This window comes from Citrobacter sp. Cm038 (assembly GCF_030333105.1).
GTDB lineage: Bacteria > Pseudomonadota > Gammaproteobacteria > Enterobacterales > Enterobacteriaceae > Citrobacter > Citrobacter murliniae.
The window spans coordinates 461,373-519,043 of record NZ_JAOWGO010000016.1 but is presented as its reverse complement, the minus strand read 5'-3'; the positions used below and the strand labels follow the sequence as shown (position 1 = coordinate 519,043).

Genomic DNA, 57,671 nt, shown 5'->3' with positions numbered 1-57,671 from the left:
CACTGCTGGATCGGCTTCTGAATACCCGGGATGATAAGGCAATATTCGAACTTTTACGAATTGCCAAAAAGCCACACTGCCGTTTGTCAAAAGAACGGCTTGAATATCTCGCCCGGGAAAGAGCTGCACTGAATTCAGACGAATCTTCTTTGACAGAAGGTGGTGTACTGGAGCTGGAAAGTCATTTAGAACAACCACCCCATAGCCAGAAATCACTGTATCAGGTAATGGTCACTCGACTGCATGATTTGCAGTATGCTTTATCCCATAGCGACTTCACCGATCGGGCTATTCTTCGTACAGTGAAACTTGAAGCGCACATGCAGCCTACACTGGCGTGGCGTTTAGAAGCCGCCGCTAAATCCGCCTATTCTGTCGTGCGGGAAAGTGAGGTCGCCGACGGTAAAAAGACTGACATCCGTCTTATCAGCCCGTGTGGAAAGCATAAGGCTGTGATTGAACTGAAACTGGCGGATGATAGGTGGAACATCGCTGATTTTGAGCGAGCACTGGAACATCAACTGGTTGGGCAATATTTAAGATATGACGGTTGTAAGACCGGATGTTTATTGCTGACCTATAATGGCGACAAAAAATACTGGCAAAAACCCGGTTCCCGGGATCGTTTGTATTTTAAAGATTTAATCAACTATCTCAATGCTAAGGCAAATAAAATCATGTCTGAAAATAAAGCGCTGCAATTAATTGTTATTGGTCTTGATCTGACTGCCCCCAAACTGGTACCGGCCCATAAGTCGATTTTATCCCGTTCTGAATGAGTGAATTGTGTAAAAAACCGGCATATGCCAATAATGTGAGCTTTCTCAAATTTGACATATCGGCAATGCCTAGTTGGCTATAGCAGACATAAAATATATGTCTGATTATCATGTGGTTATGTATGATATCGCCATCAGGACTTATTGCAGGAAAGCCGGTATATTGATTGAATCAGTGAAACTGACCAATTTTCGTAGTTTTGGCCCCCAGGGCCAACAAATCAAGCTTGATCCCATGTTAACAACGCTGATTGGCGCAAATGGTACGGGCAAAACAGCAGTCCTACAAGCGCTCCAGCGGCTATTCGGCGTGACCAGTGAACAGCGAACTATCTCCCGTCAGGATTTCCATGTTCCGTCCACAGAAGCCGATTTACCCAACACTCGTACTTTATCATTAGAAGCCATTATAGTTTTTCCTGAACTGGATGACGCACAAGGAGACCATTCGGCCATACCGGAGTTTTTCAGAAGTATGAGCATCGCAGATGAGAATGGGAGGCTTAAATGTCGTTTACGGTTAGATTCCCAATGGGATGATGATGGAACCATCGACGGTTATGTAACCAGCCAGTTTCATGCCATAACGAGCTGGGGTAATGATGAACCTGATGATTCGGATTTCCACAAGGTGCGCCCCGCCGATCGTGCAAAAATCCAGCTTATCTATATCCCTGCTACCCGTTCGGCAACTGCGCAGGTCTCCTCGTTTCTTAAAGGGCGGTTATGGAAGGCCATTAACTGGTCAACGCAAGTTCGGGCATCATTCGCTGAAAAAGCGCACGAGCTTAATAGTGCCTTCGAAAGTGAGTCGGCAATCGATGCTATCACGGGAAGGCTGACGCAACGCTGGCAACAGCTTCATTCAGCCGGTACCGACAGCACACCTAAATTTCGACCTGTTGATGTCCGTTTTGAGGAGTTTGTCAGGAAAGTGGATGTTTTGTTGCACCCTGATGAAAGCGGCAGAGATCGCAGCATCGAAGAGTTAAGCGATGGGCAAAGTTCTCTTTTTCATATCGCCATGACTTCGGCAACGCTTGATGTTGAAAGGGAAATCCGGCTAAATTCAAGACGTTCTGCGTTTCTCTACGATGACTTGCCATTGCCCTCACTAACCTTATTGGCGCTTGAGGAACCGGAAAATAATCTTTCACCACATTATTTGTCCCGCATCGTTAGTCAACTTAATGAGCTGACAGGAAACATTCATGCACAAGCCATTATCTCAAGCCATTCATCCAGCATTCTGGCTCGAATAGCCCCAACTCAGATAAGGCATTTCCGGTTAGACGTAGTTTCAAAGAACACTATTGTAAGAGCGCTGACATTACCCAAAGAAGATAATGAGGCCGCAAAATATATCCAGCAGGCAGTACGCGCCTGGCCTGAACTTTATTTTGCTAAAGTGGTGGTTTTGGGTGAAGGTGCTTCAGAGGAGGTCATTCTGCCAGCCGTAGCTGGAGCGATAGGGACTCCTATTGACCGATCTTTTGTCGCGATGGTTCCACTCGGAGGGCGACACGTCAACCATATGTGGCGATTGCTCAATGATTTGCAGATCCCCTTTATCACGTTGCTTGATTTGGATTGGGGACGGCATGGGGGTGGCTGGGGCAGGATTAAAAATGTTATTGCTCAAATGATTGACTTTGGGGTTGCACCTCAAAATATATTTAATGAAGTTAATCCGTATGGATATGAGCAAAATTTATTAGCATTTGATTCTTTTTCTCACGACAACAAAACACATATCGATAGCTGGGTCGATTTTCTGAGACGCTTTAATATATTCTTTTCAAGCCCATTAGATATCGATTACTCAATGCTAAAAGCATTTTCTGGTTACTATCAGGTACCGCCAGAGGAAAACGCTAGTGGGCCTTCAACGGCGGGAGATCCCAGAGATGCCGTCTTAGGGAATGAGGGAATACCTGCACTCTACGCCAATGATATTCATATTCTTCGCTGGTATCGTTATTTATTTCTGGGACGTGGAAAGCCCAGTACGCACATTAGGGTATTGAGCCAGATCCCATCGGATCAACTGGCACAAAATGCGCCTGATGAGCTAAAAGCTCTTGTCCTAACTCTTCAACACCACTTAAGCAATCGGGGCAGCCAGCAATGAAATTCATTTCCCCTGAGCAATGGCGTCCGAAAGGGATTGATGATCTGGAACCCAACGCATGGAATGCTTTAAGAACACCCGGTTCTGTAAGCGTTATCGCCGGACCGGGTGCGGGAAAAACAGAGTTTCTGGCCCAAAAAGCAGCCTATTTACTGGAAACCGGGATTTGCCCACCGAGCCAACAAATTTTGGCCATTTCCTTTAAAACTGACGCAGCAAAAAATCTCGCTGACCGGGTTAAGTTACGTTGCACTGAGGAACTGAGTCACCGTCTGGTTTCGATGACATTCGATGCTTTCACCAAGAGTCTGGTTGATCGTTTCAGATTAGCGCTTCCGCAGGAATGGAGACCGTCAAAAAAGTACAGCATCAGTTATCCCAATAAGAGAGATGTTGCCCAGTTCTGGGCGCGACGACAGCACCGCGTATCATCCAGTGATGCCAGAGATATTGAATACGAAACCCGCCATATGGACGCCGCTTCATTTGAGTCTCATGTTGTTGGTTCATATCGAATTCCGGAAAATATGTCTCCACCACAATCAATCAAACATTATCTGGTGTTCTGGTGGCTTCGCGAGCAAATAAAAAACGAGAACGAAGAAGAATCAGCACTGTCATTTATGACGATCAATCGGTTAGCTGAGTATATTGTTCGCTCTAATATCCATATTCTGCGGGCATTAAAGGCAACTTATCCTTTTGTTTTTGTAGATGAATTTCAGGACACAACCTATGGTCAGTACGATTTTCTACTGTCTGCTTTTGGTCAGGCAAAGACCACGATAACCACTGTTGGGGACTATAAACAGCGGATCATGGGTTGGGCCGGTGCCAAAACAGATGCTTTTCATCAGTTTGAGCATGATTTTTCTGCTACCCGATACCAGTTACAGTTAAACCATCGCTCATCGCCAGAATTAGTCAGACTCCAGCATATTGTTGCAAGGGAAATTGAACACGACGTTTGTATGGTCCATACAAAAGTTCCCCAAAGAATAGATAAAGGATGTGCTTTTATTCTGAATAGTCACTCTGTTGCGTTGGAGGTGAATTATATTGCCAAATGGATAAGTCGGAATATGCAGTCAAGAGAACTGCGGCCTCGTGATTATGCTATTTTAGCGCGACAAAAACCAGAAAATTATTATGATCAATTAAATCAGCCATTGATTAATTATCATTTAAAACTAAGAAATGAAAGTATTAAAATTGGCAACACAACACTTCAGGATTTGCTGGCAGAAGAATTCACCATTCTTTTTTCAAATCTACTTAGGTTTGTGATCGGGCAAAAAGAACCACGGATCTGGGGACAGGTATACTCAAGTATTGAACAATTAAGAGATACTTTGCCAGATGATATCCGCGCGCACAAAACAATAGAAAATCAACTTGTTAATTTAAAACATTCTATGCAAGCTCTTCTTGAGCAACCTTACAGCACAACGACTGCTCACTCCGTCATGGATCTCATTATTTCATTTATATCCCCTTCCGATATGCGTAAAGCGTTTAGCTGATATAATACTGGTGATCTTTTAAATATTACGCTAGAAGCATTGGAAATTCATTTTTTACAATGTGTCAGCAATACCAGTAACTGGCAAGGCTGTGTGGATGAGTTTGATGGAGTAGATCATATACCTCTGATGACTATTCATAAGAGTAAAGGACTTGAATTTGATACTATTATTTTTATAGGGTTGGATGACAATGCGTGGTGGTCTCACCAGTCAGGCAATACAGAAAGTATGGCGACATTTTTTGTCGCTTTATCTCGGGCAAAGCAAAGGGCTGTGTTCTCTTTTTGTTCTGAGCGGGGCGAACGCCAAAAACTATCAGATATTTATGCTTTATTGGAAAAGTCAGGTGTTAAAGAGTATAATATCAATTAATTCCTGATAAATTATATTTTAAATGAAATAGTCACACTACAATAAGCGTTATCTGTTTGATTATTCCGGTGTTATGTTAATCAAAGAAAAATAAAATCTTATGGATATTTTATTGCTCAGCTATAAAAAAGACATGTAACTGAGCAATATCATATTTGTACTGGTATGAAAAATCATTTTGCACAATATATTACTGGTACTGCATTAACTTCTTTAACCGCATGAGAAAAAGAAGACAGTATCCATAAAAGTTGTATCACATGCGGCTTTACTGGCTGATTACGTCGTAATTTACCAAACTCACGCTTAACTTCGCTTTTTGAAATAAATGAACAGCTCAAAATACATTTTCTGTGCAATTTGACATCTTTTGATAAATCATCAAGATACTTTTTGAGTTTTCTTGTATCGCCTTTTCTTATTTTTTTGATCTTGGTTCCGGTATTGTTATTTACATAATTTTTCTTTAGTTTATTTTTAACTTTATCTAAAAGATCCGACGCACTAAAATACATATACCCCAGATTTTTAATTGCCTGTCCGACAACATCATGTAACTTGCTTGCTGACGTAGTCTTCGAGCCATGTTTTGAATGAATGAAACTGATGCAGGAATCTTGTTTATTAAAAGTTATGTGGTCAGCCCATTCGTTCCCCAGATCATCGCAAAATATATAGTCATCATTCTTATGAATTTCTTCGACCAAATCAAACATTGATTCAACAGAGAATTTAGTACTCAGTTTTGTAAAAGTCCCTTTTTCACTTAATACCTTATCCATATTGTCAACAGGCATAAGAATGTCCAGAATGCTATTTATTTCTGAAATTCCTGACGCATCCTCGAAACAATTCCCCATAAAATACATATATCGAGGATCCTGAAATGTTATACTATAGAATCCATTTTTAAAGATGAAACTCTGGAGCGTAGCCTCTTTGCCATTCGCTACAACTTTTAACCGTCTAAGGATAGTTGACTCTATTGTAAGCGTTTTATTATTCCTTTTTATTTTTGCACTACCAATAGCTGAATCAAGCGTCAAGTCATCTCTAATTCCATATACTTTCTCGAGTTTTTGAAAAAGCTTATTAAGCTTCTTCTCAGATAGATAACAATCGTCACCGTCAGGAAGTTTATATTTAATCCTTAGCCCTTCAGACTCTATTTTTTCATACAAAGCTGTACTTTCAATGAGGAGTGCGTTCGGCTGAGTTGATGCCATGACTTCATTTAATTCTTTCTGTTGTGCAAAGTAACTTAAAAAGTCTTTGACACCGCCACCTTGTCTGACAAGGCATAATTGATTGTAAGACCATGAGGCAATATCATCGAAACTAATTCTTTGTGATGCTTCAACTAATCTGCCACTGCCTGATATTGTCTTAATTGTTGGGCCTTGTCGAAGTTTCAAATAGTAAGGTATAGATCTGCCAGCAGCATGTGTAGAAAAAGCCCCCTTAAGATCTGATGATTCAAAAGAGCGACTCCTGATAGCTTTATCCGAATTCGTCATGCTTCGCGTGGATATTTTCTGAAATGAAACATCAGAATCATTAAAAGTTCCTGCCAATGAGTGACTTGTGATTAAATTAAAATCTTTCTCTAATTTATCAGATATATTTGCACAGCTCTTTTTTATTATGGAAATGCTGTTATCAAATTCCAAAACCAATATGAACGCATATATTGTATCGTAAAAACTCTCACCGCCTTCAGCTTCCCCCATAAAATAGACAGGTCTTAGTGTAGGGAAAACGCGCAGAGAATAAATAAAGTTAACGTCGGCATCAATCAAACTTCTTTCCGTCCTGAAATCATTTATCAGATACTCAGAATTTGGTTCAATATTATCATCGGCAGCATTCAGGATATTCAGAATTTCGTCATTTGTAATTCTCCTTTCCTCATTATCGGGAGGTATTTTAAGATCATAAAACTGGACATTTTTTGTAAGCTCTAATCTGTCAATCATAAAATTATTCCTTATAAATTTTACAAGTCTAATTTCTTCTTTTTCTACACATCTTATCAAATTGAGTTTTCCGTCAATTCGATAAGTGCTATTTCATCACCTGAATGACTGACCAACCTCTGTATCGCTGCAATACACCGATAATCCACAACCAGCACCTCCTGTTCAATCCAGCGCTGTTCCTGCATTAATTGCCTAAGTTGAGGGCAATTCGGCGCGGTATCCCAGGCATGCTTTTCGGCCCCAATCATGTCATTAACCTGGTGTGCTGACGGCCAAAAGTCCGGTAACCAGATCCGGCAGGGTCGGGCCAATGAGTGGGATAGCTGCCGGGCAATCGTCAGTCCATTCGGATCAAGATCGGGAAAATGTACCCAGGGTATATCCTTTCCGTATTGAGAAACCCACCGGCAGGCGGGTTGATAATTCAGGCCGGGAGCAAAAATCAGTATCAAACCATCGACAAGCGGCATATCAACATAAGCCCCTAAATTTTCGACGGTCATGATCAGTTGCGCCGATGACAGATCCACAGAGAGCAAATCAAGTAGCATTCGTTCTGGCAAACAACACTCCGAACGCCATTGACTCTCATCATCGGCAAACAGAACGTTTTCCCTGTTATTGCAGGTAAACGTTAGCCGCAGCTCCGTCCCCTGGCTACGAAGTCGTAGGACGTCATCATAGGTAACGGTCTGCCCTTTGGCTAAGGGTTGGCTCAGACCTGCTTTACTGTTACCCCGCCATGCCGACGCTGATTTGTGGTGGATCCTCTGCATTCGGCGAGGGATAGCCGGACGATGTTCTTTTCTGCCAATGATCTGTTGTTGTATCTGTTGCTGCACCTGTGCGAGCAGAATTTCCAGGCGTCCACTTTCCACCAGCCGCCAGCGATTGCGCGTGGAAGGGATGATAATACCCAGTTCAGCCAGATAATTTCGTAGCGACTTTTCCTTAGCATTTTCGGTCATCATTTGCCGTTCTTTCAGTTGCTGAAGGATATAGCCAAGCTCACTGACCGGGAAACCTAACTGAAACAGTTCCTGATGCATTAAATTGCTTTCACCTCATCACTCTCTGCTGTAGCCAGATAGCTATCAACGTCAAACGGCAACTGTTGGGCGTCGCGAACCCCGGTAATTTTCACCTGATGCCGCGTAACGCTTTGCCCGTTGGCCCCCGTGTTCTCTGTTCTGACTGTGCGCACCAACTGATAGCCGGTTCCGGTAATTTTCCCTAACGTTTCCGGGGCCGCAACCAACATCTGGCACCCGGTTCTTACCGCCAGTTCGTGGACTGTCGCCTGAGAGGCGGCATCCAGACGAGAAACCTCATCCATCACCAACGGCAAAGTGAACGGCTCTTTATTGCCGTGAGAGCTGCGTCCCCAGTGCCTGAGCACGGCAATCAGCACTGCCAGCCCGGAGCCGATTCGTTCCCCGGTTGACAGGCTGGAAGCGTTCAGTAGTTCAAACTGCTCTGCACCGCGACGCTGTATTAGCGTTTTTACGTCCAAGTAGTTACGGTGATCCAGCAAATGTGAACCATCAATTTCATGTTGATTGATCTTTTTATACAGGCCTGCCAACGCTTCGGTAACGGTTCCTGCCGTGGAAAAGAGATCGTCCATGCCATAACCTCCTGATTTAAGCGCGTTCAGAGTATCCTGAAAATGTTTAACCGTCCTGGCCTCCAGACGCACACTGGCAACCTGCCCAAAGCCAATTCCGGTAAGTTCTGCGCTTAACCGGCTTATCGCCCTTTTTTCATCGTTTATGCGGCGCGATAGCGCGTCGGCCAGTTCATCCCGGCGCATCTGGAACGAAGCCTCGGTTTCCGCCAGCATCCTCTGTGCATCTTTCGCCGCCTGAGACAATGCCAGCAGCATTTCCCGAGGCTGTGTGGTGCGCTGGATATCCTGTCGGGCGCGGCGGCGGAAAAGCGCGACGGCGCGGCTATAAAGCGTGGCACAAACTTCAGCGATATCAGATGTATTCTGACCGCAGGACGCTAATTGCTGCATGAAGGGATCGGCTGAAGAAATAGAATATTCAATAGTTAGTCTGGTCAGTTGAGTCAGTAGTTGTTGGTCGACCAGCAAAGGCACTACCGGTGATGATGCTTCGCCATTTATCAGCATTTCGCGCATTGCCGGTTCCAGCTCACCATAAGAGCCATCGGCTTTTAATGCGCTTATAATTCCGTTGCGCTGCTGAGTTATTTGTTCAATTTTTTCTGCCAGGGCAGTAAGTTTGTCATTTTGACTTTTCAGTTGTGATTCTTCGTTTGAGCGTTGGTTATGCATCTCATTAGTTTTTGTATTGCACTCTCTTAAATTGTTATTCAGTTTTTCAAGTTGGCTTTGTAAATGCGCCAGTTGTGAGGCAAGGTTAGTTTCTAGGCCAAATGTGTAAGGAAACGGCAAATTATCCAGGTCATTTTTAGCATCATCACGATTCTGGCGGTAGCGAGTAATCGCGGATGTCAATTCTGAATAAAACTTATCTTTTTCAGCTAACTCTTTTTTTGCAGTTGTGAGTTCTTGTTTAATCCGTTCGCCGTCCTGCTCCAGTCGTTTTTGATCGCCTGATAAGAGGATTTGCGCTTGTGCTTCATCTTTAAGTATTTTCTGAGCATTAACATATTCCGGGCTAAGGTGAGCACGAACTCTGTCTAACTCTTTCACTAACCGAACTCGCATTGCAGAGGTTTGCCAGGTTTTCTCGTTCTGCTCAACCTGCTGGCGTACTTGCGCTATATTCTCCGGGTATTCTTCCCGTAGTAATGGATACTCTTTTTCTATCTGATTAATTAACGACTGATAGCGTTTGATATCACGCCCGGCTGCTTCAGCCCGCTTAATCTGATCAGCAATCTCGGCCAGCTCCTGAGGAAAATCCCGAAACAGGATTTTACTGTCTGGCTCACATTCCTGTAGCGCCTGCAAGAGACCCCAACTTTTTTTCCACTGACTGGACACGCTTCTGTGTTTTTCGTCGATATCTGTCAGGGCAGTAAGACGATGGCCGCGCTGTCGGCGTGCATCCTCCAGCGGCGGTTCATCACCCCAGATAAATGAGGGGGCTGCGCTAACGGCCTTAAGATGTTCGTTGTGGCGTTCAACGTTTTCAATCTCACGTTCCAGCGTCTCGCTCTTTTCTTCTACCAGTTGGATCTGTTGGTCCAATTGAAGGATAAGCGCCTCGCGAGCTTTATCACCTAATACGGGCTCTGAACGTATCTGGCTGATGCGGCGGTATCGCGGTTCATCTATAACACACCAGGGCGGGAGAATACTCTCCACTGTGTTATATTCGTCGGTGATATCTTTAAAAAGTAATTCCGACTCGAACGGCCCGTTGCGCAAAACGTCTATAGGTTGGGTTACACTGATCAACAAAATATCGGGAAGCGGCCATTGCTCATCGTATTGTGTAAGCAATTGTCTGGCGGCATCATCGACATCACCATTGACAAGTATGGCGAACATTAACGGCCCTAATGCTGCCTCAAAATACCCGGCGTCCTTTACTTCTATATCTGCGTACAGTTCAGCAACCGATATTCCCGATACGTCAGCGGCAAGAGTCCGTAAATACTCAAGACTTCCGGCTTCTCTTCCACTCAGTTTATCACGACGCCCCTGGCATTGTTTGATTTCCGTTTCGTAGCCAATGACTACCTGCCGAAGTGATTTAATGTGTAACGCATGGTCAAGAATAAGTTGTTCGCAGCGTTGCGGTATCAAATCATCATCAGGAAAAATAGTGCGTAAATAGCTAACCGATGGCTGATATTGGTGCCACTGCTGACTCTGTTGCTCATAGCGTGTAATATCAATATCAAGCTGCTTAATTTGTTCCAGGACTTCAGTCTGACGTTGCGATAATTGTTCCTTTTGTTCATTTAAGTGCAATTCTTGCTCTTGTTGCATCGCCAGTTGCTGCGAAAAATCCTCATCGCTCAATGGTAACGATAGCATGCCAGCATCGCGAAGCCGCTGCTGAAGACGCCGCTGTTTTTGATGATCGTTCTGTAACGTCTTTTGATGCTGTTGCCACCCACCCAGTTGAGCGTCTTCGATACGCCATTTTTCCAGTTGAGCACTTTTTTCCCTAAACCAGCGCTGAGCGTCTGGAGGAGAGACATCATCCCCCAATTTTCGTGCACTGTTTGCGGCAAAAGTATAAGCATCCAGGATATTCTGATGAGATCGTAATTGGCGCTCCACATGGTTGAGGGCATTTTCTGCCTCTTTTTCCTGCTTCACGAGCTGTTCAATGAATGCGCTTAATCCAGACAGCGTAAAAGTCATATTCCATTGGTTAATCTCATCATAGAGCTGTTTTGCGTGGTTATATTGCGATGCCATTTTCTGAGCAATGTCATAACGCGACACGACATTAGATAACTGTTTAGCAGTGCGTAGCTGGCTCTCTTCATTCTCACTTTTTGTTCTTTCCAGCTCATCAACAATACCTTGCTGGAGTTTGCTTGCTTCTTCTGCACTCTCTAACTGCGGTTCCAGTTTATTCAGTTCACCAATTGCTTTTTGCTCGTGATCAAAGTAAATCCTACCATCACGAGCACATAACCGCCGGGGCTCAATATCAATCATCTGCTGTTGCGCTATTGACTGTTCCGATTTTATGGCGTCTTCCTTGCGCCTTAGGGTACTCAGGGTTTCCTCAATTTTTTCCAGCTCACGTTCAATCCGATATTTTTCTCTCTGAATAGTCGTACGCTCTTCATCATTCATCGCCAGCGTTTTCTCAATAACTGACCACGTATTGGCTGAAAATGATAAGCTCCACATAAGTAATGAATTAAAAAATTGATAATCCTTTTGATAATTTTGCAGGTCTTGCTGTGTAAGCCTGACTTTAATCATGGACTCATGCACCATATTCACTACGGAATGTATATTCCCGCGAGTATGGGCCATTAAATAAGCGCTGAGATGTTTTTCTATCGATTTATCCAGACGCCCGGCCATTGCCGAATGAAGGATCTGAGCCAGACGGTATTTATCATCGGGTGACTGACAGGCTCGGGGTAAAATACCATGCTGAAATAGTGCCAACATGTAGGCATTTGGGTCTTTAAATGTCTGAATAGCGCATCCTAATAGTGCTGCTTTATCGCGTAACTGATCTGTCGTTACCGGGTGAGCCACTTGTCCTTTACGATCAAGTAAACAATCCAGTGGGTTAACACTATCGGGAAGTTTCAAACAAAATAGCTGGGTATCTAATGTTGTTCCTGTCTTTTTTTCAGCCCTAACGACGTACAGATGCCGGTGGCCTGTTCCTCGGGCCTCAATCTCCAGAGCAACAATACTGGGCTGCCCTAAGCGTGGAAACATTTCGCTGTCTTTTATTGATGTTGAAACTTTGAAATCATCCTTCGTCCCTAAGCTAATGTAGCGAATATCAGGGATCTGGCTGAACATAAACGCGCCCAACAAAGACGTTTTTCCCGCACCATTATTGCCCAACAATGAAACGGTACCGCCATACTGTCGCGATGCACGCAGTGCGTGAGGATTCACCAGATTTAACGTTCGGGCCATAATGCCATTAATGTTGACAATACTAAGGCTGCGTATCAGAGGGTAGTGGTTCACAATTGTTCCCCTTCATGAGTCCCGGAAGAAAATAAATCGCCCGTTGTGTCCATTTCTTCTTCGGCAGAGAAACCCTCGTTCTCTGCCAAATCTTCATCTACACTATCCCGCGCGGTCTCATCAATTTTGACCAGATAACCTTCCTGAATCAGTTCAGCCAAGCGTTGTGGAATTTCTGACTCTTGTTGTAATCCTCGCAGCGGTTCAATAAAACGATAGATAGCGGGGGTTGTCTGGAAGGATTGCCGATCCTTAGATAGTTGAATAAAGGCATAGCGATCGAATACTATAAGCGACTTTCTGATTTCATCCTGAATTTTAGATAAATCGTATTGGGTCTGTTGACCTGGACGACGGCGAAATAATTCCAGCAGTCTGGTTTCGGATAATTGATTGCTCATTCGCTCAAGTAGTTGGTTCGTTGTGAACCACTCTTTTTGGCTAAGCTGTTTTTCGAGCTCCATTGCAACAATAATCAAACCAGTGACCATCTGCAACTCATTAAATCGCTCTAAGGGTATTTTCCCACGGCGCTGAGGCAGTAAGTAATAAACAGATTCATTGGAAAAGCATAAAGATAAAGACAAGCAGTCGTAATATTCACTAAGCGGATTAAATGCCTGATTAACAAATGAATACAGCATATAATCAACAGGTAATATGTTAATCCCTCTACGTAATTTATAATCCACAACGGGGAATAGAGGTGATTTCATCACATCCAGAAATGTATTAAATTGATCACCCTGTGTAGATTCAAGCTCAGTCATTGAGATCACCTTGTGAAATTAGCCATTGCTCTTCGATTTCGTAATTTGCTGACTCATCCATTAAAACCCATTCCGGGGAGATATCATCCTGAATATTGTCACTCTGTTTCATCAGTTCTTTTATTGTGCACTGTGCCAAGCAAAAGCGATCCGTCTCATTGAATGGGAATTTACTTAAAATATTTCTGATAACAGAAACGTTACTCACCGGCTTATTATCACTTAATGCCTTTTCAACAAACTCCCTTGCGAAACTCTCTAACTGAAACGCAGGCATCTCCCGCACCAATTCTTCATCATCATTATCATCGAGGAACAACGCGTTATCCGCCGGAGGCGGCGGTGTGTCCCATTCACGTAATTGCATTAGCTTAACGGTCGAAGGTAATGCTAACGACCATGATGACCGACCAAATAACTCGATAGTACGATCGATTAAATACCCCAGATTAGCATTGGGATCTAACGCGATACGGATGCGTATACGGTCCAGCACGCTGCTAAAGAATCCCGATAAATCCCTTAAGGAATGATTAGCGAATTCCCGAACGTCCATTAATGAACCAAACAAAGAGAATAATGTATTTTTTAATCGCTGAGCTCCACCTTTTTGTACGACTGTATTTTGCAAAATTTCCAGTTGCATTAATACCGCATCGGCACGGTTCATTACTAACATTCTCAAATCGTTAATCTGACCAGCCAGAGTACGTATTATTTCCAGAAGTTGCTGAATTTCCGTTTCCAGAGAAATACCAATTTCGGTTTGTATCTCGGAGCGCATTGAATGAAATTTAGAGATGAGGAATTCCTGATTTTTAAAAACGCCCGTCAGCAGATCCTTCAAGCTCGGTAAAAAAAGTTCTACCTTTACCAACCATTCACTATCAGTAATTTTTTCTCCGTCGCTGGCAGCATTTAAACTGGACAGTTCTTGATCAATTCTCAGATAACGTTGACTTAATGTTTCTTTATCCTCTAATTCATCAGATTGCTGGAAAGGTTTTAACAAATCATGTGCCAACTGAGTCAGACGATATGTTCCACCAACATCAGCGACAGACATTCCGGCCAGTGACAACAATCCTTGTTCCAGCGCTCGTTTCAGAAAGTTATTAACCCGGACATCGGAGGTATTAGGATCTTCATTTATTCTTTCATCAACGTAACGGATGATACTGTGACATGTGGTCTCATCGTAGCCGGATTGTACAAAGTAATGCTCACTATTTGATTCGACATCTGACTCCTCCATACCCCACATCGCCATCGCCGCCAGATAGCTAAACTCATTAGGGGTAAGATGCAAATTCGGCTGGTATTTACTGATTTTTAACAGTATGCAGCTTAGTGAGCTAGTAAATTGCTGCGATGTAGGTGCGACATTGTCCATGATAAAGCTCACCTCGGCTTTTCTCGTTCAGTATCTATGCTGTTATATCAGATTAATAGCTGGAGATCCTTTTTTCTCACTGAAACAGTGACATAAATTCAGCCTTCACCTCAAAACCACTGTAGAAATCAGCAACGACTTAAACTTCACCGCTATCCCGGTAAATCTCTCCGCACAAGCGCAACTCAGGAGGCTTCGCCGGTGTAATAACCCCAATCCTGACGGGCGGAGAACTCTCTTTTTGGCATCGTTCCTTGATAAGCTGCCAGTTTCCGGTTTCAGACTCCATGTGGGTAATCAGAGAATCAAAGGCTCCCTCGGCAACTTCCACTTTTAGCGGTTTCTCTTCGTCACTGTCAGTAAGATCAGATTCAGTCTCTTTCGACGTTTCATTTTCCAGTCCATCAAGACTGTTTTTTAACCCTTCAAAGCAGTTTGTAGCAGCACTTGGGGTATGGAAGAACAAACCACTAATGAAAATAGCTTCCATCACTTCATAGAAGGAAAAAGAGGTATCACCACAGACAAAACGACTACGGTCAGTACTATGCACCCCAGAAACACTTTCTCTTAGCAGCTCCTCCTTTTGCAAGGTCATCAGCGTTTGCTTGTTATAGAGGATCACTGGCAGATTTTTAATTTCGTGGACATTTTCACTAAGGCTCCAGCATTCTTTATCACCTTTGATAAAACCGGAAGCATCGCAGCTACTTTCTATATCAAATTCGTCAGTGGGCTCCGCTCACGACTAAGCCAGGTGGTAAAATCCTCATCGTCCCCCATATCCTCGCGCTGATATGCGCGGTAGACAGAACTTCGGCGATCAATGCCAATCCACTCAAGATCCCATGTAGTAAGTTTGGATGGTTTTCCTACTTCGCCAATATAGGCCCCAACATCCCGATCCAAGTAAGCGGTTAGCAATTCCTTCCATGGTTCAATCGCAAAAAAGATATTCGTCAGCGTTGTTCCTTGTTCAATCACCACGGTATGACGAAAGAACCTGAGAAGAAAAAAGGGATCGGTATCTGAAATAGTTTTCTGGATAGATAGCAATGGAACTGCTGTTGTTTCATCAAAGTCAGAGCGAAAGCGCAGTATTGAGTCCGAGCAGAAAATTAATTGACCTTCCATCATTTATCTGGCCCCTGGTGCTGTGTAATCATTCTGATGACGTTATCCAAGATTGACTCAGTATACCCCTTTGCTTCCTGCCTGAGTATGCAGCAGATATAGCGTTGATAACTCGCATACAGCAGTGAAAAGTCAGGAAAAAATTGGTGGTCATTCTGGTGGTCTTGACAAACTCGATTTTTTGTTTTAGCTTACCAATCAGCCAGTTAATGGCTACGGCGATCCCAGTCAGAGGGGCCAAATTTAAGAAGCCTGCTCAGGAAACTAAGCAGGCTTTTTGCTTTTTTACTGCCATTAAAAACCTCATTCCTTAAGCACCCTTCCCAACAGTTTTTCACCTGCCGGATGCCACATCACACCAATGATTAAAGTTGTGTAAATGTAAATCGTTTCAACTTTGCAATTATTGTAAGTGCTAGTGATTATCATTTATTGTACGACTGCCGAAAGGACGAGCGCTCGCTCGTTCACTGAACGTTCCAATTACTCTGGGATATAAACGATGAATGCTCTGCCTCGCACTGGACTGCGCCGTATCACGCTTGCATCAGCCCTGGTACTCTCCGTTAGCCTGCCGGCTTTCGCCCAGGATACGTTAACACTCTATACCACCCGCGAACCGGGTCTGATTCAGCCCCTGCTTGATAGCTGGACGCAATCCAGCGGTATAAAAGTAAGCACCGTTTATATCAAGGATGGCATGCTTGAGCGTGTAAAAGCGGAAGGTAAAAACTCCCCTGCAGATCTGCTGATGACCGTCGATGCCGGAAATCTCATCGATTTAGTTGAAGCTGGCGTGACACAACCGGTGCAATCCGAAACGTTGAAGACTGCAATCCCGGCCAATCTGCGAGGTGAAGATAACCAGTGGTTTGCGCTTTCTATGCGAGCACGCGTACTTTACGCTGAGAAGTCTCTGCCAATTGATAACTGGCATTACGAACAACTCGCAAGCCCTGAATACAAAGGTAAAGTGTGTATCCGTTCCGGACAGCACCCGTATAACACGGCGCTGATTGCCGCCATGATTGCACATCACGGTGAAGCCAAAACAGAAGAGTGGCTACGCGGTGTGAAAGCTAACCTGGCACGTAAAGCCACCGGCGGCGACCGTGACGTAGCTCGCGATATCCTCGGTGGTATTTGTGATATTGGCCTGGCTAACTCCTATTACGTCGGCCATATGAAAAATGCCAAACAAGGCAGCGATGCCCGTCAGTGGGGCGATGCGATTAAAGTCGTTAAGCCAACCTTTGAAAATGGTGGCACGCACGTCAATATCAGCGGTGCAGCCGTAGCCCGCTATGCACCTAATAAAGCAGATGCTATTAAACTGATGGAATACCTGGTTTCCGCACCCGCTCAGCAGCAATACGCGAAAGCAAACTTTGAGTATCCGGTACTGAAAGGCGTTACGCTCGATCCGGTTATTAGTGCCACTATCGGTGAAATCGACGTAGATAAAATTCCGTTAACCGAAATCGTGAAGTACCGTAAGCAAGCTAGCCTCCTGGTAGATAAAGTTGGATTCGATCAATAAATCGCTACAGTTTCCGACGTTACGCGGCCTGGTTTCCGGGCCGCAGTCATTATTAACACCATTGCATCTTAGCGCGTTATGCATTGCGCTAGGTGTCCTGACACCCATTGTTGCGCTTATCTGGCAGGCTACACAGGCTGATTTATCTCACTGGGATAATCTCATCGCGTTTGTATTGCCCTCAGCGTTAAAAAACACAGTACTTCTGCTGGCGGGAGTCGCTGTGATGGTGGGCGTGATTGGCGTTGGTAGCGCGTGGGCCGTAACGGCGTGGGACTTCCCAGGCCGCAAAATTCTCAGTTGGGCACTGCTGTTGCCACTGGCGATGCCGACTTATATCGTCGCCTTCGCCTGGCTCGATTTACTGCATCCAATCGGCCCACTGCAGACATTCATCCGTTTTTTACTGGGCTTTGACAGCCCACGACAGTTCCGCCTGCCAGATCTACGTTCACTTTCCGGTGCCATTATTTTGCTCGGTTTAGTACTTTACCCTTACGTTTATCTGACGACCCGGGCCATGTTCATCAGCCAGCCCGCCCATTTACTGGAAGCTGCCCGTACGCTTGGGTGCAGCGCAACCGGGACTTTCTTTCGCGTAGCCCTGCCAATGGCACGTCCGGCGCTGGCAGTCGGTGTCAGTCTGGCACTTCTGGAAACGCTTAACGATATTGGCGCGTCGGAGTTTCTCGGGGTACAAACATTAACGGTCACTGTGTACACCACATGGATCTCCCGTTCTGATTTATCCGCTGCTGCACAAATCGCCTGCATGATGCTGATGTTTATCTTCTTCATTCTAACGCTGGAGTTTTATGGTCGCAGAAAGCAAGGATTCAGCAGCCGCAGCCTGCGAGAAATTCAACCCACACGCGTGCACGGCTGGCGGGGATGGCTCCTCGGCTCAGTGATTGCGCTGCCAGTTATTTTGGGATTCCTTGCCCCGGTACTGTTTTTAATGTGGGAGAGCGTCAAACGTTTAGGTGAAAAGAACCCGCTTTCCGCCTCGTTGCTCTCCGCATTGCAAAATACACTATTGCTGGCGGCGGGAACCACGCTGGTAGTGGTTTGCGTCAGTTTACTGGTGGCCTGGAGCGCGCGTCATAGTGCCGCAGACAACGCCATGCCAGGCTTTCGTCGCGGCGTGATGCGTCTGGCCTCTTTGGGCTATGCGGTGCCCGGCACTATTCTGGCAATTGGTTTTCTGCCGCCGGCTATGGCGGTAGACCGCTGGCTGGCCGATATACTGGATATTCGTGGTTTGCCGCTCATGTCTGCCGGTATCCTGCTGATTATTTGCTGTGCGATGCGCTTTCAGGCGATCGCCATCGGAGCGCTGGATTCCGGACTGGGTCGTATCCCCCCTTCCCTTGAACAGGCTTCGCGTTTGCTGGGTGAAAATGGCGCAGGTACATTTGCACGAGTCCATTTACCGCTACTACGACCAGCAATAGTAAGCAGTGCATTGCTGGTCTTTGCCGATGCGATGAAAGAGCTGCCCACGACTCTACTTTTACGCCCTGTCAATTTCGAAACGCTGGCAACGCTACTGTATGCAGAAGCCGCTCGCGGAACCTATGAAGAAGGGGCAATTGCCGCGCTGATGATTGTTTTAGCAGGCACGTTACCGGTTATTTTACTGGTGCGTCACCAGATGACACGCCGTGGTTAAGAGAGTACCAATGTCAGAAATTGCATTACGACTCCAGGATGTGCATGTTGCATATGGCAACAGTCAGCAACCGGTACTGAGCGGATTTTCTATGTCTGTGCGCAAAGGCGAAATCGCCTGTCTGCTGGGCGCTTCAGGCTGTGGGAAAACCACGGTACTTCGTGCTGTTGCCGGGTTTGAACGCCTGCAACGCGGAGATATTTATGTTTCTCAGAGGCACGTTGCCGGCCCTGGCGTGCATCTGCCGCCGGAAAAACGGCATGTCGGCATGGTTTTTCAGGAATATGCATTATTCCCTCATTTGACGGCACAACAAAACGTGGCATTTGGCTTACGACGTATGCCGCGTGAAGAACAGCAGGCCAGAGTGGCAGATCTGTTAAACATGGTGGAATTGCATAGCCATGCCAGCCGTTATCCCCATGAGCTTTCAGGTGGGCAGCAACAGCGTATTGCATTGGCTCGCGCACTGGCGCCACATCCTGAAATCCTGCTGCTGGATGAACCCTTTTCCAGTCTTGATAAGCGAACCCGTGAACGTCTGGGGGGTGAGGTTCGAGATATTTTGCGTGCAGCCGGACAAACAGCGCTGCTGGTTACGCACAGTGAACATGAAGCCCGGTTGATGGCAGACCATATCGGTTTCGTAAAAATGGGGCAGTATCACATTAAACAAGCGGCCAGTCTTACTTGATCACGAAAAACAGGCCGCCTGTTACTCATTAATATTTATGAATCAGGCCGATATTCACCGGCATCCCGGAGCGTCGTTCAAGTGTTGCATTCGCGCGATTAACATCCACATCACTGCCTGTGATAAAACTACGCAATGCAGACGTTACCGGTAGTGGGATCTTTTTATCTGACTCATATTCAGCGCGATTTCGGGACAATGGCTCATGAACCTCAACCCAGCGGCTACCGTCTGGCTCTGCGCTATATTTCACCGGTCTGTCGATAAGTTGAACGCGCGTTCCAACCGGTACGGTATCAAAAAGGTATTTGATATCGTCATTACGCAGACGAATACAGCCCTGGCTCACCCGCAGCCCAATACCAAAATTGGCATTTGTTCCATGAATGGCATATAGCCTGCCGATATAAATGGCATACAACCCCATCGGATTATCTGGCCCGGCCGGAACAAAAGCAGGTAAGCTCTCCCCACGAGCGGCATATTCTCGCCGGGTATTCGCCGTTGGCGTCCAGCCCGGTGCTTCCTGCTTCCGCTCTACCACTGTCACCCAGTTACGTGGCGTTTCTCTCCCCGCCTGACCGATGCCGATCGGCAAAACCTCAACTGTATTTGTGCCCTGAGGGTAATAGTAAAGGCGCATTTCTGCGACATTGATGACAATTCCCTCACGTACGGTATCTGGCAAAATAATCTGCTGCGGTACAACCAGCGTTGAACCCGACTTCGGCAAATAGACATCCACGCCCGGGTTGGCCTCAAGCATATTGCTTAGCCCCTGCCCGTACTGCGCAGCAAATGCCTCCAGCGGCTGAGTATTTCCTTGCGGAACCGTAATTGTCAAAGGACTTCCCACCAGACGACTTCCCTCGGGTGGCAGCGGATAGCTTACAGCCTGTGTTCCCTGACTCGCGAACAGCATGATAAGCGAACATAGCAGTTTTACACGACGCATCATTGTCCTTTCCTTCGTCGCAACAGATATCCGTTAATTATAGCTTTTTTATCTGTTTTTCGGATTTACGACGTACACCATAAGAAAGAAACCCCGCCATTCAGCGGGGCACGGAGGACTACGCTTCCTTGCCGTCTGGTAGCACAATATTGCTGGCAGCTAAATGCCCCATATTGCTGTACATCGCACAGGCGGCTTCGACAATCGGCATCGCCAGCGCGGCACCACTTCCTTCACCTAAACGCATCCCCATGTTGAGATACGGCTCCAGTTCCAGATGTGCCAACGCGGTCCTGGCTCCCTTCTCGGCAGAGAAGTGTGAAGGGATCAAATATGGCTTAATCTCAGGCGCTATCCGGCAGGCGGCAAGTGCAGCTGAATAAGAGAGGAACCCATCCAGCAGCACCGGCAGACCGCAGGAGGCAGCACCTAACATCACGCCTGCCATACCGACAAGATCAAAGCCGCCGACTTTTGCCAGCACATCGATACCATCACTGGGGTCAGGTTGGTTGACGGCAATTGCCCGGCGGACAACCGCCACCTTATTACCAACGCGGGAAAGTGGAAGGTTAGCGCCAATACCAACCACATCCTCAGCATCGCTACCGGTCAACACGCTGACAATCGCTGCTGCGGGCGTAGTGTTTGCCATACCAAGCTCACCAACGCCAAACAGTGTCACGCCCTCATCCGCCAGTTCACGGATATAGCGGATGACTTCCAGCAGCAGTTCTTCAGCCTGAGAGCGGCTCATAGCCGGACCTTCAGCAATATTGCCGCAACCACGCGCCACACGCATATTGACTACGCCGGGGATAAGATCAGCGTCAATCCCCACATCAATCACATGAACCTTTGCACCCGCCTGAGCCGCCAGCACGCAGACCCCGGTTGTCCCGCGTGTCATATTTGCCGCCTGAATAGCCGTGACCACCTTGGGTGAAACAGCAACGCCCTCATCCCATACGCCGTGATCGGCACACATCACCAGCATCGCTTTTCCCCCGACATGCGGCACACCCTTAAGGCCCGGCATACCAGCCAGTTGCACGGCAAGAGATTCAAGTCGACCAAGACTACCCGGTGGTTTGAGTAATCCGTCAATATGCTTCTGCGCACTCAACATCGCAGCACTATCGGGTGAAGGGATCGCCTGGAGTAAAGAGGATAAAGTCTGCATAAGGGTTCTCAATGTGTAGGCTGACTCAAAGCAGAGCCAGCAAGAAGATCAGCTCGCCAAGTTCGATGGCCGCACCCAGCGTATCGCCGGTTTGTCCACCCAACGTGCGTTTCAGTAATTGCCCAAGAATGAAAATTGCCACCATCGTGACGACCAGAGCCGCCACGCCACGCATGCCAGGAAGCAGTACTGCGGCAAGGATTGCCGCAAACCCCAACGTTACGCAGGTTTGTCGTCCGGTTACTTTGCCAATAAAGACGTTTCCCAGCCCCTCTTCTCGGGCATAACGATGCCGGTACATCAGCAGAACAGCGGTTCCCCGCCCCGCCACACAGGCCGCCGCCAGTGCCGCGAGCATCGGTGTTCCGCGCAAAGCCAGTTCGCTCACCACCAGCACTTTAGCCAGCAGAACGAAAATCAGCGCCAGCCCACCGTGCGTCCCCAGGCGACTGTCACGCATGATTTCCAGCATGCGTTCGCGCCGACGAGCAGAAAAAATGCCGTCACAGGTATCCGCCAGACCATCAAGATGAAAACCACCGGTCAGCAGCGCCAGAGCCAGCACGCTAAACAGTGCGGCCAGTGGAATACCGCACCAGGGTTGCAACGCCATAAACACCAGACCAGAGAGTCCCCCTAGCACTACGCCGATAAGGGGAAACATGACGATTCCGCGCGAATACTGTTCGAAATCGAGTCCTTGCGACCACCGTGTCGGAACAGGCAAGCGACTGATAAAAGAGAGCATTGCCCAGAACAACTTACTCATTTAATTTTGACTCCAATTCCAGATACCACCAGCCAGACCTCATCTGCCGCCGCTGCCAGGCGCTGGTTAACTCGTCCGGCAATATCACGAAAATGCCGCGCCAGACGATTCTCCGGAACAATCCCCATCCCCACTTCGTTGGTAACCAGAACGATTTTTGCCGGACAACGCTGACAAGCTTCGATCAGCATATGCATCTCTGCCTCAATGGATGTCTCCATTGCCGCGTAATCCCAGCTATCTGGATCGCTATCACCGCCCAGTGAAAAGAGCAGATTGGTCACCATCGTGGTGATGCACTCCAGTAAAATCGCCTCTTGTGGATCGTTCGTCGCCGTTATCAGCTCATCAAGATGTTGCCAACGCTCAGCGGTACGCCAGTGCGCGGGACGACCATCGCGATGATGCTGAATTCGTGCAGCCATCTCGTCATCAAAAATCTGTGAAGTCGCGATGTACAGCACGTTCGGAGAATCAGCAATTAGCGCCTCAGCATGCCGACTTTTGCCGCTGCGTGCTCCGCCGGTAACCAGAATCATCATACTGGCTCCCGATGTTGCTGCATGATGGTATAAATTTTCTCAATATCGATGTGTTGCCGCATCGCATCCGCCAGCAGATCAAACTGCTGCGATTTATATTGCGCGTAATGGAAGGTGGAATCCAGCGGCGCTAACCCTTTCCGTACACGCAGACCATTAACCAGCGCACGAGTGAATTCATCGCTGTCGAACAGACCATGAAGATAGGTGCCAAACGCCAGACCATCGGGGGTTACCGCGCCATCAGCCACGTTACCGCCGTCTTTGTGCAACGTCATCACCGACTGGCATTGCGCGGTTAATTCCGTTTCACCCATATGAATTTCATAACCGCGAACGGATAAGCCCGCCGCGTCCGCCAGCCAGTCAGGCAAAGAGGAGGACATCTGCCCCTCAACCAGGGTCGTTGTTTTGTTCTGGGCAAAATGGGTTACGGTATTGAGCAACCCCAGCCCCGGCAGCGTACCGAGTCCTGACTCCACCTCATCAATGATGGTATCGCCGAGCATCTGGTAACCACCGCAAATGCCCACCACCGGAACGTGCTGGCGATGTAGTTGCAACACGCCGTGCGCCATACCACTTTCACGCAGCCAGACCAGATCGCCCAACGTATTTTTACTGCCGGGCAGGATCACCAGGTCAACACCCGCCAGTTCCTCCGGGTGACGCACATAGCGAACGCGAACGTCCGGTTGTGCCGCCAGTGCGTTGAAATCAGTAAAGTTGGAAATATGTGGTAGTTGAACGACAGCAATCTCTATATCTCGTTTATCGGTGCGCAAATATTTGCCTTTTTGCAACGCGACACCATCCTCATCTTCCAGATCAACATCCAGCCACGGCATCACGCCGAGCACTGGAACGCCGGTCAGCGCTTCAATTTGTTCAATACCGGAATAGAGCAACGCCACATCACCACGAAATTTATTGATGATTACGCCTTTTACTCTGGCGCGTTCGTGGTCGTGCAGCAGCGCCAACGTACCGTAAATTGAGGCAAACACCCCACCACGATCGATATCGGCAACCAGAACAACCGGACACTGCGCCATTTCTGCCATGCCCATATTGACGATATCGCGATCGCGTAGGTTAATCTCAGCCGGGCTTCCCGCCCCTTCCAGCACCAGCACATCAAACTCCTGAGCCAGGCTGTTATAAACCGAAATAATCTGTTCCCGCAGGCGCGGTTTGTATTCGTGGTAACTCACCGCATCCATATCGGTGGCGACTTTGCCCATTAACACGACCTGGGCTTTACGGTCACTGGTCGGTTTAAGCAGCACCGGATTCATACGCACATCCGGTGTGATCCCTGCGGCTTCCGCCTGGAAAATTTGCGCGCGCCCCATCTCTTTACCCTCTGGGGTTATTCCAGAGTTAAGCGCCATGTTCTGCGATTTAAACGGTGCAGTCCGCAATCCATCCTGGTGAAAAATACGACACAGTCCGGCAACCAGTACGCTTTTGCCCACATCAGATGCCGTTCCCTGCAACATTATTGCCTGCGTCATGACGCCTCCTTCAGTGCGTTCTCTCGCATACAGCTAAAAAATTCAGCCTCTGTTTTACACAGCGGGAAGCCTAACTGTGTATGCAGCTTCACCAGCCAGGGCTGAGTTAATCCTGCTTGTTCAATAAGATCCGTGCGGGCAAATACCTCACCCGGTGTGCCGTGCGTCAGCACTTCCCCTCGGCGTAAAACGTAAACTGCATCGCTAACTTCATAAATAAGATCGATATCATGACTGGAAATGACCACATGATTTCCTTGCGCCACAATGCGTTTAATAATCTCAATCATCTGCGCACGACCCGATGGATCAAGGCCCGCAGTGGGTTCATCCAGTAACAGATACTGCGCCTGCAACACCAGCGCCCCTGCAATCGCAACACGTTTCTTTTGCCCGTGGCTTAAGCATTGAATGGGCTGATGGCGGAAATGTTGCGCATCTACCAGCGTCAATGCATCGTCAACCCGTCGGGCAATTTCAGCCTCATCCACACCCAGATTGCGCAAACTGAATGCGATGTCACTGTCAATGTCGGTATAAAAGATTTGCTGATCGGGATCCTGAAATACGGTTGCCACCTGCTGGCGCAGCGCCAGCAGACCACGCTTGCTGTAATCCAGCGGTTTTCCTTGCCACATCACCGCCCCCTGCTGCGGACGTAGTAAACCACTCAGATTCATAAACAGCGTAGATTTCCCGCAGCCGTTCGCTCCCACCAGTCCGGTGACAGCATGCGGAGAAAAGTCCAGCGTTAGCCCTTTAAGGATGGGGTCATCCTGATAGCGAAACCAAAGCGCTGAGGTGGCAAGCATACTTTTCCTTACAGGTGAAAATCACCCTGATACAGTTTGATATCCAGTGTGGTGGTCATTTGTTGATAGCGGATCAACACGCGCGTAAACAACAATCCCACCAGCATCGCCAGCGAACGATAGCTCAACGGCAAACTACGATAACCAAAACGCAGCGTTTGTGCGCGATGAATGGCGAGCGCTTCGTCTAACAGAATAAAAATAAAGCGCCAGGTCAGCAGGATCTGTTCAGTGAGCAGTCGTGGAACATGCGCACGTTTGAGCAGAATGATCAACTGCGGAAATGGCAAGTTAAGCACCAGCCAGAATGTTGCCGCCAGTGCCGCCAGACTACGCCAGAACGTCTCATTGGCGGTATGTAAGCCCGAGGAGGTGATCCCCAGCCAGTAGCTCCCCACCGGAAGGCTGGCCAGTAAGGTCTGCGGATCGCGACTGACGCTAAATAAAATCGTCACAACACCAACTACCAGAAACCCAAAGGGCAATGCCATCCAGCGGCACCAGCGCCAGAAAGAAATGCGCAGCAACCAGCAACTCAGAGCGGCAATAAGTAACAGCTCAATACCCTGCCCCATCGGGGGCAGAGTAAAGGCCAGGATCATCATCAGCAGCCAGAGCAGGAATTTCCGCTGTGGTGAGACATGAAACCAGCGGCTCTGGTAGCTAAGCCTGTCAAGCCCGGTCATCACGACGTTGTCTGCCCTTGGTGTAACCCAGAATGTAGAAAATGACCGCTGCACCAAGAGATCCCTGAAGCGTAAACAGCAGGCTTTCAATCTCTCCGCTGGCGGGTTCATACAACGGCTGGAACCATGGCTCATAATGAGGGGCGATAGCCTGAATCTGGCTTTCTGCTTCGCCATCCGAGCCACCGTATTCTCCGCCGTGGTTAATAAAGAACGGCAGGATCACCAGCGCCACCACCATCCCTAACAGAATCAGCGTCTTTTTCATCGTTAATGTCCTTGTGCCGTAATCAACTGACGTTTGGTTAACTGGTCGTAGATCATCACGGTCAGCAAGCCTTCCGCGATAGCAATTGGGATCTGCGTCAGACAGAAAATCCCCATAAATTTGATAATTGACCCCATCGCGCCTGCCCCCGGATCCGGGAAGGCGACACCCAACTGGACCGAGGTAACAAAATAGGTCACAAGATCCGCCAGCATAGCGCACAGGAAGACGCAGACATCACGACGGAACCCCGCGCGACAGGCCATCTTCCACACCATGTAACCCACTACCGGGCCAATAACCGCCATCGACATGCCGTTCGCGCCCAGCGTTGTCAAACCGCCATGAGCCAGCAGCAACGCCTGGAATAACAAGACGATCGCGCCAAGAATCGCCACGACGCCCGGCCCAAACAGAATAACGGCCAGACCGACCCCAGTCGGATGCGAGCAACTGCCTGTCACAGAGGGAATTTTTAGCGCCGACAGAACGAAAATAAACGCCCCACACAGTGCCAACAGAACTTTCTGGTGGTTATCTTCCTGCACGATTTGACGCAGGCGTACCAGTCCATACCACAGACAAGGTAAAAACAGCAGCCACCAGGCCAGCGCCCACATCGGCGGTAAAAAACCTTCCATAATGTGCATCGCGAACGCTTTTTCAGGGACAATCATCAGTAATAGCGCCGCGGCCAACCCGCTGAAAGACAGCTGTTTTAGCTGTTGTTCAAGCTTCATTGTGCATACTCCCACTGTTTGTTGACCAGAATGGTCGAGAAATAAGGCAGCGGCTGATCGTCACTCACTTCATTGAGATGACGCCAGCACTGCTCACCCGGCAGCGTGGCTTCTGACATCATTAACGCGCAGTCCAGCAGACCCTCTTGTTGTAGCAATGCCTTGATGCGCGCAAAACGACCATACACTTTCATCAGTACCAGACTGTCATGTTGCTTTAACGCCTGCTGGATTTCTGTTTCCGGTGCGGTACAGGAGACAACTGCCAGCGACTGCTGCTCCATAGCAAGCGGCGTTTTTGAGCGGGCGGCAATAGCGGCAAAAGAAGTCACACCAGGGACGATCTCTAACCAGTCAGGGCAGCCAATCCGCTGGAGTAAAAAGACCCAGGTACTAAACAGCATGGCGTCGCCGAGGGTGATAAAACCTACCTGCTTACCGGCATTCACTTCCTGTACCAACGCGGCAGCGACCTCGTCCCAGACGGCTTCTTTTTCCGCGCTGTCAGCACTCATAGGAAAATGGCAGCAGCGCACTTCAGTCTGTTCACCAATGTATTCACGCACGATCGACAGCGCCAGGCTATCCCCACCTTTACGCCCGGCTGGCGCATAGAGAATATCCAGTGCGCCAAGAGTGCGCGCTGCACGCACGGTGATCAGATCGGAAGCACCTGGTCCGGTGCTTAGTGCATACAATTTACCGCTCATGCTGCTTCCTCCAGCGCCACGTTCAGCGCCTGCTGTAAATGTGCCACGAACATGGCACGTACCGCCGGGTTCTCACCCAAACCACTTAACCACGGCGTGGCCGGAATTCCCGCAGCGTTGAATAACGTCTTCCACGAGTCATCTTCATCGGAAGCCATATCATTGATGGCGTGGTCGCCAGCAACTAACATCAGCGGCATCAGATGCACCGCCGTTACACCTTCCTGACGCAAACTTTCAATAATCACTTCCACTTCCGGATAGCTCTCCACTGCCCCTACACGGGCCGGAAAACGCTGCGCCGTCATCATGTGATCGAGACAGGCGTAGGCGGCAAACGCATGGTGACTAGCTCCGTGTCCCATAAACACCACTTTTTCACTCTCTTTAAGCGGCGGCATCTGTTGTTGCAGCGCCAGCATCAACTGCGCGTAATCATCGTGGCTACTCAGTAGCGGTACACCCAGCGTCAGGCGCGAAAACAGCGGGCGCATGCTCTGAACTTCACGGACAATTTTTTCGTATTCGTCACCGTTGATGATGTGCAGCGACTGAATAGCCACATCCTGATAGCCCTGCTCCGCCAGCTTTTGCAGTGCCTGCAGCGGCGTGTCGATATCGATGCCATCACGCTGTTTGAGCTTGCGGATGATCATCCCGGAGGTAAACGCCCGAAACAGATCGCGGTCAGGGCAACTGGCTGCAAGATCACGCTCACAGGCCACAATATTTTTCTCACAGGTGTCGTGGTAGCTGGTGCCAAAGCTGACCACCAGAAGCGCTTTCTTCATCTCTTACTCCTTAAGCAGCGGCCAGCCAGCGCGCTAAACGCGCCCCAAATGCGGCCTGACTTTCCAGTAACTCTTCTCCCGTCACCAAAGGTGCCGGACGTGTAATCACGATGCAGGGGATACCGGCATCCAGACAAGGTTGTACTTTTTCCTGATAACCGCCTTCCGCACCCGATGCTTTAGTGATAACCACATCAGCCAGACACTGGCGGTAGAACGCAGCATTAAACTCGGCGCTAAAAGGACCGCACAGTGCGAAAATTTCACCCACGCCAAAGCCCAAATCCGCACATTGCTGGATAACCTCAGGTACCGGCAGTACGCGAGCCAGCAGCGTTTTATCCGGCAATCCCGTACGCCAGATAGCCAGATCTTTACTACCGGTCGTCAACAGTACGCGCTCACCGAAGCGTCGCGCTACATCGCAGGCTTGTTGAATACTCTGCACGGTGTACAAATGCGGGTGCGTTAAATCACTCAGTTGCTCAGGGCGCTGATAGCGGCTTAGCAGTACGCCTGCCGCTTCACATGCGCTCATGATGTTACGGCTCACCACTTCGGCATAAGGATGTGAAGCATCGATCACCCAGCGCGTACCATTTTCTTGCAGCCAGGCAATCATCTGCTCCCGCTCCAGGCGTCCACAGCGCACCTGACCTTTGATGTCGCCCGCCAGCTGTTTCCCTGTCGGTGTTGCAACCGACAGGGTATAAGCCACGTTTGCTGCATCGAGTTGCTGGCACAGCATGCGTGCATCGCTGGTGCCACCCATGACCAGTACATCTCCGTAATTCACAGCACATAACCCCGTGGAGTGATCATCAGGCCATCCTGAACATAGGTCGTTTTATTACCAACAATCACCAGACTGGTCATATCAACCGGTTCAAAGTCCATTTCACCCAGCGTGGTCAGCCATTTCTCCTGTTTTTTACGCCCCGCCGACTTCACGATCCCCACCGGCGTTTGCGCGCTTTTACTGGTCGAAAGCAGTTCAAAAGCACGCGCCAGGTGCCCTTCACGGCCGCGGCTGCGCGGGTTGTAGAAACAGATAACGAAGTCAGCTTCACCTGCGGCAACAATGCGTTTTTCAATCACCGGCCATGGTGTTAACAGATCGCTGAGACTGATATGGCAAAAGTCGTGCATCAACGGTGCGCCCAGCAAAGATGCCGCAGCAATACTGGCCGTCATCCCTGGAACCAGCTTGACCTCAACATCCAGCTTCTGCTTGCTGACCAGTTCGAGTACCAACCCGGCCATGCCATAAATCCCGGCGTCGCCACTGCTGATCAACGCCACGTTGTGCCCAGCCTGCGCCAGTTCAATTGCCGCCTGGCAGCGTTCAATCTCTTTGCACATACCGGTTTTGATCACCTGCTTATCACCAGTGAAGGCTTTTACCAGATGGGTGTATGTTTTATAGCCAACAATAATTTCTGCCGCCTGCAGTGCTTCAACGGCTTCCATGGTCATCATTGCCTGCGAGCCAGGGCCAATTCCAATTACGGTTAACATCAGTGTGAAACTCCCAAAGTAATAGTGACGCCCTGTTCACGCAGGGTCTCGCCTAACAGTTGTCCATGACTCAGTAGCCAGGCTGCAGGACCGGAAACACTTCCCGTGCCGACCGTTTTGCGTACAAACGACGAAGCAGGAAAACGGTGTTCATGCTCACGCAGCGCGTCAGCAGTAAAGGTTTCGAAAGGTACGCGACAGCAGGAGGCCAGTTGGATAAGTCCCTGTTCATCTTTTTTCAGCGTGATGCTGCCAATCGCTTTTAACGCCAGCGGATCGAGCCGCTGGGCTTCAAGTTGACGGGCAAGCAACTCGGCTAACAACGGAAATGGCGTATCACGGCGACAACCAATTCCAGCCACCACCCGCTGTGGCACCAGCTTCCAGTGCGGGATGGGCATTTCTGGTAAATCGGTGCGCAGAGTGATGCAAATTAACGCATCCAGTTCCGGTAATTGCGTGAGATCGGTTACGGTGATAAAACCACGGCGATCACAATGGCTGACGTCCTGTGCCAGTTCATCATCCCACCACAGCCCCACCCGTTTGTTGCTAACCAGCATCTGGTTGACAATTTTTACCACTGAGCGGAAATCGGTCATTCGCGCATTCAACTGGAACGCAAGCGTGTCCAGAGCCGCCATATCATTCACATCCGTCGCGGTCGTAATCACCGGATCAGCCCCCAGCATTCCCGCCAGATAACGCGCAAGGGCATTAGCGCCCCCCGCATGACCTGAGAGCAGGCTGATAACATGCTGGGCACGCTCATCAATCACCACAACCGCCGGATCGCAGAACTTGTCGTTTACCAGCGGGGCCAGTACGCGTACCGCAATACCGGTCGCACCAATAAAAATCAGCGCTGAGTAGTTCGCAAAAGCGTCGCGCGCAGCATTGGCAAAACCGTTTTCGAACGGAAGAAATCCCTCCTCCAGCAACTTTTCACTGGTGAAACAGGTTACCGGCAGCATCGCCGCCAGACGCTTCGCAAGCGTCACGCCGCCCGGTGTCAGGCAAAACAGTGCAATAGATTCAGGCTTTACGGTATTCATGGCTAAAGTCCGCCGCATAGAGTTTGGAGTAGTGGTACTCCGAGCCCAGGAAATTACCGACCAGAATGAGCGCCGTTTTGCGGATCCCTGCATCGCGTACTTTGTCGCCGATATCAGCCAGGGTGCCGCGCACGGTCTGGCTTTCTGGCCAGGTCGCTTTGTAGATGACTGCCACTGGTGTGGTCGCCGGGTAACCGCCTTCAACCAGACGTTCAGCAACCCGGTGAATACGCTGGACAGAAAGATAAATCGCCATGGACGTCTGGTGGCTGGCAAACGACTCCAGCTGTTCACGTTCTGGTACCGGTGTGCGGCCCTCCAGGCGGGTAATAATCAGACTCTGTGAAACTTCAGGTACGGTGTACTCGACACCAAGTTCGGCCGCTGCACCGAGGAATGCGCTGACACCCGGTACAACCTGCCAGTCAATCCCACGTTTGGTCAGCTCTTCACCCTGCTCACGCACAGAGCCATACAACGAGACATCACCAGTTTGCAGGCGTACTACGGTTTTTCCTGCCTTCACTCCGGCTTCCATCAGGTCGAGGATCTGCTCCAGATGCAGTTCCGCGCTATCATGGCACTCAGCGCCTGCCGGGCAATAATCCAGCAGTTCAGTGTTAATCAGCGACCCGGCGTAGATAACCACCTGCGCCTGTTGCAGCAAGCGGTAACCTTTAAGGGTGATCAGCTCACGATCGCCAGGACCAGCGCCAACAAACCACACACTACGGGGATCAAAAATCTCAGACATGGTTTCCTTCCTTCTGACAGGCGATAACAAAAACGGGATTATTCGGTTTGAAATAGTGACCACTACCGAGCACAGTCAGAGATGAAACCTGCATTTGCAGGCAATCCACCCTCTGTACGCCGAGATGGTCCAGATGAGCCAGGGCGGTATTCAGGTTTTCCTGAAGGATGAATGTCATCACCAACCGTCCTGCCGGATGCAGTTGACGCATCGACCAGTCAATCAGATCGGTCAGATGACCACCGCTGCCGCCCATAAAGATGGCATCGGCTTTTTCGGTGATGGTCATCGGCGCGATACCGGGAAAAATGTCGATATTCCCGCAGGCAAAATGCTGGCGATTTTCGTCCAGAAGCCTTAACGCATCAGGGTTACGCTCGATAGCCGTGACGCGCAGCGACGGATATTGCAACGCCGCTTCGATTGATACACTGCCGGTTCCTGCACCAATATCAATCAGGTGACTGGCACGGTGTAATTCAAGTTTTGAGAGGGCAAGTGCGCGTACCGCTTCTTTGGTCATCGGCACTTTCCCTCCACGCAGAAAAAGCTCATCTTTCATCGAGGATCACCACTGCATTCATGTCATAGTCGGCATTAATTTCACTGAGAGGCAGGCAGTGGATACGCTCATTTTCCATCGCCAGGTTTTCGCCAATCACCATCCAGCGATGTCCCTTACCCCGTGCAATCAGTTGATGGGCGATTTCACGCGGGCCGCACAGGGCATCCGTGACCATGGCCACTTTGTTATGTCGAGCCAGCTCATCGAAACAAACGTTGCGACCGTGGCTACTGGTGAGCCACATGTCGTTCATATCAATGCCGGACTGCGCACAAAGGTACTGCACCGCACTAATACCGGGAATAATGCGCACATTTTCGATGCCAAAGTGCGCCACCATCCGGGTACCGATGCCGTAAAACAGAGGGTCACCAGACGCCAGCACCACCACGTGTCGGTCCTGATGAGCGCTAATCCAGCCCAAAAACTCCGGGATGTTGGCCCCGAGGACAAACTGTTCACCGGTAAAATTCGGGAACTGCTGCAGATGCCGCTTGCCACCGACAAGAACATCCGCTGTTGCGACCGCATCGCGCGCCGCCGGCGTCATCAGATGCAACCCCGCGGGCCCCATCCCTACAACAGTTAACATTGCATCTCCTCCGCAATCTCGGCGACAGGACGGTTGCTACCAAGGATCTGGTTATCAAAAGAGAACATAATGGCGTCGCAGGTCGGGGGATTTTTCGTAAAGCGCAAAGTTTGCAGAACGCGCATGCAGATACGCTTAGCCAGATGGTTATAGATATGCTGAAAGCCGTATGCGTCGATGTGCTCCATCGCGGCTTCAGTAGTATCGCAGTCACTGACCAGCGTCAGTAACTCCAGCGGGGCACCAAGCAATGCCAGATGGGCAACAAGTGTCTCCATACGGGCATCGGCAATATGGCTATGGGTATGGAAAATTCCTGCTGCTATTTTAATGAGCTTACCAGGATGGCCAACCAGGACGATTTGTCGGAACCCAAGGCGTACCGCCTCTTCAATCATGTAACCCACGAAGTTACTCATGGTGACGACAACCTGCGTATCGATCCCCATCTGTTCGCGGACGAAACGTTCACCGTGGTTGCCCGGCACCAGCACGACGCGATCCAGCCCGGCGGCACGTTTGATTTCGAGTTCCAGCGACAGTGAACGCTTCCAGCTTTCTTCCGACATCGGTGTAACGATACCGGTGGTACCAATGATGGAAATACCGCCCAGAATACCAAGACGCGAGTTGTAGGTTTTTTGCGCCCGTTCTTCACCTTCTGGAGCGAAGATTTCAATTTGCGCTCCGCGATTTGGTCCGATAGCCTCACGTACGGCAGATTCAATCGTCTGGCGAGGCGTTCGGTTAATCGCCGAACTCCCCACCGGCAGGCCAATACCTTTGCGGGTCACCGTACCGACGCCTTCACCACCCTGTAAGCGGATTTCTCCGCTATCGTCTAACGTTACACGGGCGAAAATCAGCATGCCATGCGTGGCGTCCACGTCATCGCCACCATCTTTGCGGATGGCGGCAATAGCCTGCTGTCCTTCAATGTGCGGCGACTCAACATTCAGACATAGCGTCACACCGGAAGGCGTCACAATTGAAACCTGATGGATCAAATGCTGACGCAATACCATCAGCGCAGCCACTTTCGCTGCCGCCGTCGCACAAGATCCTGTGGTGTATCCTTTGCGCAGTGCTTTTCCGTTATGCCATACCGGAGCATCGAAGGGTTGGTCGCTCATCGCTCCCCCTGCATGTGGTAGAGCATAGCGTTGACGATAGCGGCGGCGACATTGCTCCCCCCTTTGCGGCCTAAGGCGGCAATAGCTGGCAAGTTACTTTGCGTCAGTGCATCTTTCGACTCTTCCGCGCCGACAAAACCTACCGGTACGCCGACCACGCCACTGACGGCAACATCGTGCTCAAGCAGGCGGAACAGCGCCGTCGGTGCGTTACCGAAGACAAACAGCTTTTCGCCTTCTTCCTTCACTGCAATATCGACGGCCGCCATTGAACGGGTGATCCCCTGTTCTTTTGCCGCACGCACCACGCGCGGGTCGCTGATATAGCAGCGGCACTCACCGCCAAATTTTGCCAGCAGTGTTTTATTGATCCCGGAAAGCGCCATCGTGGTATCAGTGTAAATCACGCTCGGACGACGTAGCGCGGCGCAAAACTGCTCCAGCACATCACTGGAAAACCAGAGAATGTCCAGCCAGTCAAAGTCTGCCGTGGTGTGGATAACCCGCTTAATGATGGCCTCATGTAACGGACTGGCAAACTGATAGTCCGGACGGGTTTCACTGATGATCTCACCAATAATGTCGAAACTTTTGGCCTCAATCGCCTGGGGTTGCTGGATATATTGCATAGTATTGTCCTCAGGCTACACCGACCAGCAGCCACCGCAGCGCGATAAATAGCGCCAGTGCCAGCGTCGATGCTACCCACATCAATCGAATCGTTTGGGAAATGTCGTCTACCGAAATATCTCGTTGTGCATCACCAATCCACGGTTTCTCAACACGCTCGCCAAAGTAGTCATTAGGACCACCCAGACGAATACCTAATGCTCCGGCAACAGTTGCTTCCGACCATGCACAGTTTGGGCTGCTGTGGTTGTAGCGATCGCGCCAGCCAATATGCAATGCGCGTGAGCCGTCTTTACGGCATAAGAATGCCGCCACACCCAGCAGCAGCCAGCTTAGTCTTGCAGGAATAAAGTTTGCGACATCGTCCAGACGCGCGCTGACCATACCGATTGCACGGTATTTTTCATGCTTGTAACCGACCATAGAGTCCAGGGTATTCACCGCCTTGTAGGCCATCGCCAGCGGGGCGCCACCAAGAAAAAGGAAGAACAGCGGTGCGATGATGCCGTCAACAGTGTTTTCAGCAACGGTTTCCACCACTGCGCGATTGATCTGTTGCGGTTGTAATTGCGAGGTGTCACGGCCCACAATCCATGAGAGTTTTTCACGGCTTTCAGCAAGATTATTGGCACGCAGTGGACGCTCAACATCCCGTGCGGCGTCAGCGAGGCAACGCCCCGCCAGCACGGTAAAGATCATCCAAATTTCAATACCCCAGCCAAGCCAGGGGTGAATTGACTGAGCCAGTGTCAGTACGCCCCAGCACACGCCCCAGGTCAGCCCAACAACGACTATCCACATTACTGCGCCACCAATACGCAGCATCATGTCGCTATGACAGTAACGTCGAATCATTCGCTGAACGGCTGAAATAAGATTACCAATCCAGCGTACCGGGTGCGGCCAGTTCGGCGGGTCACCAATGAAAAAATCAAGAAGCCAGGCAATACACCATGCGAGCAGTGTCATAGCACACTCCTTGCCGCCGCCAGCCAGTGATTAAGCATTTCAGGACGCTGAGCAAAATGAACGTGCAGATAGCTGGCGAAAGTATTGCCCATTTGCCAGCCACCAGACCATGATTGCAATGTTTTACCATCACGAACCTTACGGCAGGCCATCACAGCTGGAATTTCAGGGGTAAAGTCGGAATAATGGAATTCATGTCCGCGCAGCACTTCGCCTGGTGCCGCCAGCAATGTTTGCTCAACAGCCCGCGCTTCACAGTAGCCAAAGCGGGTCAGACGCTTACCCATTTTGCTGTGACCTGGAATAATATCCGCCATCGGCCAGATATCGCCGTTGCTATCCTCCAGCGAGCTTCCAAGATACATAAGACCGCCGCACTCTGCGTAAATCGCCACGCCGCGTTGATGAGCTGAACGCAGTTGCGCCAGCATGCTGGTATTGCCTGAAAGTGTTGCAGCGTGCAATTCAGGATATCCGCCGCCCAACCAAATCATCTGGCAATCAGGTAGATGGCTGTCGTGTAACGGACTAAAACGCACGATGTTGATACCCGCACGTTCCAGTAGCGTAATGTTGTCCGGGTAGTAGAAGTTGAATGCTTCATCATCTGCGATGGCAAGCGTTAACCCGGCGCCTGCATCAGCGGCAGGAAGTGCGGGCCACTCGCCAACAGGTTGGGTATCTATTTGGCTTAGCGTCAGGAGGGCGTCGATATCCAGCGTTTGCTCAAGCGTTGCGGCAAATTCCTGCCATGGCTGCTGATTAACAACCGACTCACGCGCGGTGACTAATCCAAGATGACGTTCCGGGAGAGCCACGCCTTCCACTCGGGGAACATAGCCTAAAACAGGCACTGAACAGTAGCGCTCAATCGCCACTTTAAGTAACTGGTAATGGGTTTCGCTGTTAACCCGATTAACGATTACACCGGCAATATTTAAGGAGGGGTCAAAATGCTGAAAACCCATCACCGTCGCGGCAATAGAGGTTGAAACGGCTTTACCATCAACCAACAAGATGACCGGACAACCCAACTGTTTTGCCATTGCGGCGGTACTACAGTAGTCAGGATCTGTTCCATAGCCGTCATACAATCCCATAACGCCTTCGATAACCGCGATATCCGCATGCTGCATCTGATCGCAAAATAAGGCGTTGAGTGTAGGAATGGGGAGCATAAAGCTATCAAGATTACGGGAAGCCGTACCGCATACAGCGGTATGCCAGGCGGTATCAAGGTAGTCAGGACCAACTTTGCAAGGCTGAACACGCAAACCACGTTTTTTCATCAGGCTTAGCAAACCCAGCGTCACCGTAGTTTTACCACAGCCGCTTCCGGTACCTGCAAGAACAAACGCGTGAAAATTGGCCGCCATACCCTGATCCTGTTCAGGGTGGTAGGGGTGTATAGATACCCAGTCTCTCGACTGTATGCATCTGCGCAACCCACTTCCCACCGAAGTTGTTGGTAGTCACTGACAGGCAGGTCTTCTGGCTTAGCGTCAATCTCACCCGTCCTTCCCAATCTTGCGATCAGTGGTCTATACGGGGTCGTCAGCATCACAGCAGCGGGGGCTGCGGGGGATTCTCACCCCCTTCCCTACCACAAACGTGGCAAACCTGTCAGCTCAGGAGCCTGTTCTAATTAAGCTCCGGACCATGAGATGAATTATCACACCTCATGACAAAATTTCATTTTAAATATTTTCTTGCGTTTACTTAGCCAATGTTATCTCTTCATTAAGCTTATTCTTATGCTTACATTCCAAATGAAAGCATCAATAAATAATAAAGAAAGTCATTCACCCAGACACTGTATCTCATCACAAAAATAAAAACTGGTGCAGTTTATCCTTCCAACGCCATTACTTTGTTGCGCTATGACAATTTATTGACTGCTATCTCTAATTTTCATTTTATAATGACGGACATACAATACGATATCAAAAATCGGCAATAGCAAATTATTGCTATTTATGCCGACTCGCCAGATGAAGCAACATTAATTTGTTGACGAAAAGCCTGTGGCGTAACCTGATAGGTCTGGCGGAATACTTTGCAAAAATAACTGGTTTGTGAAAAGCCTAAATTACGCGCAATGCTGGCGATGCTCCAGTCACTATGGCATAGCAACTCTTTAGCACTGGCCATTCGCTGTTGGTTTACCCAGGCATTAAATCCAATACCCTGATATTTTTTGAACAGCTTACTGAAATAGTACGGGCTCAGGTAAACATGAGAAGCCACATCCTCAAGGCGCAGCTCATCCGATAAATGAGCATCAATGTAGCGCAGCGCCTTTTTCATTTTGCTGTCATGAGGCGTCGGGCTACGACTCGTTTTTGCCGGCTCTGATTGCTGTGGGTTGTCTTTGATAACAACAAAATTCAGTTGTTTCTTAAGACAATTTTCGACGATAAGCTTCAGAAGATCCGCAGAAGCGATGACTCTTGAGTAATCCATTTCAGGAACATTGCGAAATTCACTGACCAGTTCCGGATCGGCTTGCCAGCGGTCGTCGACGTTCAAAATATCAACTAATCCAACATCATTGCTTAGACGAACCTGCCCGCACAAAACAAATCCAACCAGGTGGCCCGCGATCACTAAAGGAATCGAGAAATCGGTGAGTCCGGCATGGCAGCGGTAAATACAGGGTTGATCGGATTTTGATGCTTCGAGTCCTCCACAGCGATCGCTCATTCGGCAACGTGTGCTGTGCTGAGGATGCTGGCGCATCAACTGACAAAATGGGGTGAAATTAAATAACTCAGAAATTTCATCACCGTGAATATTGACAACCACAACAGCCAGACTGGTGGCTTGTGCAAAATCCTGTGCGATTTTATTAATGAGTTCTGAGTTCAGGGCGCTCGCAGAAATCATGATAAAACCTCTCAGTTAATTTATTGTTATAAATAAAACATGTTATTTACATCCACTTTTCATCTTGCTACCCGGAGCAAGATGAAAAAAGGTGTAATGGACCATAACAAAAGTCTCCCATTCTTGGGAGACTTTTTAACCGGTTCAGGAAACCGGATCACGAAATCAGTTTTTACATTTCATAAATAGGCATTTTCCGTGAAGCTAACCCTCATTATCCTCCAGCTTGCACGTATTACAGGGTAAATTTTTGCCAATGAAATAACGATAAATTGCTGCCCCGGCGCAGGCACCGATAATGGGAGCTACAATCGGTACGATGAAGTAGGGAATGTCACGTCCCCCCGTCATCGCAATATCGCCCCATCCGGCAAACCATGCGAAAAGTTTAGGGCCGAAATCACGAGCAGGGTTCATTGCGAATCCAGTGAGCGGACCGGTAGATGCGCCGATAACGGCAACCAGAATACCAATTAGCAGAGGTGCCAGTGGCCCTTTGGGAACACCGTTGCCATCATCGGTAAGCGCCATGATCATGCCCATCAGAATAGACGTAATCACCACCTCTACCAGTGCGGCCTGCCAGACACTCAGTGCAGCAGCGGGATACGTACTAAAAATACTGGCAAGCTGCAGGCTTTCCAGGCTGCCACGAACCATATGATTAGCCGTTTCAAACTCTACAAATAAACTTCCATACAGCAAATAGGCCAGTAACGCACCACCAAAGGCACCTGCCACCTGCGCTATGCTGTAGGGCAAAACTTTACGTCCTGGGAAACAAGCAAACAGCCATAAAGCAATAGTAATGGCAGGATTGAGATGCGCACCAGAAATCCCGGCGGTCAGGTAGACAGCAAGCGAGATCCCCAGACCCCATATGATGCATATCTCCCATAACCCCAAACTTGCACCGGCGACTTTCAGGGCGCTAAGACATCCAATACCAAAAAACAAAAACAGTCCGGTACCCAAAAACTCGGCAATGCATTGCGCTTTTAGAGAATCGTTCATTATGACACCTTCTAAGCAGAGTGCGTGTCTGTACCAGCAAACTCCTTGCTGGCAGTAGAATACATCGAGGCTTACTATAAAAAGCGTTGCCTACAAATTGTTGGCAACATCAGAACGATATGCTCTTAAAAATCGTGTTGCGATAACAAATTATTGCAATCACGTTTATTAAAACAGGCACGAAAGCGGGTTGAAATCCTAATAAAGTGACATTTTAAGAATGACAAAATATTGTTCAGGGCAGATTTCCGTTTTCAAACAAACATCACAATTCCATTTTTAGCGCATAGCAAAGGATATTTAATCTGTCACCACTAAAAATGTAAATCTGGAATTGACATAACCAAATTATCACATTAACAAAATCATTAATATTCAATAAAAACAAGACCATATAATAAAAAATAGCAATTTTATATCACCCGAACCTCACTATTTTTTCACTCTCACTTCCAAGTCAGCCATTCTTTTTCCTCGCTTCTTTTTATAGTCATGAAAATCGGGACAACCCAGGCGAGGTCTTTATGCAACAAGAAGCGTTAGGAATGGTAGAAACCAAAGGCTTGACTGCGGCCATAGAGGCTGCAGACGCAATGGTGAAGTCAGCCAATGTGATGCTGGTCGGCTACGAAAAAATTGGTTCAGGGCTGGTAACCGTTATTGTTCGCGGCGATGTAGGCGCTGTAAAAGCTGCAACAGATGCTGGTGCAGCAGCCGCACGTAACGTGGGTGAAGTGAAAGCCGTACACGTGATCCCACGCCCTCATACCGATGTAGAAAAAATCTTACCGAAGGGAATTAGCTAATGAGCAGCAATGAACTGGTTGAACAGATCATGGCGCAGGTGATTGCTCGTGTGGCAACACCGGAGCAAAAGGCTACCCCTGAAAATAATCATCCAACACGAGAAACGGCTATGGCAGAAAAGAGCTGCAGTTTAACGGAATTTGTCGGCACGGCGATTGGCGATACCGTCGGTCTGGTGATCGCAAACGTAGACAGCGCCTTACTGGACGCGATGAAGCTTGAAAAACGCTATCGCTCCATTGGCATCCTTGGCGCACGAACAGGTGCTGGTCCACACATCATGGCCGCAGATGAAGCGGTAAAAGCAACAAATACTGAAGTCGTCAGTATTGAGCTTCCCCGTGATACCAAAGGCGGTGCGGGTCACGGCTCGCTGATTATCTTAGGCGGCAACGATGTTTCCGATGTGAAACGCGGAATCGAAGTCGCTCTGAAAGAGCTTGATCGCACATTTGGTGATGTCTACGGCAATGAAGCCGGGCACCTCGAGTTGCAATACACCGCGCGAGCCAGTTACGCGCTGGAAAAAGCCTTTGGGGCGCCAATTGGCCGTGCCTGTGGCGTTATCGTCGGCGCACCGGCATCCGTTGGTGTGCTGATGGCTGACACCGCACTGAAATCCGCCAACGTTGAAGTGGTGGCTTATAGCTCCCCTGCACATGGCACCAGTTTCAGTAACGAAGCCATTCTGGTCATTTCCGGTGACTCCGGCGCCGTGCGTCAGGCCGTCATCTCCGCCCGTGAAATCGGTAAAACCGTGCTGGCGACCCTCGGTTCTGAACCGAAAAACGATCGTCCGTCCTACATCTGATATCAGTGAGGCTGATTCATGAGATCGAAAAGATTTGAAGCACTGGCGAAGCGCCCTGTGAATCAGGACGGCTTTGTTAAGGAGTGGATCGAAGAAGGCTTCATTGCGATGGAAAGCCCGAACGACCCTAAACCGTCTATTAAAATCGTTAACGGCATGGTCACTGAACTGGATGGTAAAGCCGCCGGCGAATTTGACTTAATTGACCATTTTATTGCTCGCTACGGTATTAATCTGGCGCGCGCAGAAGAAGTGATGGCGATGGACTCAGTCAAACTCGCCAATATGCTTTGCGATCCCAATGTGAAGCGCAGGGACATAGTTCCGCTGACAACTGCGATGACTCCGGCAAAAATTGTCGAAGTGGTTTCACACATGAATGTCGTTGAGATGATGATGGCAATGCAGAAAATGCGTGCCCGTCGTACCCCTTCTCAGCAAGCGCATGTTACTAACGTAAAAGACAACCCAGTGCAGATTGCAGCGGATGCTGCAGAAGGCGCATGGCGTGGATTTGACGAACAGGAAACAACCGTTGCCGTAGCACGTTACGCTCCATTTAACGCTATTGCTCTGCTGGTAGGTTCGCAGGTTGGGCGTCCTGGCGTATTAACCCAGTGTTCACTGGAAGAAGCTACCGAACTGAAACTGGGCATGCTAGGCCACACCTGCTACGCAGAAACCATTTCTGTGTACGGTACTGAACCGGTATTTACCGACGGCGACGACACCCCATGGTCAAAAGGCTTCCTGGCCTCTTCTTATGCTTCTCGCGGTCTGAAAATGCGCTTTACCTCCGGTTCCGGCTCAGAAGTTCAGATGGGTTACGCCGAAGGCAAATCGATGCTTTACCTGGAAGCCCGCTGCATTTACATCACCAAAGCCGCTGGCGTGCAAGGGTTACAGAATGGCTCCGTCAGCTGCATCGGCGTCCCTTCCGCTGTACCGTCAGGTATCCGCGCGGTACTGGCCGAAAACCTGATCTGTTCTTCTCTGGATCTGGAGTGCGCTTCCAGTAACGACCAAACCTTTACTCACTCGGATATGCGTCGTACTGCTCGTCTGCTGATGCAATTCCTGCCAGGTACTGACTTCATCTCTTCCGGTTATTCTGCCGTTCCGAACTACGACAACATGTTTGCCGGTTCTAACGAAGATGCTGAGGACTTTGACGACTATAACGTTCTCCAGCGTGACCTGAAAGTGGACGGTGGACTGCGCCCTGTTCGTGAAGAAGACGTCATCGCCATTCGTAACAAAGCCGCCCGCGCACTACAGGCCGTGTTTGCCGGAATGGGATTACCACCGATCACCGATGAAGAAGTTGAAGCAGCTACTTACGCCCACGGTTCGAAAGATATGCCGGAGCGTAACATTGTTGAAGACATCAAATTTGCACAAGAGATCATCAATAAAAACCGTAACGGCCTGGAAGTGGTGAAAGCCCTTGCCCAGGGAGGGTTTACTGATGTTGCTCAGGACATGCTCAACATCCAGAAAGCCAAGTTAACCGGAGATTATCTGCATACCTCCGCCATTATCGTCGGCGACGGACAAGTGCTATCCGCAGTCAATGACGTCAACGATTATGCCGGTCCGGCAACAGGTTATCGCCTGCAAGGCGAACGCTGGGAAGAAATTAAGAACATCCCCGGCGCACTTGATCCCAACGAGCTTGGCTAAGGGGTGAACAATGGAAATCAATGAAAAGCTGCTGCGCCAGATAATTGAAGATGTGCTGTCTGAAATGCAGACCAGCGATAAACCCGTCTCTTTTCGCGCGTCCACAACAGCAGTTGCACCACAAACAACGGCTCAAGGTGACAGCTTTCTGACCGAGATTGGCGAAGCCAAACAGGGCCAGCAACAAGATGAAGTGATTATTGCTGTTGGTCCGGCATTCGGTCTGTCTCAAACCGTCAATATCGTCGGCATACCACACAAGAATATCTTGCGTGAAGTGATCGCCGGTATTGAAGAGGAAGGCATTAAAGCACGTGTCATTCGCTGTTTTAAATCCTCCGATGTGGCGTTTGTCGCAGTAGAGGGCAACCGTCTGAGTGGTTCCGGTATTTCAATCGGTATCCAGTCAAAAGGCACTACGGTTATCCACCAGCAGGGATTACCGCCGCTTTCTAACCTGGAGTTATTCCCCCAGGCTCCGCTTCTGACACTGGAAACCTATCGTCAGATCGGTAAGAACGCTGCGCGATATGCCAAGCGTGAATCTCCGCAGCCGGTCCCTACGCTGAATGATCAGATGGCACGTCCGAAATACCAGGCGAAATCGGCCATTCTGCACATTAAAGAGACCAAATACGTCGTGACGGGCAAAAACCCGCAGGAACTGCGCGTTGCGCTTTGATAAAGGATAACTCCATGAATACCGACGCAATTGAATCGATGGTTCGGGATGTGTTGAGCCGAATGAACAGCCTGCAGGGAGAGACAACCACTCCTGCCACGGCCAGTTCATCAACTCATACCGCAAAAGTCACGGATTACCCTCTCGCGAATAAACATCCGGAGTGGGTAAAAACCGCCACAAACAAAACCCTGGATGACTTCACGCTCGAAAATGTGTTGAGCAACAAAGTCACGGCACAGGATATGCGTATCACACCTGAAACGCTGCGCATTCAGGCTGATATTGCCAAAGATGCCGGACGTGACCGGTTGGCGATGAACTTTGAGCGAGCTGCAGAACTAACCGCTGTACCTGACGACCGCATCCTTGAAATTTACAACGCGCTACGTCCATACCGCTCAACGAAAGACGAGCTAATGGCCATCGCAGACGATCTCGAAAACCGTTATCAGGCAAAGATCTGTGCAGCTTTCGTTCGTGAAGCGGCAGCACTGTATGTTGAGCGTAAAAAACTCAAAGGCGACGATTAATATCAGGAAAATACGATGCGATATATAGCTGGCATTGATATAGGCAACTCATCAACAGAAGTCGCTCTCGCCACTCTGGATGAGGCTGGCACGCTGAGCATTACCGACAGCGCACTGGCAGAAACTACCGGAATTAAGGGCACATTGCGTAATGTGTTTGGTATTCAGGAGGCGCTTACGCTTGCGGCAAAAAATGCAGGCATCAATGTCAGCGATATTTCGCTCATCCGTATTAACGAAGCCACTCCAGTCATAGGTGATGTGGCGATGGAAACGATCACCGAAACCATCATCACCGAATCGACCATGATCGGCCACAACCCCAAAACGCCTGGCGGCGTGGGGTTAGGTGTTGGCGTCACGATTACACCGGAAGAGTTGTTAACCCGTCCGGCTGATATTCCTTACATCCTGGTGGTGTCATCAGCATTCGATTTCGCCGATGTCGCCACCATGATTAATGCCTCTGTTGGCGCAGGATATCAATTATCGGGCGTTATTTTGCAGCAGGACGATGGCGTTCTGGTCAGTAATCGCCTGAACAAACCGTTACCTATCGTTGATGAAGTGCTCTATATCGACCGTATCCCATTAGGGATGCTGGCCGCCATTGAGGTCGCCGTTCCAGGCAAGGTTATTGAGACACTTTCCAACCCATACGGCATTGCGACAGTTTTTAACCTCGACGCGAACGAGACCAAAAATATTGTCCCCATGGCACGCGCGCTGATTGGCAACCGCTCTGCTGTTGTGGTGAAAACACCGTCAGGTGATGTGAAAGCACGTGCAATTCCGGCCGGGAATATTGAACTCCAGTCACAGGGACGTACCGTTCGCGTCGACGTCGCCGCTGGTGCCGAAGCGATTATGAAAGCAGTTGGTGAATGTCCAAAGCTTGATAACGTTACCGGTGAAGCTGGAACCAATATTGGCGGCATGCTGGAGCACGTACGCCAGACCATGGCTGAATTAACCAACAAACCTAGCCATGAAATCTTCATTCAGGATTTGTTGGCTGTTGATACCTCAGTTCCCGTCAGCGTGACGGGCGGACTGGCCGGAGAGTTTTCGCTGGAGCAGGCAGTTGGAATTGCCTCAATGGTGAAATCAGATCGCCTGCAAATGGCGATGATTGCCCAGGAGATCACACAAAAGCTCAATATTGACGTCCAGGTTGGCGGTGCTGAAGCCGAAGCAGCTATTTTAGGTGCTCTCACTACGCCAGGCACCACCCGTCCGTTGGCCATTCTGGATCTCGGCGCGGGTTCTACAGACGCCTCCATTATTAATCCCAAAGGCGAAATTATTGCCACACATCTGGCGGGGGCAGGCGATATGGTCACGATGATTATTGCCCGCGAACTGGGGTTGGATGATCGATATCTCGCAGAAGAGATCAAAAAATACCCGCTGGCAAAAGTTGAGAGCTTATTCCACCTTCGCCACGAAGATGGCAGTGTTCAGTTTTTCCCTACCCCCTTGCCACCAACAGTATTTGCACGCGTTTGTGTGGTGAAACCTGATGAACTGGTGCCATTACCAGGGGATCTGGCACTGGAAAAAGTCAGAGCCATTCGCCGCAGCGCGAAGGAGCGAGTCTTTGTCACTAATGCGCTGAGAGCGTTACGTCAGGTCAGCCCAACCGGCAACATTCGCGACATCCCCTTTGTGGTTCTGGTCGGAGGATCCTCTCTGGATTTTGAAGTACCACAACTGGTTACGGATGCGTTGGCGCACTATCGACTGGTAGCGGGTCGAGGCAACATCCGGGGTACTGAAGGTCCCCGCAATGCGGTCGCGACAGGGTTGATCCTCTCCTGGTACAAGGCGTTCGCTCATGGAAAGTAATCTCACCGCACCAGCTATCGTGATCTGCACCGTAGGGGACTGCACCTCACGCTGGAATGACGTATTGCTGGGTATTGAAGAGGAAGGGATCCCCTTTGTTATACGGGAAACCCATTCTACCGACATTATCCACAACGCATGGCTAGCTGCATGCCAATCGCCGTTGCTCGTCGGCATTGGATGCGATCAGGAAAAACTGGTTGTGCACTACAAAAACCTACCTACATCAGCACCACTTTTTACGCTGATGTATCAACAAAATAGCCACGATCGTCGGAGCATTGGTAACAACGCTGCGCGGCTGGTTAAAGGCATCCCTTTCAGGGAATGCCACTCATAACCCACAGGAGAAAAGCAGTATGAATAACGCACTGGGACTGGTTGAAACAAAAGGGCTTGTCGGCGCTATTGAAGCCGCTGATGCCATGGTGAAATCCGCAAACGTGCAGTTGGTTGGCTATGAAAAAATCGGCTCTGGCCTGATTACGGTCATGGTTCGTGGCGATGTTGGCGCGGTTAAAGCTGCAGTTGATGCAGGGAGTGCTGCAGCCAGTGCTGTTGGCGAGGTGAAATCCTGCCACGTTATCCCGCGTCCACACAGCGACGTTGAAGCTATTTTACCTAAGTCCGCGTAAGCCGTAGCAAAAGGAGCACAGCGTGAAGCAATCACTGGGATTACTTGAAGTTAGTGGTCTGGCGTTAGCCATCAGTTGCGCGGACGTCATGGCGAAAGCCGCATCCATCACGCTGGTGGGTCTCGAAAAAACCAACGGCTCAGGCTGGATGATGCTCAAAATCATCGGTGATGTGGCCTCCGTTCAGGCGGCCATTTCCACCGGTGCCAGCTTTGCAGAACTTCGGGATGGCCTGGTCGCTCACAGAGTCATTTCCAGACCTGGGGAAGGCATCCTTTCCCACAGTGTCATGACAGAGCCTGAGCCAGCCCCCGAGCCAACACCAGCCGTGGCGGAAGAAGAAGTAACTGTGGAAAACGTAATCTCCGAAGCCCCCCAAAATGCAGAGTTAATTAGCTGCAATCTGTGTCTTGACCCTGCCTGTTCGCGTCAAAAGGGAGAGCCTCGCTCACTTTGCCTGCACTCCGGCAAACGAGGTGAAGAATAATGGATAAACAGCTACTGGAAACAACCGTCAGCAAAGTACTGGATGAAATGCGCGAACGCCCTATTCCGCTGGGGATCTCTAATCGCCATATCCATCTTTGTGCTGCAGATTATGACCGCCTGTTCCCAAATCAGCCTATTAGCGAGAAAAAAGGGTTGTTACAGCCAGGGCAATACGCGGCAGACCAGACCGTAACGCTTGTGGGACCCAAAGGTCAGTTAAAAAATGTGCGTTTACTTGGGCCACTGCGTAGCACCAGCCAGGTCGAAATTTCACGCACTGACGCGCGCACGCTGGGTATAGCTGCGCCGCTACGCATGTCAGGCAATATCCAGGGTACGCCAGGCATTCGTCTTGTCAGCCCTTTTGCCGAACTGGACTTAGCATTCGGGGTAATTGTCGCCCAGCGCCATATTCATATGTCACCACTTGATGCGCTGATCCTGCGTGTCTCACATGGCGATAAAGTCTCCGTGGCCATCAATGGCGACGAACGCAGACTTATTTTCGATAACGTCGCCGTTCGTGTTTCACCCGACATGCGTCTTGAGATGCATATCGATACTGATGAAGCCAATGCCGCGGGTGCTGATAATCCACAGGCATTTGCCACACTGGTGGCCTCACGATGAACAACGAACTGCTGCAACGCATCATTGAGGAGGTTGTTTCCCGATTAAAAAAACGCGCGGAAAGCACACTCTGCGTGAGCGTCGCGCAGTTACGGGAAGTTGATACCCGGACGGTATGTTGTCAGTACTCAACGCTGCACATCCTGCAGGTAGATCTGTCTTTGCTGGCACAAATTGCTGAACACGACGCGTCCTGCGAGTCAGTAGTAACGATCCACGAAGCACTGGCCTGCGGAGTCCGCGTGAAGATATCACTGCAACATCGACTGTTACCGGCGATCCCCGTGAGGAAACTCGCCCGACTGCCGGTGGAATTCAGCGATGAGCACGGACAAAACATCATTCTGCATCCCGAAACACTTTTAAGTTATGCCGACGTAGCCCGGTTGAAGGATGGGTTTCTGGTAATACGCCGTCGATGTGTCGTTACCGCATTGGCTCAGGAAGCAGTCAATACGCGGAATGTCCAATTAATTAAGCAGGAGTGAACCATGCATCTGGCACGAGTTACAGGCGTCGTGGTTTCCACGCAAAAGTCGCCATCACTGGTCGGAAAAAAACTTTTGCTGGTACGTCGGGTATGCGCCGATGGGGAACTTCCCGCCTCCCCTGTGAGCGGGGATGAAGTCGCGGTTGATTCTGTAGGTGCAGGAACCGGCGAACTGGTATTACTCAGCAGTGGTTCCAGTGCCAGACACGTTTTTTCCGGCCCAAATGAGGCTATCGATCTGGCCATTGTCGGCATTGTCGACACGCTTTCTCGATAGGAGGAACTATGGCGATTTATACCCGAACTGGCGATGCCGGTACCACAGCACTCTTTACCGGGCAGCGCGTCAGTAAAACGCATCCACGCGTTGAAGCATACGGTACGTTGGATGAACTCAATGCTGCGCTGAGTCTGTGCGTCTGCGCAGTGAAAAGCCAACAACACCAACTCTTACTTGAACAAATTCAAGTGCAGCTCTTTTGGTTTAGTGCGGAACTTGCCAGCGAAAGCGAACAGCCGACGCCAGAACAGCGTTACATCAGCTCGGAAGAAATTGCGGCCCTGGAAGCCGCTATCGATACCGCTATGGGGCGAATCCCCCCACTGCATAGCTTTATTTTACCGGGCCGCTGCGAATCTGCGAGCCGTCTACACTTTGCCCGTACGCTTGCCCGCCGCGCAGAAAGACGGCTTGTCGAACTCTCAACAGATGTCTCTATCAGACATGTGCTGATGCGGTATATCAATCGCCTGTCCGACTGCTTATATGCACTCGCTCGTGCCGAAGATCATGACGCCCATCAGGCCGACATCATTCGGAAAGTGACTGAGCGCTATCTGGCTACAACGCAAACAATAACCACAAATGAGTCTGCAATGTCTTTATCTTTCCAGGAACTTCATCAACTGACTCGAGCCGCGGTAACACGGGCAGATGAACTCAAAGTCCCTGTCGTTATCAGCATAGTTGATCCTAACGGGACACTAACGGTGACCTGGCGCATGCCCGATGCATTGCTCGTGAGTAGCGAACTTGCACCGAAAAAAGCCTGGACCGCCGTTGCGATGAAAACCGCCACTCATGAACTGAGTTCTGCGGTACAACCGGGAGCCGCACTTTACGGTCTGGAAAGCCATATGCAGGGAAAAGTCGTCACTTTTGGTGGCGGCTACGCACTATGGCGTGAAGGTTTACTACTTGGGGGTCTTGGCATCAGCGGAGGAAGCGTTGAGCAGGATATGGACATTGCAGAAACTGCCATTGCGGCGATTAACGTGAGAACACATCAATGAATACGTCAGAACTTGAAATCCTTATCCGCAACATTCTGAGTGAGCAACTCGCACCGGCAAAAACAGAAATAAAAGGAAACGGTATTTTCCCGTCCGTCGGTGAAGCGATAGATGCTGCCCATCAGGCCTTTTTGCGTTATCAGCAATGCCCGCTGAAAACCCGTAGCGCCATCATTAATGCACTACGGGAAGAACTGACACCGCATCTTGGTTCGCTGGCGGCAGAGAGCGCGGCAGAAACGGGGATGGGCAACAAAGAGGATAAATTCCTCAAAAATAAGGCGGCGCTGGACAACACCCCAGGTATCGAAGATCTGACGACAACGGCCCTGACCGGTGACGGTGGCATGGTGTTATTTGAATATTCCCCGTTTGGCGTAATTGGCTCAGTCGCCCCCAGCACCAACCCAACGGAAACCATTATTAACAACAGCATCAGTATGCTGGCCGCAGGAAACAGCGTTTATTTCAGTCCGCACCCGGGCGCTAAAATGGTCTCACTTAAGCTGATTGCCATGATTGAGGATATTGCGTTTCGCTGTTGCGGGATTCGGAATCTTGTCGTCACGGTCACAGAACCTACTTTTGAAGCTACCCAGCAGATGATGGCCCATCCTAAAATCGCAGTGCTGGCGATCACCGGTGGCCCTGGCATTGTTGCTATGGGCATGAAAAGTGGGAAAAAAGTTATTGGTGCAGGTGCGGGTAATCCTCCATGTATCGTTGATGAAACCGCCGATCTGGTGAAAGCAGCGGAAGATATCATCAACGGCGCATCCTTTGATTACAACCTGCCCTGCATTGCAGAGAAAAGCCTGATTGTTGTTGATGCTGTTGCCGAACGGCTGGTTCAGCAAATGCAGTCTTTTGGTGCGGTGCTTCTGAACTGCGAAGAGATCGACAAATTACGCGCCGCCTGTCTGCCTGAAGGGATAGCCAATAAGAAACTCGTAGGGAAAAGTCCCGCAACATTACTGGAAGCTGCGGGTATACCGGTTCCGGCAAAAGCACCCCGCCTGTTGATTGGTATCGTCAGCGCTGACGATCCGTGGGTCACCAGCGAGCAATTGATGCCAATGCTGCCAATCGTGACGGTAAATGATTTTGACAGTGCGTTAACGTTAGCCCTGAAAGTTGAAGAGGGACTGCATCACACTGCCATTATGCACTCACAGAATGTTTCACGTTTGAATCTTGCCGCCCGCACGCTTCAGACATCTATTTTTGTGAAAAATGGCCCCTCTTACGCCGGAATTGGCGTGGGTGGTGAGGGCTTCACGACCTTCACTATCGCCACACCGACCGGTGAAGGAACAACGTCTGCGCGAACTTTCGCACGCTCTCGTCGTTGTGTGCTGACAAACGGTTTTTCAATCCGCTAACGAGGCCGTAATGAATAGCTTTTCACTACAAACCCGATTGTACAGCGGCCAGGGAAGTCTGGAAGTGCTCAAGCGCTTCACAAATAAGCATATCTGGATCATCTGCGACGGTTTTCTGGCGCGCTCACCTCTGATTGACAAGCTGAGGAGTGCCCTGCCAGCGGATAATCGCATCAGCGTTTTCAGTGACATCACTCCCGATCCAACCATCGGTACGGTAGTTCAGGGGATTGCGCAAATGCACTCCCTGCAACCGGATGTTGTTATCGGCTTTGGTGGAGGCTCAGCGCTTGATGCTGCAAAAGCTATCGTCTGGTTCAGCCGACAGTTTGGCATCGAAATAGAAACCTGTGTGGCTATTCCAACCACCAGCGGCACAGGTTCTGAAGTGACCAGCGCTTGTGTGATTAGCGATCCGGATAAAGGTATTAAATATCCATTATTTAATAATGCTCTGTATCCAGATATGGCGGTACTTGATCCGACCCTGGTCGTCAGCGTGCCGCCAGCCATCACTGCAAATACCGGGATGGACGTACTGACGCACGCGCTGGAAGCTTATGTTTCAACGAAGGCCAGCGACTTCACCGATGCTCTCGCAGAAAAGGCGGCACAAATCGTCTTCCAGTATCTGCCCGTCGCGGTCAGTAAAGGCGATTGTCTGGCAACACGAGGAAAAATGCACAACGCCTCGACACTTGCCGGAATGGCTTTTAGCCAGGCAGGACTCGGGATTAATCACGCGATAGCCCATCAGTTAGGCGGTCAGTTTCATCTGCCTCACGGCCTTGCCAATGCGCTAATACTGACTCCGGTCATTCAGTTTAACGCTCGAGATCCACGGGCAGCAAAGCGGTACGCCCGATTTGCGAAAGCCTGTCACCTGTGCCCGGATAATGCTAACGATACAGCGGCACTCAATGCGCTAATTCATCATATTGAGCTGCTCAAAAAACAGTGTGCGTTACCCTCTTTTATTGACGCGCTTAAAGACGGAAAGCAAACCTGGTCACAGCGAATACCGTTGATGGTTCAGGCCGCGCTGGCTGATGTCACGCTGCAAACTAATCCTCGCGTAGCCAACGCCAGTGCCATCCAGGAACTGCTTGAGGAATTATTATGAATACAGCCATGACGGCAGAACCCACTCTTTATGATGCGCAAACGATACGCGATCGCGTTCGTGCTGCGGGTGTGGTGGGAGCAGGAGGCGCAGGGTTTCCTGCGCACGTCAAACTCCAGGCTCAGGTTGATACGTTTCTGGTGAATGCAGCAGAGTGCGAGCCAATGCTGAAAGTTGATCAGCAATTAATGGCTCTGCAGGCGGCCCGACTGGTCCGTGGCGTGCAGTATGCAATGAAAGCCACAGGGGCCAGTGCAGGCATAATTGCTCTTAAAGAAAAGTATCAGAAAGCTATCAAAGCCTTAACACCTCTCCTGCCTGCTGATATCCGGTTACACATGTTGCCTGATGTTTATCCAGCTGGTGACGAAGTTCTGACGATATGGATGGCAACCGGACGACGAGTCCCCCCTGCCGCATTGCCGGTCAGCGTCGGTGTAGTCGTCAATAACGTCCAGACCGTACTTAACATCGCCAGAGCCGTCGAGCAACAGTATCCCGTTACGCGTCGTACGCTGACCGTCAACGGCGCTGTAGCCAGGCCCGTAACCATGACGGTCCCTATCGGAATGTCTTTACGTGAAGTACTGGCCCTGGCTGGCGGATCCACCGTCGATGACCCTGGATTCATCAACGGTGGCCCCATGATGGGTAGCCTGATTACCTCCCTGGATACGCCGGTGAGCAAAACGACAGGCGGCCTGTTGGTTCTGCCAAAATCCCATGCGCTTATTCAACGGCGAATGCAGGATGAACGTACCGTACTTTCGGTGGCAAAAACCGTTTGTGAACAGTGCCGTTTGTGTACGGATCTGTGCCCAAGACATTTGATCGGCCATGAACTATCGCCTCATCTACTGGTCCGCGCGGTTAACTATCAGCAGGCCGCTACACCGCAATTGCTGCTCACTGCCCTGACCTGCTCAGAATGCAACGTCTGTGAAAGCGTTGCATGTCCGGTAGGCATCTCACCGATGCGTATTAATCGCATGCTTAAACGTGAGCTGCGTGCGCTAAACCATCGTTATGAAGGGCCACTCAACCCTGCTGATGAAATGGCGAAGTATCGCCTCATCCCGGTTACACGACTCATTACCAAACTGGGTCTAAGTGACTGGTACCACGACGCACCGATAGCACCGACAGATTATTCAACAGATACAACGACGTTGCTGCTACGCCAACATATTGGTGCCAGCGCCATCCCTTGTGTGCAAAAAGGGGAACGAGTTGTTCGTGGCCAGTGTGTTGCCGATGTGCCAGCAGACGCATTAGGCGCCCCTGTTCACGCCAGTATTGACGGTATTGTCAGCGAGATAACTGATCAATCCATCACGGTAATTAGAGGTTAACCATGTCTCAGGCTATAGGTATTTTAGAACTCACCAGCATTGCCAAAGGGATGGAAGCCGGCGATGCCATGCTCAAAAGCGCGAATGTGAATTTACTGGTCAGCAAAACCATCTGTCCGGGCAAATTTTTACTCATGCTCGGCGGCGATGTTGGCGCTGTGCAACAGGCTATCGCCACTGGCACATCGCTTGCAGGTGATATGCTCGTTGACAGTCTGGTATTGCCAAATATTCATGCCAGCGTTCTGCCAGCAATCAGCGGTCTTAACAGCGTTGATAAACGTCAGGCGGTTGGGATTGTAGAAACCTGGAGCGTAGCCGCGTGTATCTGTGCCGCCGATCGCGCAGTTAAAGCCTCAAATGTCACGCTGGTACGGGTACATATGGCATTTGGCATTGGAGGCAAATGCTACATGGTGGTCGCGGGTGATGTTTCCGATGTGAATAACGCCGTGACGGTAGCCAGCGAAAGCGCAGGTGAAAAAGGACTGCTGGTCTATCGCTCTGTCATCCCGCGTCCGCATGAAAGCATGTGGCGACAAATGGTGGAGGGATAATGGAAAGGCAACCGACGACGGATCGCATGATCCAGGAATACGTACCGGGAAAACAGGTCACTCTGGCACATCTCATCGCCAATCCGGGTAAAGATTTATTCAAGAAACTGGGATTACAGGACTCGGTTTCAGCTATTGGGATTTTAACCATTACACCAAGTGAAGCCTCAATTATTGCCTGTGACATCGCCACCAAATCCGGTGCAGTTGAGATAGGTTTTCTTGACCGTTTTACCGGCGCAGTCGTCCTGACAGGTGATGTTTCAGCGGTTGAATATGCGCTAAAACAGGTTACCCGCACGCTGGGCGAAATGATGCGTTTTACCGCGTGTCCCATTACACGGACTTAACACCATGAAACGCATAATGCTAATTGGACCCAGCCAGTGCGGTAAGACATCACTTACTCAATGTATGCGTGGTGAAGCACTTCATTACCAGAAAACTCAGGCCATTGTCTGGTCTCCTGCAGCAATAGACACACCGGGTGAATATATTGAGAACCGGTGCCTGTATAGCGCACTGCTGGCCAGTTCCTGTGAAGCCGACATTATCGCTCTGGTACTCAATGCTGATGCACCCTGGTCACCTTTTTCGCCTGGTTTTACTGGCCCGATGAACAGACCTGTTATCGGTCTGGTGACCAAAGCTGATTTAGCTAATCCGCAGCGTATTTCCCTCGTCGAAAACTGGTTGGTGCAGGCTGGAGCGCAAAAAGTCTTTATCACCAGCGCAGTGAACAATACCGGAGTGGATGAGATGTTCATTTTTCTGAATGCAAAGGAACCTTCATGTCTCACAAGATAATGGCTATTAACGCCGGCAGCTCTTCGCTGAAGTTTCAGTTACTGGCCATGCCGCAGGGTGAAATGCTGTGTCAGGGGTTGATCGAGCGTATCGGCATGACTGACGCACAGGTCACCATCAAAACACCAGTAGAAAAATGGCAGGAGATTTTGCCCGTTGCCGACCATCGGGATGCGGTAACCCTGTTACTGGAAAAACTGCTCAGCCATAAAATTATCAACAGTCTGGATGACATTGACGGTACGGGACATCGCGTTGCGCACGGCGGGGAATCTTTTAAAGATTCTGCCCTGGTGACCGAGGAAACACTGGCAGAAATCGAGCGTCTTGCAGAACTGGCACCGTTACATAACCCGGTTAATGCGCTCGGCATTGCTGTATTTCGCCAATTGCTGCCAAAAACGCCTGCTGTTGCCGTTTTTGACACCGCTTTCCATCAGACACTTGATGAGCCTTCTTTTATTTATCCCCTGCCCTGGCGGTATTACTCTGAGCTGGGAATTCGTCGCTACGGTTTTCATGGCACCAGCCATAAATATGTCAGCGCCGCACTGGCTGAAAAACTGGGTGTTCCTCTCAGCGCCCTGCGCGTTGTGTGCTGTCATCTGGGTAACGGGAGCAGTATCTGCGCCATCAAGGGCGGGCTGTCGGTTAATACATCAATGGGCTTTACCCCACAATCGGGCGTGATGATGGGCACTCGTAGTGGTGATATCGATCCGTCTATTCTGCCGTGGATTGCGATGCGTGAAGGCAAAACACCTCAGCAGCTCAATCAGTTACTCAATAATGAGTCAGGTTTGCTGGGTATTTCTGGCATTTCACCTGATTACCGTGACGTTGAACATGCTGCTGATAATGGAAACCATCAGGCAGCACTTGCGCTAACGCTGTTTGCCGAACGTATTCGGGCCACGATTGGTAGCTACATTATGCAAATGGGCGGTCTGGATGCACTGGTATTTACTGGTGGTATTGGCGAGAACTCTGCACGTGCCAGGGCCGCCATTTGTCGCAATCTGAATTTCTTAGGTCTGGCCGTTGATGAAGAAAAAAATCAGCGTAACGCGACCTTCATTCAGACAGAAAACGCGATGGTCAAAGTGGCCGTGATTAACACTAATGAAGAGCTAATGATAGCGCAGGACGTGATGCGAATAGCGATAGCAGAAACTGTGACATTGGACATCCCGGCCTAGTATTGCCGCACTGCAAATTGCGGCAAATCATGGTAATAGCGCGATCGCCATGACACTATGCGCCGAGGATTGCTGATCACAAAGGTGAAGACGTGGCTGTTGCGCAATGTCCCGCATCATGCGGAGAACTTATCCAGGGCTGGATTTTGGGCAGTGAGAAATTGGTCTCCTGCCCGGTTGAATGGTATAGCACCGTTGAGATCAGTTCAGGTTCACCGTTGACAGATGAGCGTCCCCTCTCTCGGGCGATGGTTGACCGGTTGTTGCAGCACTGGCAATACCCGGCACATGTCAGCCAGGATATCCGGATAGACATCCATTCAACAATCCCCATCGCCAAAGGTATGGCCAGCAGCACGGCGGATATTGCCGCCACGGCAATTGCTACGGCGCATCATCTGGGCCATCCGTTAGATGAATCGACACTGGCACAGCTTTGCGTTTCACTTGAGCCTACTGACAGTACCGTTTTTCGCCAGTTAACCCTTTTCGATCATAACGACGCCTCCACACAAATTGCCTGTGAAGCGCAACCGCAACTCGACCTGTTAGTTCTCGAAAGCCCGGAAACGTTACGTACAGCAGACTATCATCGTATTCCTCGTCAGTCAGGATTACAGGCTGGCGCCCCTGCACTTAAGCGTGCATGGGAAAAAGTTCAGGAAGCCTGTATTAATCAAAACCCCTACAGAATGGGCGAAGCGGCAACACTAAGCGCAATCGCCAGTCAGTTGTTGTTGCCAAAACCCGATTTCGACTCACTATTGGCGCTGGTAGAAGAATGTGATTTATACGGAGTGAATGTCGCGCACAGCGGCAGCGTTGTCGGCCTGATGTTGGACAGAAAACGTCACGATGTTGATTATATCAAATGGATGCTGGGGCAGAAGAAGCTGACAAGGCACTGGCCGGAACAGCATTTGCTAAGGATGGTAACTGGTGGGGTCGAGTTACAATAAGGGCCGCACCGCAGCCCTTATCATTATATACCTGTCATACTTCAATTTTCCCTGAAACCTGAAGGTTCAGGGTATAAAACGTTACTCTGCTTTCGCTTCGCCGTTTTTCACTTCGCCCATGGCTTTCAGCTTTTTAGAAATATCGCGACGCTCTTTTGAGATCTCAGCGTTTTTGATGATGTAATCATCCACGCGATCTTCGTAGTCACTTTTCATGCTGGCAATAATGCCCTGGATCGCTTCGACGCTCATGCCCGGCTTGATGTAGTCACTCAGGTTGTCCAGCAGCAGAACGCGTTTCTGGTTGTCACGGATCTTTTTCTCAACGTCCTGGATTTCACGTTGCAGTTTGTTCTTACGACGGAACAGACGAACAAATTCCAGCACGTCCTGGAAAGAAGGCTTGGTAGTTTCCATTTTTACACCCCTGATAATGTGAGATTCGGATTCGTTTAAACAACGGCTAAAGTGGGTCAACATTACTTTCATGCCCGCCATACTTCAAGTTGCATATGCATTGACAATACATGGTTGAAACCTGAATTATCGAGGGTAAAGCCATTGCAGTTAACAATGGTTTTAGCCTTTTTCAGTATCATACCCTTAATCCTTGCTGAATCGAAGCAGCAGGATAATCAATCCCCTCATCTGCTCTTTATTTGCGCAAAGCGCGACAGATTAAATGTGAG

General features: G+C 49.7%; 58 protein-coding genes, 1 pseudogene and 1 riboswitch (2 of these 60 cut by a window edge). Of the genes and pseudogenes, 28 read left to right on the top strand and 31 right to left on the bottom strand.

Annotated features, from left to right (window positions below; all coding sequences use genetic code 11):
* The 4 genes from OGY01_RS04685 to OGY01_RS04670 all read left to right on the top strand — a co-directional run.
* On the top strand, positions 1-779 hold the final stretch of the coding sequence (locus OGY01_RS04685) for an NACHT domain-containing protein (RefSeq protein ID WP_286492523.1). 3,628 nt of this gene lie to the left of the window's left edge; 779 of the gene's 4,407 nt are visible here — the last part of the coding sequence; its start codon lies beyond the left edge, outside the window; it ends in the stop codon at positions 777-779.
* Positions 780-876: 97 nt separating this feature from the next.
* Positions 877-2,910: an ATP-dependent nuclease gene (locus OGY01_RS04680; protein ID WP_286492521.1), complete on the top strand. Its 2,034-nt coding sequence runs from the start codon at positions 877-879 to the stop codon at positions 2,908-2,910.
* Positions 2,907-4,433: a UvrD-helicase domain-containing protein gene (locus OGY01_RS04675; RefSeq protein ID WP_286492519.1), complete on the top strand. Its 1,527-nt coding sequence runs from the start codon at positions 2,907-2,909 to the stop codon at positions 4,431-4,433. The genes OGY01_RS04680 and OGY01_RS04675 overlap by 4 nt, the downstream gene beginning before the upstream one ends.
* 93 nt (positions 4,434-4,526) lie before the next feature.
* Complete coding sequence (locus OGY01_RS04670) at positions 4,527-4,808, top strand: 3'-5' exonuclease (RefSeq protein ID WP_286492518.1); 282 nt, start codon at positions 4,527-4,529, stop codon at positions 4,806-4,808.
* A gap of 173 nt (positions 4,809-4,981) precedes the next feature.
* On the opposite strand, the gene OGY01_RS04665 is transcribed toward OGY01_RS04670, so the two are convergent.
* The 6 genes and pseudogenes from OGY01_RS04665 to OGY01_RS04640 all read right to left on the bottom strand — a co-directional run bounded on the left by OGY01_RS04665 (position 4,982) and on the right by OGY01_RS04640 (position 15,707).
* Positions 4,982-6,784: a hypothetical protein gene (locus OGY01_RS04665; RefSeq protein ID WP_286492517.1), complete on the bottom strand. Its 1,803-nt coding sequence runs from the start codon at positions 6,782-6,784 to the stop codon at positions 4,982-4,984.
* A 56-nt stretch (positions 6,785-6,840) separates the two neighbouring features.
* Positions 6,841-7,836 carry a Wadjet anti-phage system protein JetD domain-containing protein gene (locus OGY01_RS04660; RefSeq protein ID WP_286492516.1) on the bottom strand — a complete coding sequence of 332 codons (996 nt, stop codon included), beginning with the start codon at positions 7,834-7,836 and terminating at the stop codon, positions 6,841-6,843.
* A complete protein-coding gene (gene mukB, locus OGY01_RS04655; RefSeq protein WP_286492514.1) occupies positions 7,836-12,410 on the bottom strand; it encodes a chromosome partition protein MukB in 4,575 nt (1,524 codons plus the stop codon). The genes OGY01_RS04660 and mukB overlap by 1 nt, the downstream gene beginning before the upstream one ends.
* On the bottom strand, positions 12,407-13,180 hold the full coding sequence (locus OGY01_RS04650) for a chromosome partition protein MukE (RefSeq protein WP_286492512.1): 774 nt from the start codon (positions 13,178-13,180) through the stop codon (positions 12,407-12,409). Before OGY01_RS04650 ends, mukB begins: the two co-directional genes overlap by 4 nt.
* Positions 13,173-14,573 carry a hypothetical protein gene (locus OGY01_RS04645; protein WP_286492510.1) on the bottom strand — a complete coding sequence of 467 codons (1,401 nt, stop codon included), beginning with the start codon at positions 14,571-14,573 and terminating at the stop codon, positions 13,173-13,175. Before OGY01_RS04645 ends, OGY01_RS04650 begins: the two co-directional genes overlap by 8 nt.
* A gap of 139 nt (positions 14,574-14,712) precedes the next feature.
* Positions 14,713-15,707: pseudogene (locus tag OGY01_RS04640) on the bottom strand (hypothetical protein).
* Positions 15,708-16,209: 502 nt separating this feature from the next.
* On the opposite strand from OGY01_RS04640, the gene OGY01_RS04635 reads away from it, so the two are divergent.
* From OGY01_RS04635 to OGY01_RS04625, 3 genes are read left to right on the top strand one after another with little or no spacing between them, the layout of a single operon-like run.
* On the top strand, positions 16,210-17,247 hold the full coding sequence (locus OGY01_RS04635; RefSeq protein ID WP_048221163.1) for an extracellular solute-binding protein: 1,038 nt from the start codon (positions 16,210-16,212) through the stop codon (positions 17,245-17,247).
* Entirely contained in the window at positions 17,231-18,919 is a 1,689-nt protein-coding gene (locus OGY01_RS04630) for an ABC transporter permease (RefSeq protein ID WP_045444400.1), read from the top strand. Before OGY01_RS04635 ends, OGY01_RS04630 begins: the two co-directional genes overlap by 17 nt.
* Positions 18,920-18,929: 10 nt before the next feature.
* Complete coding sequence (locus OGY01_RS04625) at positions 18,930-19,613, top strand: ABC transporter ATP-binding protein (RefSeq protein ID WP_045444403.1); 684 nt, start codon at positions 18,930-18,932, stop codon at positions 19,611-19,613.
* A 28-nt stretch (positions 19,614-19,641) separates the two neighbouring features.
* On the opposite strand, the gene ldtA is transcribed toward OGY01_RS04625, so the two are convergent.
* The 23 genes from ldtA to pduF form a co-directional block, all read right to left on the bottom strand.
* Entirely contained in the window at positions 19,642-20,568 is a 927-nt protein-coding gene (gene ldtA, locus OGY01_RS04620; protein WP_045449687.1) for a L,D-transpeptidase, read from the bottom strand.
* A gap of 118 nt (positions 20,569-20,686) precedes the next feature.
* Complete coding sequence (gene cobT / locus OGY01_RS04615) at positions 20,687-21,751, bottom strand: nicotinate-nucleotide--dimethylbenzimidazole phosphoribosyltransferase (RefSeq protein WP_048221161.1); 1,065 nt, start codon at positions 21,749-21,751, stop codon at positions 20,687-20,689.
* Positions 21,752-21,776: 25 nt separating this feature from the next.
* The gene (gene cobS / locus OGY01_RS04610) at positions 21,777-22,520 is read right to left on the bottom strand and encodes an adenosylcobinamide-GDP ribazoletransferase (protein WP_045444409.1); all 744 of its coding nucleotides are present in this window, start codon (positions 22,518-22,520) and stop codon (positions 21,777-21,779) included.
* Positions 22,517-23,062: a bifunctional adenosylcobinamide kinase/adenosylcobinamide-phosphate guanylyltransferase gene (gene cobU / locus OGY01_RS04605; protein WP_045444412.1), complete on the bottom strand. Its 546-nt coding sequence runs from the start codon at positions 23,060-23,062 to the stop codon at positions 22,517-22,519. The genes cobS and cobU overlap by 4 nt, the downstream gene beginning before the upstream one ends.
* Positions 23,059-24,579, bottom strand: a complete 1,521-nt coding sequence (locus OGY01_RS04600; protein ID WP_286492509.1) for a cobyric acid synthase — start codon at positions 24,577-24,579, stop codon at positions 23,059-23,061. Before OGY01_RS04600 ends, cobU begins: the two co-directional genes overlap by 4 nt.
* On the bottom strand, positions 24,576-25,391 hold the full coding sequence (locus tag OGY01_RS04595; protein WP_048221159.1) for an energy-coupling factor ABC transporter ATP-binding protein: 816 nt from the start codon (positions 25,389-25,391) through the stop codon (positions 24,576-24,578). The genes OGY01_RS04600 and OGY01_RS04595 overlap by 4 nt, the downstream gene beginning before the upstream one ends.
* A gap of 8 nt (positions 25,392-25,399) precedes the next feature.
* A complete protein-coding gene (locus OGY01_RS04590; protein WP_045444423.1) occupies positions 25,400-26,077 on the bottom strand; it encodes an energy-coupling factor ABC transporter transmembrane protein in 678 nt (225 codons plus the stop codon).
* Positions 26,064-26,345 carry an energy-coupling factor ABC transporter substrate-binding protein gene (locus OGY01_RS04585; protein WP_006683999.1) on the bottom strand — a complete coding sequence of 94 codons (282 nt, stop codon included), beginning with the start codon at positions 26,343-26,345 and terminating at the stop codon, positions 26,064-26,066. The genes OGY01_RS04590 and OGY01_RS04585 overlap by 14 nt, the downstream gene beginning before the upstream one ends.
* Before the next feature lie 2 nt (positions 26,346-26,347).
* Entirely contained in the window at positions 26,348-27,085 is a 738-nt protein-coding gene (gene cbiM, locus OGY01_RS04580) for a cobalt ECF transporter S component CbiM (protein ID WP_045444427.1), read from the bottom strand.
* Complete coding sequence (locus OGY01_RS04575; protein ID WP_048221158.1) at positions 27,082-27,795, bottom strand: cobalt-factor II C(20)-methyltransferase; 714 nt, start codon at positions 27,793-27,795, stop codon at positions 27,082-27,084. Before OGY01_RS04575 ends, cbiM begins: the two co-directional genes overlap by 4 nt.
* A complete protein-coding gene (cbiK, locus tag OGY01_RS04570; protein WP_045444434.1) occupies positions 27,792-28,586 on the bottom strand; it encodes a sirohydrochlorin cobaltochelatase in 795 nt (264 codons plus the stop codon). Before cbiK ends, OGY01_RS04575 begins: the two co-directional genes overlap by 4 nt.
* A gap of 10 nt (positions 28,587-28,596) precedes the next feature.
* The gene (locus OGY01_RS04565; protein WP_045444437.1) at positions 28,597-29,382 is read right to left on the bottom strand and encodes a cobalt-precorrin-6A reductase; all 786 of its coding nucleotides are present in this window, start codon (positions 29,380-29,382) and stop codon (positions 28,597-28,599) included.
* Positions 29,379-30,104, bottom strand: coding sequence for a precorrin-3B C(17)-methyltransferase (locus OGY01_RS04560; protein ID WP_045444439.1), 726 nt, complete (start codon positions 30,102-30,104; stop codon positions 29,379-29,381). Before OGY01_RS04560 ends, OGY01_RS04565 begins: the two co-directional genes overlap by 4 nt.
* Positions 30,104-31,159 (bottom strand): cobalt-precorrin 5A hydrolase, encoded by a 1,056-nt coding sequence (cbiG, locus tag OGY01_RS04555; protein WP_045444441.1) that lies wholly within the window; start codon positions 31,157-31,159, stop codon positions 30,104-30,106. Before cbiG ends, OGY01_RS04560 begins: the two co-directional genes overlap by 1 nt.
* On the bottom strand, positions 31,140-31,913 hold the full coding sequence (locus OGY01_RS04550; RefSeq protein WP_045444449.1) for a cobalt-precorrin-4 methyltransferase: 774 nt from the start codon (positions 31,911-31,913) through the stop codon (positions 31,140-31,142). The genes cbiG and OGY01_RS04550 overlap by 20 nt, the downstream gene beginning before the upstream one ends.
* A complete protein-coding gene (locus tag OGY01_RS04545; protein WP_045444452.1) occupies positions 31,906-32,475 on the bottom strand; it encodes a decarboxylating cobalt-precorrin-6B (C(15))-methyltransferase in 570 nt (189 codons plus the stop codon). The genes OGY01_RS04550 and OGY01_RS04545 overlap by 8 nt, the downstream gene beginning before the upstream one ends.
* Positions 32,465-33,070: a cobalt-precorrin-7 (C(5))-methyltransferase gene (locus tag OGY01_RS04540; RefSeq protein WP_286492508.1), complete on the bottom strand. Its 606-nt coding sequence runs from the start codon at positions 33,068-33,070 to the stop codon at positions 32,465-32,467. The genes OGY01_RS04545 and OGY01_RS04540 overlap by 11 nt, the downstream gene beginning before the upstream one ends.
* On the bottom strand, positions 33,064-34,203 hold the full coding sequence (cbiD, locus tag OGY01_RS04535) for a cobalt-precorrin-5B (C(1))-methyltransferase CbiD (RefSeq protein WP_045444467.1): 1,140 nt from the start codon (positions 34,201-34,203) through the stop codon (positions 33,064-33,066). The genes OGY01_RS04540 and cbiD overlap by 7 nt, the downstream gene beginning before the upstream one ends.
* Positions 34,200-34,832: a cobalt-precorrin-8 methylmutase gene (locus tag OGY01_RS04530; RefSeq protein ID WP_045444470.1), complete on the bottom strand. Its 633-nt coding sequence runs from the start codon at positions 34,830-34,832 to the stop codon at positions 34,200-34,202. The genes cbiD and OGY01_RS04530 overlap by 4 nt, the downstream gene beginning before the upstream one ends.
* A gap of 10 nt (positions 34,833-34,842) precedes the next feature.
* Positions 34,843-35,802 (bottom strand): adenosylcobinamide-phosphate synthase CbiB, encoded by a 960-nt coding sequence (gene cbiB, locus OGY01_RS04525; RefSeq protein ID WP_045444473.1) that lies wholly within the window; start codon positions 35,800-35,802, stop codon positions 34,843-34,845.
* Positions 35,799-37,178, bottom strand: a complete 1,380-nt coding sequence (locus OGY01_RS04520) for a cobyrinic acid a,c-diamide synthase CobB (protein WP_045444476.1) — start codon at positions 37,176-37,178, stop codon at positions 35,799-35,801. The genes cbiB and OGY01_RS04520 overlap by 4 nt, the downstream gene beginning before the upstream one ends.
* Before the next feature lie 88 nt (positions 37,179-37,266).
* A riboswitch (cobalamin riboswitch) is annotated at positions 37,267-37,441 on the bottom strand.
* Positions 37,442-37,776: 335 nt separating this feature from the next.
* Positions 37,777-38,688: a transcriptional regulator PocR gene (gene pocR / locus OGY01_RS04515; protein ID WP_045444480.1), complete on the bottom strand. Its 912-nt coding sequence runs from the start codon at positions 38,686-38,688 to the stop codon at positions 37,777-37,779.
* Between the two features lie 204 nt (positions 38,689-38,892).
* Positions 38,893-39,702 carry a propanediol diffusion facilitator PduF gene (gene pduF / locus OGY01_RS04510; protein WP_045444483.1) on the bottom strand — a complete coding sequence of 270 codons (810 nt, stop codon included), beginning with the start codon at positions 39,700-39,702 and terminating at the stop codon, positions 38,893-38,895.
* Between the two features lie 524 nt (positions 39,703-40,226).
* Here pduF and pduA point away from each other — a divergent pair.
* The 21 genes from pduA (at position 40,227) to OGY01_RS04405 (ending at position 56,982) form a co-directional block, all read left to right on the top strand.
* Positions 40,227-40,508: a propanediol utilization microcompartment protein PduA gene (gene pduA, locus OGY01_RS04505; RefSeq protein WP_003030255.1), complete on the top strand. Its 282-nt coding sequence runs from the start codon at positions 40,227-40,229 to the stop codon at positions 40,506-40,508.
* On the top strand, positions 40,508-41,320 hold the full coding sequence (gene pduB / locus OGY01_RS04500; protein ID WP_045444488.1) for a propanediol utilization microcompartment protein PduB: 813 nt from the start codon (positions 40,508-40,510) through the stop codon (positions 41,318-41,320). The genes pduA and pduB overlap by 1 nt, the downstream gene beginning before the upstream one ends.
* An 18-nt stretch (positions 41,321-41,338) precedes the next feature.
* Positions 41,339-43,003 (top strand): propanediol dehydratase large subunit PduC, encoded by a 1,665-nt coding sequence (gene pduC / locus OGY01_RS04495; protein ID WP_048221149.1) that lies wholly within the window; start codon positions 41,339-41,341, stop codon positions 43,001-43,003.
* A 10-nt stretch (positions 43,004-43,013) separates the two neighbouring features.
* Complete coding sequence (gene pduD / locus OGY01_RS04490) at positions 43,014-43,685, top strand: propanediol dehydratase medium subunit PduD (RefSeq protein ID WP_045444495.1); 672 nt, start codon at positions 43,014-43,016, stop codon at positions 43,683-43,685.
* Between the two features lie 14 nt (positions 43,686-43,699).
* Complete coding sequence (pduE, locus tag OGY01_RS04485) at positions 43,700-44,218, top strand: propanediol dehydratase small subunit PduE (protein WP_045444498.1); 519 nt, start codon at positions 43,700-43,702, stop codon at positions 44,216-44,218.
* 15 nt (positions 44,219-44,233) lie between these two features.
* The gene (locus OGY01_RS04480; RefSeq protein WP_200013250.1) at positions 44,234-46,066 is read left to right on the top strand and encodes a diol dehydratase reactivase subunit alpha; all 1,833 of its coding nucleotides are present in this window, start codon (positions 44,234-44,236) and stop codon (positions 46,064-46,066) included.
* Positions 46,056-46,406: a glycerol dehydratase reactivase beta/small subunit family protein gene (locus tag OGY01_RS04475; RefSeq protein WP_045444503.1), complete on the top strand. Its 351-nt coding sequence runs from the start codon at positions 46,056-46,058 to the stop codon at positions 46,404-46,406. The genes OGY01_RS04480 and OGY01_RS04475 overlap by 11 nt, the downstream gene beginning before the upstream one ends.
* A gap of 19 nt (positions 46,407-46,425) precedes the next feature.
* The gene (pduJ, locus tag OGY01_RS04470) at positions 46,426-46,701 is read left to right on the top strand and encodes a propanediol utilization microcompartment protein PduJ (protein ID WP_001057752.1); all 276 of its coding nucleotides are present in this window, start codon (positions 46,426-46,428) and stop codon (positions 46,699-46,701) included.
* A gap of 22 nt (positions 46,702-46,723) precedes the next feature.
* The gene (locus tag OGY01_RS04465) at positions 46,724-47,188 is read left to right on the top strand and encodes a BMC domain-containing protein (RefSeq protein ID WP_045444509.1); all 465 of its coding nucleotides are present in this window, start codon (positions 46,724-46,726) and stop codon (positions 47,186-47,188) included.
* Positions 47,188-47,820: a phosphate propanoyltransferase gene (locus OGY01_RS04460; RefSeq protein WP_045444512.1), complete on the top strand. Its 633-nt coding sequence runs from the start codon at positions 47,188-47,190 to the stop codon at positions 47,818-47,820. Before OGY01_RS04465 ends, OGY01_RS04460 begins: the two co-directional genes overlap by 1 nt.
* Positions 47,817-48,308, top strand: coding sequence for a microcompartment protein PduM (pduM, locus tag OGY01_RS04455; protein ID WP_284096987.1), 492 nt, complete (start codon positions 47,817-47,819; stop codon positions 48,306-48,308). Before OGY01_RS04460 ends, pduM begins: the two co-directional genes overlap by 4 nt.
* A 3-nt stretch (positions 48,309-48,311) precedes the next feature.
* Positions 48,312-48,587 (top strand): EutN/CcmL family microcompartment protein, encoded by a 276-nt coding sequence (locus OGY01_RS04450; RefSeq protein WP_045444518.1) that lies wholly within the window; start codon positions 48,312-48,314, stop codon positions 48,585-48,587.
* Between the two features lie 8 nt (positions 48,588-48,595).
* Complete coding sequence (gene pduO, locus OGY01_RS04445) at positions 48,596-49,603, top strand: two-domain cob(I)yrinic acid a,c-diamide adenosyltransferase PduO (RefSeq protein WP_286492506.1); 1,008 nt, start codon at positions 48,596-48,598, stop codon at positions 49,601-49,603.
* On the top strand, positions 49,600-50,985 hold the full coding sequence (pduP, locus tag OGY01_RS04440; protein WP_045444533.1) for a CoA-acylating propionaldehyde dehydrogenase PduP: 1,386 nt from the start codon (positions 49,600-49,602) through the stop codon (positions 50,983-50,985). The genes pduO and pduP overlap by 4 nt, the downstream gene beginning before the upstream one ends.
* A 10-nt stretch (positions 50,986-50,995) precedes the next feature.
* Positions 50,996-52,108 (top strand): 1-propanol dehydrogenase PduQ, encoded by a 1,113-nt coding sequence (locus OGY01_RS04435; RefSeq protein ID WP_045444536.1) that lies wholly within the window; start codon positions 50,996-50,998, stop codon positions 52,106-52,108.
* Positions 52,105-53,460 carry a cobalamin reductase PduS gene (gene pduS / locus OGY01_RS04430; protein WP_286492505.1) on the top strand — a complete coding sequence of 452 codons (1,356 nt, stop codon included), beginning with the start codon at positions 52,105-52,107 and terminating at the stop codon, positions 53,458-53,460. Before OGY01_RS04435 ends, pduS begins: the two co-directional genes overlap by 4 nt.
* 2 nt (positions 53,461-53,462) lie before the next feature.
* A complete protein-coding gene (pduT, locus tag OGY01_RS04425; RefSeq protein ID WP_003030201.1) occupies positions 53,463-54,017 on the top strand; it encodes a propanediol utilization microcompartment protein PduT in 555 nt (184 codons plus the stop codon).
* Positions 54,017-54,367: a propanediol utilization microcompartment protein PduU gene (gene pduU, locus OGY01_RS04420; protein WP_032939586.1), complete on the top strand. Its 351-nt coding sequence runs from the start codon at positions 54,017-54,019 to the stop codon at positions 54,365-54,367. The genes pduT and pduU overlap by 1 nt, the downstream gene beginning before the upstream one ends.
* 4 nt (positions 54,368-54,371) lie before the next feature.
* Positions 54,372-54,824 (top strand): propanediol utilization protein PduV, encoded by a 453-nt coding sequence (pduV, locus tag OGY01_RS04415; RefSeq protein WP_045444543.1) that lies wholly within the window; start codon positions 54,372-54,374, stop codon positions 54,822-54,824.
* Entirely contained in the window at positions 54,809-56,023 is a 1,215-nt protein-coding gene (locus OGY01_RS04410; protein WP_045444545.1) for an acetate/propionate family kinase, read from the top strand. Before pduV ends, OGY01_RS04410 begins: the two co-directional genes overlap by 16 nt.
* Positions 56,024-56,115: 92 nt before the next feature.
* Entirely contained in the window at positions 56,116-56,982 is an 867-nt protein-coding gene (locus tag OGY01_RS04405) for an L-threonine kinase (RefSeq protein ID WP_286492503.1), read from the top strand.
* An 81-nt stretch (positions 56,983-57,063) separates the two neighbouring features.
* Here the strand turns inward: OGY01_RS04405 and OGY01_RS04400 are convergent, their stop codons facing one another.
* Both OGY01_RS04400 and OGY01_RS04395 read right to left on the bottom strand, forming a co-directional pair.
* Positions 57,064-57,399 (bottom strand): DUF496 family protein, encoded by a 336-nt coding sequence (locus OGY01_RS04400; protein ID WP_003834176.1) that lies wholly within the window; start codon positions 57,397-57,399, stop codon positions 57,064-57,066.
* Positions 57,400-57,637: 238 nt separating this feature from the next.
* Positions 57,638-57,671, bottom strand: partial view of an FUSC family protein gene (locus OGY01_RS04395; protein WP_045444553.1) — the end only. It continues 1,025 nt past the right edge of the window; the window shows 34 of its 1,059 coding nt (coding positions 1,026-1,059); the start codon falls outside the window, past its right edge; its stop codon occupies positions 57,638-57,640.

What these genes read in the sequence shown, in the direction of transcription:
- OGY01_RS04680 (WP_286492521.1), top strand. Translation starts at nt 877, where the DNA reads ATGTCTGATTATCATGTGGTTATGTATGATATCGCCATCAGGACTTAT.
- OGY01_RS04675 (WP_286492519.1), top strand. Translation starts at nt 2,907, where the DNA reads ATGAAATTCATTTCCCCTGAGCAATGGCGTCCGAAAGGGATTGATGAT.
- OGY01_RS04665 (WP_286492517.1), bottom strand. Translation starts at nt 6,784, where the DNA reads ATGATTGACAGATTAGAGCTTACAAAAAATGTCCAGTTTTATGATCTT.
- OGY01_RS04660 (WP_286492516.1), bottom strand. Translation starts at nt 7,836, where the DNA reads ATGCATCAGGAACTGTTTCAGTTAGGTTTCCCGGTCAGTGAGCTTGGC.
- OGY01_RS04650 (WP_286492512.1), bottom strand. Translation starts at nt 13,180, where the DNA reads ATGACTGAGCTTGAATCTACACAGGGTGATCAATTTAATACATTTCTG.
- OGY01_RS04645 (WP_286492510.1), bottom strand. Translation starts at nt 14,573, where the DNA reads ATGGACAATGTCGCACCTACATCGCAGCAATTTACTAGCTCACTAAGC.
- OGY01_RS04635 (WP_048221163.1), top strand. Translation starts at nt 16,210, where the DNA reads ATGAATGCTCTGCCTCGCACTGGACTGCGCCGTATCACGCTTGCATCA.
- OGY01_RS04625 (WP_045444403.1), top strand. Translation starts at nt 18,930, where the DNA reads ATGTCAGAAATTGCATTACGACTCCAGGATGTGCATGTTGCATATGGC.
- ldtA (WP_045449687.1), bottom strand. Translation starts at nt 20,568, where the DNA reads ATGCGTCGTGTAAAACTGCTATGTTCGCTTATCATGCTGTTCGCGAGT.
- cobT (WP_048221161.1), bottom strand. Translation starts at nt 21,751, where the DNA reads ATGCAGACTTTATCCTCTTTACTCCAGGCGATCCCTTCACCCGATAGT.
- cobS (WP_045444409.1), bottom strand. Translation starts at nt 22,520, where the DNA reads ATGAGTAAGTTGTTCTGGGCAATGCTCTCTTTTATCAGTCGCTTGCCT.
- cobU (WP_045444412.1), bottom strand. Translation starts at nt 23,062, where the DNA reads ATGATGATTCTGGTTACCGGCGGAGCACGCAGCGGCAAAAGTCGGCAT.
- OGY01_RS04600 (WP_286492509.1), bottom strand. Translation starts at nt 24,579, where the DNA reads ATGACGCAGGCAATAATGTTGCAGGGAACGGCATCTGATGTGGGCAAA.
- OGY01_RS04595 (WP_048221159.1), bottom strand. Translation starts at nt 25,391, where the DNA reads ATGCTTGCCACCTCAGCGCTTTGGTTTCGCTATCAGGATGACCCCATC.
- OGY01_RS04590 (WP_045444423.1), bottom strand. Translation starts at nt 26,077, where the DNA reads ATGACCGGGCTTGACAGGCTTAGCTACCAGAGCCGCTGGTTTCATGTC.
- OGY01_RS04585 (WP_006683999.1), bottom strand. Translation starts at nt 26,345, where the DNA reads ATGAAAAAGACGCTGATTCTGTTAGGGATGGTGGTGGCGCTGGTGATC.
- cbiM (WP_045444427.1), bottom strand. Translation starts at nt 27,085, where the DNA reads ATGAAGCTTGAACAACAGCTAAAACAGCTGTCTTTCAGCGGGTTGGCC.
- OGY01_RS04575 (WP_048221158.1), bottom strand. Translation starts at nt 27,795, where the DNA reads ATGAGCGGTAAATTGTATGCACTAAGCACCGGACCAGGTGCTTCCGAT.
- cbiK (WP_045444434.1), bottom strand. Translation starts at nt 28,586, where the DNA reads ATGAAGAAAGCGCTTCTGGTGGTCAGCTTTGGCACCAGCTACCACGAC.
- OGY01_RS04560 (WP_045444439.1), bottom strand. Translation starts at nt 30,104, where the DNA reads ATGTTAACCGTAATTGGAATTGGCCCTGGCTCGCAGGCAATGATGACC.
- cbiG (WP_045444441.1), bottom strand. Translation starts at nt 31,159, where the DNA reads ATGAATACCGTAAAGCCTGAATCTATTGCACTGTTTTGCCTGACACCG.
- OGY01_RS04550 (WP_045444449.1), bottom strand. Translation starts at nt 31,913, where the DNA reads ATGTCTGAGATTTTTGATCCCCGTAGTGTGTGGTTTGTTGGCGCTGGT.
- OGY01_RS04545 (WP_045444452.1), bottom strand. Translation starts at nt 32,475, where the DNA reads ATGAAAGATGAGCTTTTTCTGCGTGGAGGGAAAGTGCCGATGACCAAA.
- OGY01_RS04540 (WP_286492508.1), bottom strand. Translation starts at nt 33,070, where the DNA reads ATGTTAACTGTTGTAGGGATGGGGCCCGCGGGGTTGCATCTGATGACG.
- cbiD (WP_045444467.1), bottom strand. Translation starts at nt 34,203, where the DNA reads ATGAGCGACCAACCCTTCGATGCTCCGGTATGGCATAACGGAAAAGCA.
- OGY01_RS04530 (WP_045444470.1), bottom strand. Translation starts at nt 34,832, where the DNA reads ATGCAATATATCCAGCAACCCCAGGCGATTGAGGCCAAAAGTTTCGAC.
- cbiB (WP_045444473.1), bottom strand. Translation starts at nt 35,802, where the DNA reads ATGACACTGCTCGCATGGTGTATTGCCTGGCTTCTTGATTTTTTCATT.
- OGY01_RS04520 (WP_045444476.1), bottom strand. Translation starts at nt 37,178, where the DNA reads ATGGCGGCCAATTTTCACGCGTTTGTTCTTGCAGGTACCGGAAGCGGC.
- pocR (WP_045444480.1), bottom strand. Translation starts at nt 38,688, where the DNA reads ATGATTTCTGCGAGCGCCCTGAACTCAGAACTCATTAATAAAATCGCA.
- pduF (WP_045444483.1), bottom strand. Translation starts at nt 39,702, where the DNA reads ATGAACGATTCTCTAAAAGCGCAATGCATTGCCGAGTTTTTGGGTACC.
- pduA (WP_003030255.1), top strand. Translation starts at nt 40,227, where the DNA reads ATGCAACAAGAAGCGTTAGGAATGGTAGAAACCAAAGGCTTGACTGCG.
- pduB (WP_045444488.1), top strand. Translation starts at nt 40,508, where the DNA reads ATGAGCAGCAATGAACTGGTTGAACAGATCATGGCGCAGGTGATTGCT.
- pduC (WP_048221149.1), top strand. Translation starts at nt 41,339, where the DNA reads ATGAGATCGAAAAGATTTGAAGCACTGGCGAAGCGCCCTGTGAATCAG.
- pduD (WP_045444495.1), top strand. Translation starts at nt 43,014, where the DNA reads ATGGAAATCAATGAAAAGCTGCTGCGCCAGATAATTGAAGATGTGCTG.
- pduE (WP_045444498.1), top strand. Translation starts at nt 43,700, where the DNA reads ATGAATACCGACGCAATTGAATCGATGGTTCGGGATGTGTTGAGCCGA.
- OGY01_RS04480 (WP_200013250.1), top strand. Translation starts at nt 44,234, where the DNA reads ATGCGATATATAGCTGGCATTGATATAGGCAACTCATCAACAGAAGTC.
- OGY01_RS04475 (WP_045444503.1), top strand. Translation starts at nt 46,056, where the DNA reads ATGGAAAGTAATCTCACCGCACCAGCTATCGTGATCTGCACCGTAGGG.
- pduJ (WP_001057752.1), top strand. Translation starts at nt 46,426, where the DNA reads ATGAATAACGCACTGGGACTGGTTGAAACAAAAGGGCTTGTCGGCGCT.
- OGY01_RS04460 (WP_045444512.1), top strand. Translation starts at nt 47,188, where the DNA reads ATGGATAAACAGCTACTGGAAACAACCGTCAGCAAAGTACTGGATGAA.
- pduM (WP_284096987.1), top strand. Translation starts at nt 47,817, where the DNA reads ATGAACAACGAACTGCTGCAACGCATCATTGAGGAGGTTGTTTCCCGA.
- OGY01_RS04450 (WP_045444518.1), top strand. Translation starts at nt 48,312, where the DNA reads ATGCATCTGGCACGAGTTACAGGCGTCGTGGTTTCCACGCAAAAGTCG.
- pduO (WP_286492506.1), top strand. Translation starts at nt 48,596, where the DNA reads ATGGCGATTTATACCCGAACTGGCGATGCCGGTACCACAGCACTCTTT.
- pduP (WP_045444533.1), top strand. Translation starts at nt 49,600, where the DNA reads ATGAATACGTCAGAACTTGAAATCCTTATCCGCAACATTCTGAGTGAG.
- OGY01_RS04435 (WP_045444536.1), top strand. Translation starts at nt 50,996, where the DNA reads ATGAATAGCTTTTCACTACAAACCCGATTGTACAGCGGCCAGGGAAGT.
- pduS (WP_286492505.1), top strand. Translation starts at nt 52,105, where the DNA reads ATGAATACAGCCATGACGGCAGAACCCACTCTTTATGATGCGCAAACG.
- pduT (WP_003030201.1), top strand. Translation starts at nt 53,463, where the DNA reads ATGTCTCAGGCTATAGGTATTTTAGAACTCACCAGCATTGCCAAAGGG.
- pduU (WP_032939586.1), top strand. Translation starts at nt 54,017, where the DNA reads ATGGAAAGGCAACCGACGACGGATCGCATGATCCAGGAATACGTACCG.
- pduV (WP_045444543.1), top strand. Translation starts at nt 54,372, where the DNA reads ATGAAACGCATAATGCTAATTGGACCCAGCCAGTGCGGTAAGACATCA.
- OGY01_RS04410 (WP_045444545.1), top strand. Translation starts at nt 54,809, where the DNA reads ATGTCTCACAAGATAATGGCTATTAACGCCGGCAGCTCTTCGCTGAAG.
- OGY01_RS04400 (WP_003834176.1), bottom strand. Translation starts at nt 57,399, where the DNA reads ATGGAAACTACCAAGCCTTCTTTCCAGGACGTGCTGGAATTTGTTCGT.